This is a genomic window from Rhizobium sp. BK181 (genome assembly GCF_014193305.1).
Taxonomy (GTDB): Bacteria; Pseudomonadota; Alphaproteobacteria; order Rhizobiales; family Rhizobiaceae; genus Rhizobium.
The window spans coordinates 230,457-272,256 of record NZ_JACHZA010000006.1 but is presented as its reverse complement, the minus strand read 5'-3'; the positions used below and the strand labels follow the sequence as shown (position 1 = coordinate 272,256).

39 protein-coding genes and 1 pseudogene (1 of these 40 running past the window's edge) are annotated in these 41,800 nt (G+C 57.6%); 17 read left to right on the top strand and 23 right to left on the bottom strand.

Going from position 1 to position 41,800, the window contains the following annotated elements; translation table 11 throughout:
• Nucleotides 1-390: transposase (locus FHT77_RS17405; protein ID WP_183756189.1), on the top strand; the 390-nt coding region annotated here is incomplete at its 5' end.
• A gap of 97 nt (nucleotides 391-487) precedes the next feature.
• Here the strand turns inward: FHT77_RS17405 and FHT77_RS17400 are convergent.
• From FHT77_RS17400 to FHT77_RS17385, 4 genes are all read right to left on the bottom strand, one after another.
• Nucleotides 488-1,375, bottom strand: a complete 888-nt coding sequence (locus FHT77_RS17400) for a DUF1989 domain-containing protein (protein ID WP_183756188.1) — start codon at nucleotides 1,373-1,375, stop codon at nucleotides 488-490.
• Nucleotides 1,376-1,507: 132 nt separating this feature from the next.
• Nucleotides 1,508-3,220, bottom strand: a complete 1,713-nt coding sequence (locus FHT77_RS17395; RefSeq protein WP_183756187.1) for an acetyl/propionyl/methylcrotonyl-CoA carboxylase subunit alpha — start codon at nucleotides 3,218-3,220, stop codon at nucleotides 1,508-1,510.
• Between the two features lie 3 nt (nucleotides 3,221-3,223).
• A complete protein-coding gene (locus FHT77_RS17390; protein WP_183756186.1) occupies nucleotides 3,224-4,855 on the bottom strand; it encodes an urea amidolyase family protein in 1,632 nt (543 codons plus the stop codon).
• A complete protein-coding gene (locus FHT77_RS17385; protein WP_183756185.1) occupies nucleotides 4,848-5,621 on the bottom strand; it encodes a LamB/YcsF family protein in 774 nt (257 codons plus the stop codon). Before FHT77_RS17385 ends, FHT77_RS17390 begins: the two co-directional genes overlap by 8 nt.
• A gap of 257 nt (nucleotides 5,622-5,878) precedes the next feature.
• Between FHT77_RS17385 and FHT77_RS17380 the strand changes: the two genes are divergently transcribed.
• The 8 genes from FHT77_RS17380 to FHT77_RS17345 all read left to right on the top strand — a co-directional run bounded on the left by FHT77_RS17380 (nucleotide 5,879) and on the right by FHT77_RS17345 (nucleotide 14,914).
• Complete coding sequence (locus FHT77_RS17380) at nucleotides 5,879-6,139, top strand: hypothetical protein (protein WP_183756184.1); 261 nt, start codon at nucleotides 5,879-5,881, stop codon at nucleotides 6,137-6,139.
• Nucleotides 6,140-7,127: 988 nt separating this feature from the next.
• On the top strand, nucleotides 7,128-7,436 hold the full coding sequence (locus tag FHT77_RS17375) for a hypothetical protein (protein WP_183756183.1): 309 nt from the start codon (nucleotides 7,128-7,130) through the stop codon (nucleotides 7,434-7,436).
• A gap of 246 nt (nucleotides 7,437-7,682) precedes the next feature.
• On the top strand, nucleotides 7,683-8,669 hold the full coding sequence (locus FHT77_RS17370) for a BMP family protein (RefSeq protein WP_183756182.1): 987 nt from the start codon (nucleotides 7,683-7,685) through the stop codon (nucleotides 8,667-8,669).
• 13 nt (nucleotides 8,670-8,682) lie between these two features.
• Nucleotides 8,683-10,107 (top strand): amidase, encoded by a 1,425-nt coding sequence (locus FHT77_RS17365; RefSeq protein ID WP_183756181.1) that lies wholly within the window; start codon nucleotides 8,683-8,685, stop codon nucleotides 10,105-10,107.
• Nucleotides 10,104-11,630, top strand: a complete 1,527-nt coding sequence (locus tag FHT77_RS17360) for an ABC transporter ATP-binding protein (protein WP_183756180.1) — start codon at nucleotides 10,104-10,106, stop codon at nucleotides 11,628-11,630. Before FHT77_RS17365 ends, FHT77_RS17360 begins: the two co-directional genes overlap by 4 nt.
• Nucleotides 11,620-12,669 carry an ABC transporter permease gene (locus tag FHT77_RS17355; protein ID WP_183756179.1) on the top strand — a complete coding sequence of 350 codons (1,050 nt, stop codon included), beginning with the start codon at nucleotides 11,620-11,622 and terminating at the stop codon, nucleotides 12,667-12,669. The genes FHT77_RS17360 and FHT77_RS17355 overlap by 11 nt, the downstream gene beginning before the upstream one ends.
• On the top strand, nucleotides 12,666-13,607 hold the full coding sequence (locus FHT77_RS17350; protein ID WP_183756178.1) for an ABC transporter permease: 942 nt from the start codon (nucleotides 12,666-12,668) through the stop codon (nucleotides 13,605-13,607). The genes FHT77_RS17355 and FHT77_RS17350 overlap by 4 nt, the downstream gene beginning before the upstream one ends.
• Before the next feature lie 11 nt (nucleotides 13,608-13,618).
• Nucleotides 13,619-14,914, top strand: coding sequence for an amidohydrolase family protein (locus tag FHT77_RS17345; protein WP_183756177.1), 1,296 nt, complete (start codon nucleotides 13,619-13,621; stop codon nucleotides 14,912-14,914).
• A 487-nt stretch (nucleotides 14,915-15,401) separates the two neighbouring features.
• Here FHT77_RS17345 and FHT77_RS17340 read toward each other — a convergent pair whose 3' ends face one another.
• The 3 genes from FHT77_RS17340 to FHT77_RS17330 all read right to left on the bottom strand — a co-directional run bounded on the left by FHT77_RS17340 (nucleotide 15,402) and on the right by FHT77_RS17330 (nucleotide 16,548).
• Entirely contained in the window at nucleotides 15,402-15,644 is a 243-nt protein-coding gene (locus FHT77_RS17340; protein WP_183756176.1) for a hypothetical protein, read from the bottom strand.
• 251 nt (nucleotides 15,645-15,895) lie between these two features.
• The gene (locus FHT77_RS17335) at nucleotides 15,896-16,357 is read right to left on the bottom strand and encodes a pyridoxamine 5'-phosphate oxidase family protein (RefSeq protein ID WP_183756175.1); all 462 of its coding nucleotides are present in this window, start codon (nucleotides 16,355-16,357) and stop codon (nucleotides 15,896-15,898) included.
• Nucleotides 16,358-16,368: 11 nt separating this feature from the next.
• Entirely contained in the window at nucleotides 16,369-16,548 is a 180-nt protein-coding gene (locus FHT77_RS17330) for a hypothetical protein (protein WP_183756174.1), read from the bottom strand.
• 338 nt (nucleotides 16,549-16,886) lie between these two features.
• On the opposite strand from FHT77_RS17330, the gene FHT77_RS17325 reads away from it, so the two are divergent.
• Nucleotides 16,887-17,405: an Hsp20/alpha crystallin family protein gene (locus FHT77_RS17325; RefSeq protein WP_183756173.1), complete on the top strand. Its 519-nt coding sequence runs from the start codon at nucleotides 16,887-16,889 to the stop codon at nucleotides 17,403-17,405.
• 305 nt (nucleotides 17,406-17,710) lie between these two features.
• Nucleotides 17,711-18,436, top strand: a complete 726-nt coding sequence (locus tag FHT77_RS31370; protein WP_246719895.1) for a DUF5335 family protein — start codon at nucleotides 17,711-17,713, stop codon at nucleotides 18,434-18,436.
• A gap of 759 nt (nucleotides 18,437-19,195) precedes the next feature.
• Here the strand turns inward: FHT77_RS31370 and FHT77_RS17315 are convergent.
• The 3 genes from FHT77_RS17315 to FHT77_RS17305 form a co-directional block, all read right to left on the bottom strand.
• On the bottom strand, nucleotides 19,196-19,579 hold the full coding sequence (locus tag FHT77_RS17315; protein ID WP_183756172.1) for a hypothetical protein: 384 nt from the start codon (nucleotides 19,577-19,579) through the stop codon (nucleotides 19,196-19,198).
• Between the two features lie 39 nt (nucleotides 19,580-19,618).
• Nucleotides 19,619-20,044 carry a universal stress protein gene (locus FHT77_RS17310; protein ID WP_183756171.1) on the bottom strand — a complete coding sequence of 142 codons (426 nt, stop codon included), beginning with the start codon at nucleotides 20,042-20,044 and terminating at the stop codon, nucleotides 19,619-19,621.
• A gap of 542 nt (nucleotides 20,045-20,586) precedes the next feature.
• On the bottom strand, nucleotides 20,587-20,799 hold the full coding sequence (locus FHT77_RS17305) for a hypothetical protein (RefSeq protein WP_183756170.1): 213 nt from the start codon (nucleotides 20,797-20,799) through the stop codon (nucleotides 20,587-20,589).
• Between the two features lie 518 nt (nucleotides 20,800-21,317).
• Here FHT77_RS17305 and FHT77_RS17300 point away from each other — a divergent pair.
• Nucleotides 21,318-21,503, top strand: a complete 186-nt coding sequence (locus tag FHT77_RS17300; RefSeq protein ID WP_183756169.1) for a hypothetical protein — start codon at nucleotides 21,318-21,320, stop codon at nucleotides 21,501-21,503.
• Between the two features lie 296 nt (nucleotides 21,504-21,799).
• On the opposite strand, the gene FHT77_RS17295 is transcribed toward FHT77_RS17300, so the two are convergent.
• The gene (locus FHT77_RS17295; RefSeq protein ID WP_183756168.1) at nucleotides 21,800-22,012 is read right to left on the bottom strand and encodes a hypothetical protein; all 213 of its coding nucleotides are present in this window, start codon (nucleotides 22,010-22,012) and stop codon (nucleotides 21,800-21,802) included.
• Nucleotides 22,013-23,149: 1,137 nt separating this feature from the next.
• Here FHT77_RS17295 and FHT77_RS17290 point away from each other — a divergent pair.
• The 3 genes from FHT77_RS17290 to FHT77_RS17280 all read left to right on the top strand — a co-directional run bounded on the left by FHT77_RS17290 (nucleotide 23,150) and on the right by FHT77_RS17280 (nucleotide 25,444).
• Nucleotides 23,150-23,647, top strand: a complete 498-nt coding sequence (locus tag FHT77_RS17290) for a DUF1269 domain-containing protein (RefSeq protein WP_183756167.1) — start codon at nucleotides 23,150-23,152, stop codon at nucleotides 23,645-23,647.
• Nucleotides 23,648-23,778: 131 nt separating this feature from the next.
• A complete protein-coding gene (locus FHT77_RS17285; protein ID WP_183756166.1) occupies nucleotides 23,779-23,946 on the top strand; it encodes a hypothetical protein in 168 nt (55 codons plus the stop codon).
• A gap of 424 nt (nucleotides 23,947-24,370) precedes the next feature.
• Complete coding sequence (locus FHT77_RS17280; protein ID WP_183756165.1) at nucleotides 24,371-25,444, top strand: helix-turn-helix domain-containing protein; 1,074 nt, start codon at nucleotides 24,371-24,373, stop codon at nucleotides 25,442-25,444.
• An 830-nt stretch (nucleotides 25,445-26,274) separates the two neighbouring features.
• On the opposite strand, the pseudogene FHT77_RS32270 reads toward FHT77_RS17280, so the two are convergent.
• The 5 genes and pseudogenes from FHT77_RS32270 to ligD all read right to left on the bottom strand — a co-directional run.
• Nucleotides 26,275-26,417: pseudogene (locus tag FHT77_RS32270) on the bottom strand (IS630 family transposase); the annotation flags it as partial.
• Between the two features lie 95 nt (nucleotides 26,418-26,512).
• Nucleotides 26,513-26,947 (bottom strand): hypothetical protein, encoded by a 435-nt coding sequence (locus FHT77_RS17275; protein WP_183756164.1) that lies wholly within the window; start codon nucleotides 26,945-26,947, stop codon nucleotides 26,513-26,515.
• 187 nt (nucleotides 26,948-27,134) lie between these two features.
• Nucleotides 27,135-27,404 carry a hypothetical protein gene (locus tag FHT77_RS17270; protein WP_183756163.1) on the bottom strand — a complete coding sequence of 90 codons (270 nt, stop codon included), beginning with the start codon at nucleotides 27,402-27,404 and terminating at the stop codon, nucleotides 27,135-27,137.
• Nucleotides 27,405-27,474: 70 nt separating this feature from the next.
• A complete protein-coding gene (locus FHT77_RS17265) occupies nucleotides 27,475-28,692 on the bottom strand; it encodes an MFS transporter (protein WP_183756162.1) in 1,218 nt (405 codons plus the stop codon).
• A 203-nt stretch (nucleotides 28,693-28,895) separates the two neighbouring features.
• Nucleotides 28,896-31,532, bottom strand: coding sequence for a DNA ligase D (ligD, locus tag FHT77_RS17260; RefSeq protein WP_183756161.1), 2,637 nt, complete (start codon nucleotides 31,530-31,532; stop codon nucleotides 28,896-28,898).
• A gap of 352 nt (nucleotides 31,533-31,884) precedes the next feature.
• Here ligD and FHT77_RS17255 point away from each other — a divergent pair, with 352 nt between their 5' ends.
• Nucleotides 31,885-32,262, top strand: a complete 378-nt coding sequence (locus FHT77_RS17255) for a GFA family protein (RefSeq protein ID WP_183756160.1) — start codon at nucleotides 31,885-31,887, stop codon at nucleotides 32,260-32,262.
• Nucleotides 32,263-32,711: 449 nt separating this feature from the next.
• On the opposite strand, the gene FHT77_RS17250 is transcribed toward FHT77_RS17255, so the two are convergent.
• The 6 genes from FHT77_RS17250 to FHT77_RS17225 all read right to left on the bottom strand — a co-directional run bounded on the left by FHT77_RS17250 (nucleotide 32,712) and on the right by FHT77_RS17225 (nucleotide 40,175).
• Entirely contained in the window at nucleotides 32,712-33,074 is a 363-nt protein-coding gene (locus tag FHT77_RS17250; RefSeq protein WP_183756159.1) for a hypothetical protein, read from the bottom strand.
• Between the two features lie 127 nt (nucleotides 33,075-33,201).
• Nucleotides 33,202-36,468 (bottom strand): DEAD/DEAH box helicase, encoded by a 3,267-nt coding sequence (locus FHT77_RS17245; RefSeq protein ID WP_183756158.1) that lies wholly within the window; start codon nucleotides 36,466-36,468, stop codon nucleotides 33,202-33,204.
• A 174-nt stretch (nucleotides 36,469-36,642) separates the two neighbouring features.
• On the bottom strand, nucleotides 36,643-36,924 hold the full coding sequence (locus FHT77_RS17240) for a hypothetical protein (RefSeq protein ID WP_183756157.1): 282 nt from the start codon (nucleotides 36,922-36,924) through the stop codon (nucleotides 36,643-36,645).
• Between the two features lie 9 nt (nucleotides 36,925-36,933).
• Complete coding sequence (locus FHT77_RS17235; protein WP_183756156.1) at nucleotides 36,934-38,022, bottom strand: DNA topoisomerase IB; 1,089 nt, start codon at nucleotides 38,020-38,022, stop codon at nucleotides 36,934-36,936.
• A gap of 415 nt (nucleotides 38,023-38,437) precedes the next feature.
• Complete coding sequence (locus tag FHT77_RS17230; RefSeq protein ID WP_183756155.1) at nucleotides 38,438-38,785, bottom strand: hypothetical protein; 348 nt, start codon at nucleotides 38,783-38,785, stop codon at nucleotides 38,438-38,440.
• Between the two features lie 1,207 nt (nucleotides 38,786-39,992).
• Nucleotides 39,993-40,175: a hypothetical protein gene (locus FHT77_RS17225; RefSeq protein WP_183756154.1), complete on the bottom strand. Its 183-nt coding sequence runs from the start codon at nucleotides 40,173-40,175 to the stop codon at nucleotides 39,993-39,995.
• Between the two features lie 104 nt (nucleotides 40,176-40,279).
• Between FHT77_RS17225 and FHT77_RS17220 the strand changes: the two genes are divergently transcribed.
• Complete coding sequence (locus tag FHT77_RS17220) at nucleotides 40,280-40,672, top strand: hypothetical protein (protein ID WP_183756153.1); 393 nt, start codon at nucleotides 40,280-40,282, stop codon at nucleotides 40,670-40,672.
• 497 nt (nucleotides 40,673-41,169) lie between these two features.
• Here FHT77_RS17220 and FHT77_RS17215 read toward each other — a convergent pair whose 3' ends face one another.
• Nucleotides 41,170-41,800: the final stretch of a response regulator gene (locus FHT77_RS17215; RefSeq protein ID WP_183756152.1), read on the bottom strand. 1,424 nt of this gene lie beyond the right edge of the window; the window shows 631 of its 2,055 coding nt (coding positions 1,425-2,055); its start codon lies off the right edge, out of view — the gene reads right to left on this strand; it ends in the stop codon at nucleotides 41,170-41,172.

The following is a 41,800-nucleotide window of genomic DNA, read 5'->3' as shown; positions in this document are numbered from 1 at the left end:
ATTGCAGGCTTGCGCTGTTTCGGTCTTACTGCGCCCTGGATTATCGACAGGCCGATGAATCGGGAAATCTTCGACACCTACATAGAGACCCAGCTCGCACCGACACTCCAACCAGGCAATGTCGTCATCCTGGATAATCTTCGCGTTCACAAAAGCGATAAAGCCAAAGCCTGCCTCAAGGAGGTTGGCGCGTGGTTCCTGTTTCTGCCGTCTTATTCGCCAGATTTGAACCCGATCGAAATGGCCTTCGCCAAAATTAAGGCCCATCTCAGAGCCGCCGCCGCTCGCACATTTGACGCACTCTCAAATGCGCTCGGATCAATCTGCAACCTCTTCAATAGCCAAGAATGTCGAAACTATTTTACAGCCGCAGGCTATGGGTTCGATTAAACGTACGGCGCTCTAGCCCCGCGGTTGCGGGGCTCTTCGTTTGTCCGGGCTATGTGGTGACCGGGGCGTTCTGTACCACTTCTTTGAGAAGCAGCGGTCAGGGAAACAGCTCCTTTTTGGGAGCCTGCACGCCGTGCGTGCCATCATATCCATTGACCTGCGATGGCACCCAACCCTGCGGCAGGCTCGACGGTCGATAGACCTCGACTTCGAGGGGATAGCACGCCGCGGCATCCGACGAATGTTCGGACGAGCAATCGCCCCCGGGACATGCTGACATGCAAGCGAGAAGATCGATTTCTGCGAAGAACTCCAGGTAATCGCCCGGGCGCACCGGGCTCGCCTTCATGAAGTACTGCCCCGTATCCCGGGTAAAGCCCGTGCACATGAATACGTTCAGGACGTCGTGGATGTGTGTCGACGCTTCGTCCAGCGGCATTCCGGTTTCCTCTGCAAAGGCCCGTGTGAGGTTCGAATGACAGCAGTGATGATACTGTCCTCCATGGCTCAGGAGGTTATGCGTGTAGGGATCGCAACGTGTTCCTATGACGTCGTGTACTGAGCCTCCAAACGCGTCGAAGCCATACCAGTCAAGCGTATCATGGGTGATCGTCGCGATGGGCCGCAGATAAGGCAGGTTCGAGAATAGCTGGTCGCCAAGCCCGACATGAGTTCCGTTCAAGGCACGGGTTTTGCCCGTATAGAGGCGCTCGCTAATGTTGTTGGCGTTGAACAGATTGAGATCGCCGACCTGCGGACCCTCGCCGCAGAGAATGCGACAAAAGTAGCCTGTCGGCACCGTCCAGCATGCGGCATCTCGCGCTGGAACAGTCACGCGCTTCACAAGCGTGAGGTCCGCGCGCAAGGCGCGGTAGGCCTTAAGATCGGGACGTGGCAGGCTTTGCACCGGATAGCAAATCACAGGAGCGATTGCCCTGCGCGCTGATGCATCTTGCGGGGCTTCAGTGACGGGTGGGGGCTTCATCCCTCGTCCTCTCCATGCTGCATATTGGGACTGCCTATTGAAGGCAGGTCAGTTTGCTCAAAATCTAGCCATGTTCGCAGAACCGATGGAGGTTTCAACAGGTTCTTTTGCCGCAGCGTTGAATTCATAGACTTATTGAATTGTCGCGAGTTCGGCGCCGAGGCCAAGAACGGCATCGATCTTGGCAATGTGACGAATACGGCCGGATCTCGGCGCGGCGATCCGCGTTTCCATTTTCATCGCCTCGACGATTGCAACGATATCGCCTTCAACCACTTCGGCACCATCCTCGACAAGCCATTGACGCAACGTTCCGGGAATGGGAGTTGTAACCGCTCCTTCGCTTGCGCGAGGCGTTTCGCCAGCGGGTTTAATGGCAGCGGCGCCAGAAACCGAGAACAGGCCAGCTGGCAGGGCGAGTTCATGTCGTCTGCCGTCGATCTCGATGAAACTGCGAACGAGACCGCTTTCGACAAGATCGACACGTGGTGCGGGCAGGATCCCTGAAAACTGCGTCTCTATCCATTTTGTGAAGACCCCGAACCTATCCTGGCCGATAAAGTCAGGCTCGTTCACCACGGCGCGGTGGAACGGCAGGACCGAGGCGACGCCGTCGATCCGGAACTCGGCCAATGCCCGGCGTGCACGCTCAAGGGCGTGGGTGCGCGATGATCCCGTGACAATCAGCTTCGCCATCATGGAATCGTAAAGGTCCGGAATGTCAGAGCCCGTTTCGACGCCCGTATCGAGGCGAATGCCTATTCCCGACGGGGCGCGAAAGCGCGTAATCAGCCCCGGCGTCGGAAGAAAGCCTCTTCCAGGGTCCTCGGCATTGATGCGAAATTCGAAGGCGTGTCCGCGCGGTTCCGGGGTTTCCATGACTGATAGCGCCAGGCCGTCGGCGATGCGCAACTGTTCGACCACGATGTCGATGCCCGTGGTTTCCTCGGTGACGGGATGTTCGACCTGAAGGCGGGTGTTGACCTCGAGAAATGAAATGACGCCATCTTGCGACAACAGGAACTCGACAGTCCCGGCCCCGCAGTATCCGACCTCCGCGCAGATCGCTTTCGCCGCCTCATGGATGCGGTTGCGCTGCTCTTCGCTGATGAAGGGCGCTGGCGCCTCCTCGACAAGCTTCTGGTTGCGGCGCTGCAGCGAGCAGTCCCGTGTCCCGAGGACAACCGTGTTGCCATGGCTGTCGGCGATCACCTGCGCCTCGATGTGGCGCGGCTTTTCCAGGAACTGCTCGCCGTAACATTCACCCCGGCCAAACGCTTCAGTTGCCTCGCGCACGGCTGAATTGAAGAGCTCGCCAACCTCCTCCAGCCGTCGGGCGACTTTCATGCCACGACCGCCACCCCCAAACGCTGCCTTGATGGCAAGAGGCAGGCCGACCTCGCGGGCAAAGGCAACCGCGTCTGCCGCTGTAGAAATCGGGCCATTCGATCCCTTGACAAGCGGCGCTCCCACCTTTTCGGCAACGCGACGTGCCTCGACCTTGTCGCCAAGAGCCGCAATGACGTCAGGCGAAGGCCCCACCCATATCAGCCCGGCCTCAATCACGGCACTCGCGAACTCGGATCGCTCGGACAAAAATCCATAGCCCGGATGAACGGCATCGGCGCCTGAGCGTCGCGCAATCTCAAGAATCCGGCCGATATTCAGATAAGTCTCTGAAGGACGGCCCGGTCCGAGGCCATAGGCCTCGTCAGCAAGCTCTGCATGCAATGCGTTTGCATCGGCATCAGAGTAGATGGCAACCGATGAGACGCCGTAGTCGCGCGCGGCGCGGATGATGCGAACGGCGATTTCGCCACGATTGGCGATCAGCAGCTTTTTCATCAGTCAGTCTTCCTGTGTGATAGCAGCGGCCGGGACAAGTGGTTCAGCCTGCCTCTCCTGCGGATCGAAGGCGGCAATCAGATTGAAGCGGATGCGTGCGCCGATCGGGATCTGGCCAGCAAGATCGAGATGGTGGCTGGCGACAACACCGATCACGGGATAACCACCGGTCAGCGGATGGTCGGCCAAAAAAAGAACGGGTTGGCCCTCGGCAGGAACCTGGATTGCGCCATGTGCGGTCCCTTCGGAGGGAAGCTCCCCATGAACACTTCTTTCGATCGGAGCGTTCCCGGACAGGCGCATGCCGATGCGGCTCGATTGTGGTGTGACGTCCCATTCCTGTGTGCGCAGCGTTTCAATACCGGTCTGCGTGAACCAATCGGTTCGCGGCCCGGGAATGACATCAAGTGTTACAATCTCGCCCGCACGAGGCAGCCTACCAGCTTCTTGCGGGCTTTCGTCGACAGCGCAGGCAGGCTTTGAAGCAGGGACCAGCAGACTGCCTGTCTGAATGGTCTCGGGACCAACCTTCGCCAAGGTATCGGTGGCTGCCGAGCCAAGCATCGGCTCGACGAGAAAACCGCCACGTAAGGCAAGATAGCTGCGCATTCCGGCCGACGGGATGCCCAGGGTCACCTCGTCTCCCGCGTCGAGCGCAAAGGCCCGGGCAAAGGGCGCTTTGATCTCGCTACCATTGGGCGTTCGGATCGTCATGGAACAGGGAGCACCGGTCACGGCAACAGTCACCGCCCGGTCCGCCTGAAAGGCAAATCCGCCGAAGGTCACTTCGATGACAGCGCTCTCGCGAGGATTACCCAGAAGCAGATTGGCAGCCTGCATTGCGCCGCGATCGAGCGCGCCGGACTCCGAGACGCCCTGGCTCGAGCGGCCTTTCCGACCGAGATCCTGATAAAGGGCCGGCCGGTCCGACCTGGTCACCAGAAGGCCTTCCGTTACGGGCGCTGAGGCCGGTGTCTTACCCTTGACTGAAGTCACTGGAATGGCCGGGCGCTGCGCCAGATTGCGAAAGCAAACACGATCGCCTGGCGCCAGAAGAGCCGGCCGTTCACGCGCAGTGTCCCACATTTTGAGAGGGGTCGATCCGAGTAACTGCCAGCCGCCGGGACTGTCCGAGGGGTAGATTCCGCCAAACTTTCCGGCCAATGCCACCGACCCGGCAGGGACCTTCACGCGCGGACTCCTTCGTCGTGGAACGTCGAAGCCCTCATCATCGCAGGTCATGTAGGCAAAGCCCGGCGCAAAACCGGTAAAGGCGACCGTATACGTCGCCTCGGTGTGCCGGCGGATAAGTTCTTCCACCGACCAGCCAAGCAGCTTCGCCACCTCCTCGAGGTCAGCACCATCATAAGTTACCGGGATTTCAAACAGATCGCCCTGACGGACACTGCGCTTCGACAGATCCATCCGCGCAATCGAATTCGTCAGTGTTTGACGGTCCGTCAGATAGGGATCGAACTTTATCATCACGGTCCGCGCAGCGGGGATTGCTTCCACCACACCGGGAAGCGGCGTGGCAAGAAGCGCATCGAGAAGCGTCAAGGTCGTTTCGAGATCCTTGAGCTCGACGAGGAAGCCATCACTCCCGGCAGGAAGGAAGCGAAGCAGCTCACACATGTGAGGGGCCGACAAAGGACTTCAGGTCGATACCGCGTTTTTCAAAGGTTTCACGCAACGTACGTGCGATCCCAACTGCCGCCGGCGTGTCGCCGTGAACGCAGATCGATTCTGCCTCAAGCGGAATATCGATACCGTCGATGGTCGTGACCCGCTGCTCATTCACCATCTTGAGCATGCGCTCGGCAATGACTTCCGGATCATGAATAACCGAGCCTGGTAGTCTACGGCTGACGAGACTTCCGTCGGCATTGTATGCCCGGTCGGCAAAAGCTTCGGATACGACCGTCAAACCAGCGTCGCGTGCTTGCTTCACGACAGGGGCACCTGCAAGTGCCAGGAATACCAAGGCGGGATCGATCGCCTTTATGGCCGCAATGACATCCGCTGCCTGTCGCGTATCGTTGGCGATGGTGTTGTAAAGCGCCCCATGTGGCTTGACGTATCGCACCGATGTTCCGGCCGCCCGGGCGAGACCCTGCAATGCACCGATCTGATAGATCGTATCGCCGACGAGCTCATCACTCGACGGATCCATGTTGCGGCGACCAAAGCCAGCGAGATCGCGATAGCCGACATGTGCACCGACCACCACTCCGCGGTGGGCCGCTTCCCGCAAAACGCTCAATATACCGGCGGGATCGCCGGCGTGGAAACCGCAAGCGATGTTGGCGCTTGTGACGATCTGAAGCACGGCGGCATCGTCGCCCATTCTCCACGGTCCGAAACTTTCGCCGAGGTCGCTGTTAAGGTCGATACTTGCCATGTCGCACACCATTGGAGAATGAGGATTCGAGATTATTGGTCTATAACTTCTCAGGGATCAACGTCGACAAATATGATCTGACCTGCGGGCGTGGAGAGCCCGGTTGCAACGGATGTCCCGAGTTCCAAGCTCTCGAAGAGCCAGCCTCATCGAAGCCCGCTTAGCCCGCGACGTCTCGGCGCCGGTTATGTCCTTGAGGAACCGGACCCGCCTGGAGATCAGACAGCGAGGAGGCGTCCGACCCAATAGCCGACCTGGTGCTTGAAATAATCAGCCTGCTCTGTGGTTTCCCGCCAAGCCATACGGCTGTACAGCCCTCGGCACGCGATCTGGTCGACCACAGAGAGGAAAGCTATGAGGCCAACGATGAAAATCAAACCGCGCATGCCCAGACATTAGCAGAGCAGCATTTAGAAACCTCTAACGCATCCCGCAGCACGGCTTTCCCGCTCGCGTTCGCACTCAATGAAGTTGATGATCCAAGTCGAGGCAATTCAACGATCGGCCGAAAGGATTGACTTGAGCAATTGAGTGCTTCCGAAGACCTCGCCGTCAGTCCGGCAAGGTAAGTCTAATCGGTGAGGTTCGGATTCGCGGGGCAGCGGCCAAACCCCACCCTCCCTGGACTATCCGTTCTTCGATGACAGATGAGAGAGTATGTCGTGCTCGAAAAAAGAGAAAATCAGACCAAAGTCGTGCAGGCCCGCGACAGCCGATGTTGGATGTTGATCGCGTCATCCTCATAAGACCTTCATAACGGACGCCTTATACATACCATGGAAATTCCGGTTTCCGATTCTTTTTCCCTTGAAGAGTGGCCCATTCTTCGAGGGCCGTCGTATCGGCGCATGAATGTGAACAAAGATCGGTCTCCGACTCTCGAGGCGACGACCGACATGACGCGCTCCCGTCCACACCTTCGCTACAAGGTCGTATGCGTGGCGGCTGGCGACTTCTGCTCGTTTATCGATGACGCGCATGGCCATCGTAAGCACGCCAGTGATGTCTCAGAGGACCGCGGCGTATCTGGCACGTTTGAGCCGAAGTGCCGTTTGGACCGGTGCAGTCACCACCTCATAGAACCGGAACGCACCGTTAGGCATCCCGCCATCGTCCCAGAGGCGAAGATACCGAGATCCGCCACCTCACCCGGTAAGCAAACCTGACACAGACAGGCCAGCCTCAACCAGACGAGCGTATCCGCTGTGACCAAGGACCGAAAGTGCGACCAAAAGCAGGCAGGCAAGCCCTATAAAGGCAGTAACGCCAATTGCCTTTGACTGTTTGTGTTCCATACCGGTCAATATGGGAATAGCGTCACACAACGCCAGTGCGACGTCTGGACGCGCTTTGCAGCATGCGGGACCATCCGGTTGGCCGACCATCGGGTCCGACGACAAAATGGAAGTCGCCTTGATTTGGATCAACGACATCATCTACGGCGTTCAGATAGCCTCCACAGAACTTGGTCCCAGGGACCGACCTATCGACAAGGAGGCATACAGGATGGATCAATCGGTCACTCGCCAAAGAACATCGTCAATGTCCCCGGTGAAATGTCCACCGATCACCGCCGTTGGCAGAGGTGGTGCCGACATCTTGCTCGAGCGGGCGGACGACGACCACTGGATCGTGACGATGCTTTCTCGTACAGCGCTCGAATGGGCGACAAGTGAACTCTGCTGTCCTCTTCGTGCCTGCTTCGCCGGAAGCATGAAACTGGACATCCTGAGCACCAACCGGCTGTTGAAACAGGCAAACAGTCAGGGATTCAGGACGGAATTTATCGGTCTAGGTGGTAGAGACGTCTTTTGACGCTGCTCGAGGTCGGCGGGCGGCCTTGAAGACGAAACGCGGCGACAAAGCCGATCCCGAAGATCGACGAATTGAGAGGCATCGCGCTCGGTCACCATAAGCAAACCTCATATGGGCATGACGGCTACTTATTTGCGAGGCGGAAGGCAACTGGCTATGCCCATTTTTTAAACCCGGACCTCGCTTGACACTTTTTTAGCCCCTCCATATGGTTTTGAACCAAACGGTAAAAAAAGGGGAACAATCATGACAAAAGACCTTCTCATGTCACGTCGCGCGCTCATGGCCTCAGGCATTGCACTTGGCGTCAGCGGGCTGGCCCCGATCGCGCGCGCTGCTGCCCCATTGAAGGTGGCGGGCATCCATGCCTCGCCCGTCGAGAACGCCTGGAATTCTTGTCTTCACAAGGCCTTGCAGGACGCCGCCAAGGAGGGCGTAATTGAATATGTATTTTCAGAAGGTGTTTCCGGGACCGACTATCCCCGCGCCATGCGCGAATATGCCGAGCAAGGAAACAAGCTGATTATCGGCGAAGCCTATGCCGTCGAAAAGGAAGCGCGCCAGGTGGCGGCCGATTACCCCGACACCGCGTTTGTTCTCGGATCGAGCGGCAAGGAAGAAGGCAGCAATTTCGGCGTCTTCGGCACCTGGAATTACGACGGCGCCTATCTCGCGGGGATGCTGGCAGGCAAGATGACCAAGTCGAACATGGTCGGCTCCGTTGGCGCCATGCCTATTCCCGAGGTCAACATGCTGATCAACGCCTTCGCCGAAGGTGTCAAGTCGGTCAATCCCGACTGCAAGCATCTCGTGGCCTTCATTGGCACGTTCTTCGATCCGCCGAAGGCGCGCGAGGCAGGCCTTGCCCAGATCGATGCTGGTGCCGACATCCTGTTTGGCGAGCGCATCGGAACTGCCGATGCGGCCAAGGAACGCAAGATCAAGGCTGTCGGATCATTGATCGACTATACCCCACGCTATCCCGACACCGTCTTTGCAAATGCCCTGTGGGGTTTCAGGCCCATTCTGAACGCGGCGATTGCCGATGTCGCTGCGGGCAAGCCCGTCGGCCGCAACTACACCGCCTTCGGGCTGATGAAGGAAGGTGGAAGCGACATCGTCTTTGTGAAGGGCGTGGCGCCCGCAGACGCGGAAGCGGCCATGGAAGCCAAGCGCGCCGACATCAAGGCCGGCAAGTTCGAGGTGCCGCAGAACATGGAACAGCCAAAGTAAGTTCGGCCGATTCATGCCCGGCAAACGGCCAGTCGACGCCACCGACGTTTCGGAACTGATCCGTTCCGGCCAACTGACTGCAACGGAGGCGATGCGGCAGTCTCTGGCCGCTGCCACCCGGCTTTCCAGTCTTGGTGCCATTACTCATCTTGATGGCCCAATGGGGATGGCGACCGCCCAGGCAGCCGACGACGAGCGTCGGGCCGCCCCGACGCGTTTCTCGGCGCGTGCGTTTGGTGGTGTGCCGACGCTTGCCAAGGATCTTGGCGGCCCGTTCAAGGGTCTGCCGGTTGCAGCCGGTTCGCGCCTTTTCAAGCGAGATTCCGGCAATGCCGATTCCGAGCTTGCAGCCCGGTTTCGCGCGGCTGGCTTTTGCCTGTTTGGCCTGACCACGAGCCCCGAACTCGGCCTGTCGCTTGCAAGTGAGCCGGCAATTGGGCCGGTCTGTCGTAATCCGCATGACCCATCCCGAACCGCTGGCGGTTCATCGGGTGGTGCGGCCGCAGCTGTCGCCGCCGGCATCGTTTCAATAGCACATGCGACCGACGCTGGCGGCTCCATTCGCGTTCCCGCCGCCTGCTGCGGCCTGGTTGGGCTGAAGCCCAGCCGGGGCGCCATGCCAGCAGGTCCTTCGTTCGGCAATCACCTCGGTGGCATCGCAAGCGAATTCGTCGTGGCACGCTCAGTCCGGGACACGCAGCTCGCTCTGATCTCGTTGAGCGGTAAAGCGCGTGGCCCATTTCCTGATGTGGCCATGGAGGCATCTTCTTCGTCCCGCCTGAAGATCGGCCTCCTGATGGATACCGGTGCGCGGTTTCCAACCGCCGCCGACCGGCTGGATGCAGTCGAGGCGGCGGCGACTGCGCTCGAGACAGACGGCCACGAGATCGTCCGACTTGAGTGGAGCGATTTTGAAACCGCCGCAGGATATAGCGCGCGTGTTTTCGAGGACATTGTCGCCGTCAACCTGTTCAATCTGGCAGAGGACCTTGGGCTCGACCTGGCAATGGCCGAGCGCCTGACACAGGCAGTCGCCGAACAGGGCAGCGCGATGCCTGCCGCCGCCCTTTGGGCATCGCTGAACAGGGCTGTTCTCGTCAGCCATCATATGTGGGGTCTCTTCGACAGGGTTGATTGCGTTCTGTCCCCAATGCTGTCGTCGGCACCCCTTGCCGTCGGCTCGTTCCCATCCGATCATGCCGACACCGAGCTGCATTTCGATCGCATGGCTGCCTTCGCGCCGCTCGCGCCACTCGCCAATGTCTCGGGGGTTCCTGCCTTGACGCTTCCTTTCGGATCAGATGCTGCCGGCTTGCCGCTGCCGATCCAGCTGATGGCACCAATCGGCCGCGATCTGCAGCTCCTGTCGCTCGCCTTGCGACTGGAAGCCGAAGGCCGTTGGCAACATCCCTTCGAAATCGCGGGCGCGCCCGCATGACCACCGTGCTCGATATTTCCCGTGTCTCGAAGCGGTTCGGCGACAACCTTGCCAACGATGATATTTCGCTGTCACTCAAGGAAGGAGAGATTATCGCACTCCTTGGCGAAAACGGTGCCGGCAAGACAACGTTGATGAGCATCCTCTTCGGTCACTATGTGCCTGACTCCGGTCGCATAATGATCCATGGCCGCGAGCTGTCGCCGGGCAGGCCCCGCGAGGCAATCCGGGCTGGCGTTGGCATGGTGCACCAGCATTTCTCGCTCGCGGCAAATCTCACGGTCATCGAGAACATCATGACCGGGACGCAAAAACTCTGGGCGTCGCGCTCGAACACGAACGCCGCGCGCAGGAAGCTCCTTTCGATTTCGGATCGTTTCGGGCTCAAGGTCGACCCTGACGCACGTCTCGGTGATCTGTCGGTCGGGGAGCAACAACGCGTCGAGCTTCTCAAGGCGCTCTTCAACGACGCTCGAATCCTGATCCTCGACGAGCCAACCGCCGTTCTCACCAATATCGAGGCCGAACGGCTGTTCTCGACGTTGAAGGAGATGGCCCGCCAGGGATTGTCGGTGATCTTTATCTCCCACAAGCTGGATGAGGTCATGGCCGCCGCCGACAGGATTGTCGTGCTGCGCGGGGGCAAGATGGTCGCCGAGCGTCTTCAGTCGGAAACCAGCAAGGCCGAACTCGCTGAACTGATGGTCGGTCACCGGGTCAGCCGCCCCGTACGCGAACCGTCGACACCCGGCACCGTTGTCCTGGAAGGCGTTGGGATCACCGCCAGGATTGGCGGGGTCGACAGGCTGAAGAGCATCAACTTCCACCTCAGTGAAGGCGAGGTGCTCGGTATCATCGGCGTTTCCGGAAACGGGCAGGCGCCCTTGGCAGCCTTGTTGTCCGGCATGCTGTCGCGCACGGCGGGTGATCTCGTCCTGTTCGGAAAAAATGTCGGCAATCTCGACGTGGCGGACGTCGTCGCAGCTGACATCGGCCGCATTCCCGAAGACCGAAACAAGGAAGGGGCGATCGGCGAAATGGCAATATGGGAAAACGTCGTGCTCGAGCGTCTTCCCGCCTTCTCCCGGGCCGGAATGGTCGACCGCAAGGCAGGCATGACGTTTGCCCGGGAGATCATTGATGCCTTCGACGTGAGAGGTGGTGCGCCGCGCAGCCGTACCCGCCTCCTGTCCGGTGGGAACATGCAAAAGCTTATCCTCGGCAGGAATCTGCAGCAGCGCCCCCGTATTCTGATCGCCGCGCAGCCGGCACGCGGTCTCGACGAGGGCGCTGTGGCCGCCGTCCACGCCCGGATCCTGGACGCCCGCAGGCAGGGCACGGCGGTTTTGTTGATCTCCGAGGATCTTGATGAAGTGATCGCGCTTGCGGACCGGATCCAGGCGATCGTCGGTGGCAGCCTGTCGCCGCCTGTCGACTCGGGAGACATCGATGCACGCCGGCTTGGCCTGATGATGGCGGGCGACTGGAGTGAGACCCCCACGGAGATCAGACATGCGCCTTGAACGCCGCGAGCATCGGCCGGTCTATCTCCTGGTCGGTTCGCCGATCGCTGCCGTCGTCTCAGCACTTCTGCTTGCCGGCATTCTGATCGCAATCGCCGGCGCGCCAGTCCTGGAGGCCTATCGCCGCATCCTGATTGGCGCCTTCGGCTCACGTCTCTCGGCGACCGAGACCTTGACCCGGGCGACGCCCCTTATCCTGACCGGTCTTGCAGCCGCGACGGCCTTTAGGGCAAGGCTTTGGAATATCGGCGCGGAAGGCCAGTTCTACGTCGGCGCTATCGCAGTCGCCGCCTGCGGCTCCAAACTGCTGGCTGGCCTGCCGGGCCCGATCCTCATTCCATCCTTGCTATTGATCGGTGCTGTCGCGGGCATGGTGCTGATCCTCGTCCCGCTGTGGCTCAGATTGCGCTTCTCTGTTGACGAGGTGGTGACCAGTCTCCTGGTCAACTTCATCGCGCTGCTTTTTGTCTCCATGCTGATCAACGGTGTGCTGAAGGATCCAATGGCCTTTGGGTGGCCACAGTCGCAGTCCGTGGTCGACGATGCCATGCTGCCGAAGCTGGTTGCCCGCTCGCGCCTCCATATCGGCCTCCTGATTGCGATCGTCCTTGCGGTCATCATTCATTTCCTGCAGACGAGGACGGTCTTTGGCATGCAGTCACGCGCTGCTGGCCTCAGTCCGCAGGGCGCGGCGTTTGCCGGCGTGCCTCTGACGCGGACCCTGGTCAAGGTTGCCTGTCTTTCCGGAGGACTTGCGGGACTTGCCGGCGCGATCGAAGTCCTCGGCGTCAAGGGCTATGTCACCACGGATCTGTCCCCTGGCTTCGGCTATTCCGGTATCGTCGTCGCCATGCTCGCCAACCTGAACCCGCTCGGTGTCGTGCTTGCGGCGCTGTTCACGGCAACCATGTTCGTCGGTGCCGACGGCATGAGCCGCAGCCTGGCCATACCGACCTACATCGCTGACGTAACCGTAGCGCTGTCGCTCCTGACGATGCTCGTTGCCCTGTTCTTCACCCAATACAGGATCCGGCGATGAACATTATTGTCGACATCATCTCATCGGCCGGCCTGTGGGCGGCAATCCTTCGCATTGCCACACCCCTGATCTTTGGCACCCTTGGCGCCCTTCTGTCAGAACGCGCCGGCGTTCTCAACCTCGGCATCGAGGGCATCATGACCTTCGGCGCGATGATCGGGTGGCTTGCGGTCTATCACGACGCCGACCTTTGGACCGGTCTCTTTGTGGCCGCACTGGCAGGCATGGTGTTCGGTTTCCTGCACGCCGTGATGACTGTTACGCTCGGCCTGTCCCAGCATGTCTCCGGTCTTGGCGTGACGCTGTTTGCCTCAAGCTTCAGTTACTATATTTTCCGTCTGATCGTACCTGTGGCCGGCACACCGCCAACGATCGTCCCCTTCCAGCCAATCAGCATCCCTGGCCTTTCCACCATGCCATTTGTTGGACCGGCCTTTTTCACGCAAACAGCGCCAACCTATCTCGCCATCCTCACCGCGCTCCTTCTTGCCTACGTCGTCTTTCACACGCCACTTGGTCTTGCGCTTCGCATGACCGGTGAAAACCCGCATGCAGCAGAAGCCCAGGGCGTCGATCCGATCCGGATACGCTATGGTGCGGTGATCGTCGGCAGCGCGTTAATGGGCATGGGCGGCGCGTTCCTGACGCTGTCAGCCTTCAACAGCTTCTTCCCGACCATGGTCCAGGGTCGTGGGTGGATCTGCATTGCGCTTGTCGTCTTCGCATCCTGGAGACCCGGGCGTGCACTTTTTGGAGCGCTTCTCTTCGCCTTCTTTGACGCCTTCCAGCTTCGCCTGCAGACCGTCGTCCAGGGCATTCCCTATCAGATTTTTCTGATGACCCCGTATATCCTGTCGATCCTGGCGCTTGCCGTCATGGCACGCCGTGCGCGCGTTCCTCAGGCCCTGATGCAATCTTATCGCCGTGGCGAACGGTAAAAGGAGACCCAATGTTCGAGCTGATCATCAGAAAAGCGAACCTTCCCGATGGCCGCAACGGGATCGACATTGCGGTGGAGAACGGAAAGATTGCTGCGATCGAGCAGCAGATCGAGGCTTCTGCCGGAACGGAAATCGATGCAACCGGGCGGCTCGTAACACCTCCCTTCGTTGATCCCCATTTCCACATGGATGCCACGCTGTCACTCGGCCTGCCGCGAATGAACATCTCGGGCACGCTTCTCGAAGGCATCTCGCTCTGGGGTGAGCTTCGTCCGTCATTGACACAGGAGGCGCTGGTCGGTCGCGCCCTGCGCTACTGCGACCTTGCCGTAAGCCAAGGCCTTCTTTCCATCAGAAGCCACGTCGATACGTCCGATCCACGTCTCATAACCGCCGAGGCTCTGATCGAGGTTCGAAAACGGGTAAAGCCCTACATCGACTTGCAACTCGTTGCCTTTCCGCAGGATGGCTATTACCGGGCGGAAGGCGGTGTCGACTCGCTGAAGCGTGCCCTCGACATGGGGATCGACATTGTCGGCGGTATTCCGCATTTCGAGCGAACGATGGAAGACGGGCGCGCGTCTGTCGAGGCGCTGTGCAGGATCGCCGCTGATCGCGGACTTCCGGTCGACATGCATTGCGACGAGACGGACGATCCGATGTCGCGTCACATTGAAACGCTGGCGGCCCAGACAGTGCGTTTCGGGCTCCAGGGACGTGTTGCCGGTTCCCACCTCACCTCGATGCATTCGATGGACAACTACTATGTCTCGAAGCTCATCCCGCTGATGGCCGAAGCTGAAATCAATGTCATCCCCAACCCCCTGATCAACATCATGCTACAGGGCAGGCACGATACCTATCCCAAGCGCCGCGGCATGACACGCGTGCGTGAACTGATGGATGCCGGGCTTAACGTCTCCTTCGGGCACGACTGCGTCATGGATCCCTGGTATTCGATGGGCTCAGGCGACATGCTGGAAGTCGGACATATGGCGATCCATGTGGCGCAGATGGCCGGGATCGATGACAAGAGAAAGATCTTCGACGCCCTTACAGTGAACTCTGCAAAGACGATGGGTCTCGAAGGTTATGGGATGATGAAAGGCTGCAACGCGGACTTTGTTGTCCTGCAGGCAGCCGACCCGATTGAGGCATTGCGGCTCAAGCCGACACGGCTTTGCGTCGTCCGCCGGGGCAGGATTATCGCTCAATCAAAGCCACGGATCGCCGAGTTGTCTCTCGATGGCCGGCCCACGACGATCGATAGCGGTCTAGATTACGTGCCAATGACGCCGTCGTGAGGGCCAAAATGCGCTCCTGCCCCGCGCCGCTCAAGACCCGATAAACTGACCATCGTTCAAGGAGGGAAGTCCATGGATATCAGAATGGTCATGTGTGTCTTTGGTGTGGAGCGCTGGAACCAGGACTTCCGCGGGCCATGAAGGAACAGTGACGACGCCTTCGGAGGCACGTTCACTCGTCGCTCCCTCTATTGCGCTAGATGAGCGCTCGAAGTGCGTTCAGGACAACCTCAATGTCAATTGCCTCCTGTATCAGTGCGCCTGGACCGGAGGCAAAAAGCCGACGCCGGCGACTATCATCGCAATGATGGATAGACGATCCCGACCCCAACGCAAAAAGCCCAGAGCCCGGGAACAGGCGGTGGCGGAGCCGGCGACGAGAGCTTCAACCTCACCCGGTCCCTCACGCCGAGGTGCCGCGCAGCGTACAGCCGGCTGCCAGCATGGCGTCGATCGCGCGAGAGGGCGGTGGTTTAACGCATGGAGGCTAGTGGATCGTGATGGCAGTCGAGGACGTGACAAGCGTTGCCGCGAGGCCCGGGTATCGCTCAATCAAAATGGAAGCCAGCTCTTCCTGCGTTCGGTGGCCCTGGTTGAACAGGTCAATCGCTGCACCACAGAGTGTCTCCGAGGCCCGCAGGTCGGGTGCCGCTTGAAAGTGCTTGTACCAAGTCTGAACGGAACGTGAGAGCAATGCCATTTCTGCGTCAAGGATCGGTCTGAAAATCATGCCCGCCTCCCGGTTCTAAGAAACAGGGCGGATAGTAGTGACCTGACATCAAAGGTCAATGCGTATATTAGAAATCAATAAATGATATGATACGGCATCACACATTTGTCGTTTCAAAATGTCGAACTTCTGCAGTCTAGACAAGGAGTTCACGTCAAGCGTCGAAATTTCGCGTGCGACCTAAAACCGCAAGGAGGTGACGTGTTGGATCGGCACGGCGCCATGCCTTCGCGCGGAAATCATTGAAAAAATTATAAGTCGATCTGCGTCGCTGCCCGGCCGGTGACGTCATTCATGTAAATGGCGTAAAAAAGATGCGGGGAAGCATGGGATGGCGGGACGGCATCCGGCTTCAGAGAACCTATCTCCCACCAATCCCTGTGCTTCTGGAGCAGCGACCAGGCGTGCAATCTCTCTTCGTGCCAGGTGTCGTTGTCCGGCAATTCCTGGAATTTGCCGTCGAGGATCACGCTTCTCCAGCTGCCCTTTAATTGCCGTTCCTCGACTTGCAGACAAACTCGCGGGTTTTCGCGCATCCACTCGACCTTGCGCCCCGGCATCGAAAAGCTGTAGGCGACCCTGGCATCGAAAACGAAGTACACTGGCACAATATAAGGCTGTCCCTCGTTGCAACATGCCAGGTGGCCATAGTGCCCGGCATTCAGCATCTCCACACATTCATGATGCGTCATAGTCCTGATTGCCATTGTCATTGTCTCCACCCCTATCTTCCAGGGCGACCCTCGGCGGATCGCTGCAGATGAAACTCCCGTCGGGTAAGATCGCCGCCCGGCCGGTCGAAAAGAACGCTGAAGATCGTTGCAATCATTACCGCGATGACCAGCAGCAAGGCATGTTCGAACACCATCCAGCGGAACCATCTGTAGCAGTGCTCGGTACGCATCCTCTGCTCCTGGGCGGCGACAATTTGATCATTGCGGCGGGTTCGTCAGCACGCGACAGATAAGATCCGACGGATTTGCCTTTGATGCATTGCGCTTGATCAAACATCGGAGACTTGGCTCTCCATGCGAACGCTGAAAAGAGTGGTGAACGCGGCCCGAGATGAGACGACGACGACAGAAAGCTGGATGACGGCATATCGGAATAACCGAAACAACAGTGTCCTAGTTTGATGGGGATCAAAGCAGCGCGCCGGTCGGCGTGCTTTGATAGCATTGCTCAATGTCGAGCAAGACAACGAGATCCAGTCGGGATCTGCTTGACAAACAGGAGATGGCCATGCCCGACACATTCCCCGTGAAGACCGAACAGAAAACCATGACGCCAGCTCAGAGCGGGATCTGGCCACCTTTCGAGTCACTTCGTTCGGAAATCGACCGACTGTTCGAGGATTTCGGACCGTCTTGGCGCGCCGCACGGCGCCCGATGCTCCCCCGCGGCTTCGGGACCCAGAATGGCTTGGTCATGTCGCCAGCTGTCGATGTGGTGGAAAAGAACGATGCATTTGAAATTACCGCAGAGGTTCCGGGGCTCGACGAAAAGAACATCGAAGTGAAGCTCGCGAACGGCATATTGACCATACGGGGCGAGAAGAGCGAAGAGACAGAAGAAAAAGACAAGGCCTATCATGTTTCCGAGCGCCACTATGGCGCCTTTCAGCGCTCGTTTCAGCTTCCCGACTACGTCGATGTCGACGCCGTGAACGCGTCTTTTGCAAAAGGCGTCCTGAAAGTGGTCCTTCCAAAAACGTCCAACGCCAAAAAGAATGATCGGAAGATAGAGATTACAGCGGGATAGACGTCGGGGAACCTGACGGCCTAACCTAGTCTGAAAGACGCGCCGCAGCGTCGAACGACTGCGATCGCGTGGGTCACGTTCAGGACCTTACTCAGCCCCGCCCAGTTCGGGGCTTTTTTCGCGGAACACACGCTCCTCGAACGTGGTCTGTACGGCGGTCGCGATGCCGGAAACCTCCTTCTCTAAAATTGCCGCTCACTTTGATTGAACGCAATGTAGACCGGATCAGGAGCTCTATTCTGACCGTGCGGTTAATGCGCCGGTCGGAGGGCAAAATGGGCGGGATTGGTTGGCGGGATCCGATCATGGTGACACTCGGAACCGTGATATTCGCGAGCCCGTGGGTCTTGCCGTCAAGTTTCGGGGATCCGTTGGCTGGCGATGCAACAGCGTGGGCACTCGTCCTCACGGGCGCAGTGACGACGGGAACGGCAGTCGTCGGCATCGTGCTTCCGGAAAGATGGGAGGCCTTGATCGAATTCGCACTCGGCGGCTGGGTCATAATCTTGCCGTGGGTCATGCTCCCGCTTCACGAGTCGACCGCAGTCACCTGGGCGGCCGTCATCATCGGCAGTATCATCGTCGTCATTTCCGCCGTCCCGGCATTCCTAGAGGCGGAACCCAAGCGGAGGATTGAAATGGTCATGATCAATCATGGATCACGTACGACAGAAGCCCTGCTTTCAGCAGCGGGATGCCTATCAAAGGGAGATGACAGAATGGGTGTTAGGGTGCTTCCGAAGTCAGACTGGTCGGCCTACTTTTCGGAACTTCATAAAGAGGTCGAAGGAAAAGAAATCAAAATTGAAGTAATCGGCGAAACGCTTGGCGATCAGGTGCTTATAAGGTCTTCAACGCTCATCGGAGCAACGTACGAGCCAAAAGAGGATGCTCTCGAAATCTCGGTCAAAGGCATGACCCATGTTGTCGACCGTCCGCAGAAGATCTCCGTACTCGACGAAAATGGAACGGTATGCGCGATCGACGTGATTGATATCGGGGCCAGGCACCAGCTCATGACATTTGCGTAGTCGTGGGCGCGGTTTTTCACATCCTGCCGGGGATGCGTAAAACAGGCGGCCCAATCCGCACGATTGCCAGCGGCTCAATTCTCAAGGGCATCTCGAAGAGCGGGAGATGCGATCCGATAAGATTGACGCGATGCCGCGGAAGCTCTCGGGCTCCATCAAAGATGGGACGTGGCCACCAGGCGTTTTTGGTCCTGTTGCCCGTTCTTCTTTTGCCGTGGGAATTCTGCCGCTCGAGGTTCAGCGCCGGATCGGCAATGGCCAACGCAGGGAACTGGCCTCAATACAATCCTGTACTTCGTACTGGCCTATCTGGCGCTCGCGCCCACCGAAGGCGGGATCAAGCTTGTCCTGAATGTTTATCGTCGCTGGATCGGTGAGGTGGCGATCCGTTGGCTTCGAATGGTGGTCATCGAGCAAGGGAGAACAACCCCGAGGATCCGGCGACCCTGGCCGAAGGCGTCGAAATGTCGATTGTGCTTGCCGAAGCCGAACCGGTCGGTGGATATGTGGGTCCGGCATTTCAGAACCTATCCTGAAGGCAGGCATTCTCCTTGCGGTTGGCGGATCGCGGGCCTCAACAAGGTTCCGATCCCTGGCGCGCTTTTGATTGGTATCGCGATCTGCGGGTCACCCAGGTGAAATACGGATTGATCCCGATGCGAGCGCTCTTGGTCCAAAGCCAACTAAGCGCCGCTCAGGACTAAAGCCGGAGCAGACGCCGACAAAGGGCAACAGGAAAACGAGGACGCTTCACTCAGGCTAGACGATCGTTCGCGCGGCAATATCATCCAGCGTCGCATCAGTCTGATCGCGGATGCTTTGTGCAGCCTGCGACGTCATGGTCGAGGCGATCATGAGAATGTCGCTCGCTTCAGTCGCGAAATCGATTTTTGCTACCCGGACAAAATCGCCGATGACATCAAGGGCATCGTTGTACTCCGCGCTGTCAGCTAGGGCGCCAATCAATTTTGCCTGCTGCTGCGAACGTCGAAAGAAAAAATCGATGGCCGCCATCTGCGCCTGGAAGGTCGCATTCAGCACCTGATACTGAAAATCGACGCCCGCCCCCAGGATTTTCTCTGCGGCGGTAACGCCCGGAAGGTTCGGACGCATGGAGAAGCCAAGATCGTTGTTCGGAGTCATATCTTCTTCCTTCGCTGTTAGGCGTCTATTCAGTCAGCGTTAAACGAGTACGGGGATCTGTGGACGAGAGAGAACCTTGTTCGTAAGACTGCCGAGCAGAAGTCCGGCCACCCCTCCGCGGCCGTGCGATGCGATCAGGTCACATCCGTTGACCAGGGCCGTTTTGACTATGGCTTCATGCACCTGATCGCTTCGCTCCTTGACCGTGTAGCTTGCTATCCCCTGATCCCGTGCCCGCCGTTCGGCCGCGGCCAGGAACGTGACCGCTTGATGATCTGACGATGGTTCATAGTCCTCTCGGTTCGCGGTCAGCTTGTCGGTGTCTAGCGTGAAAATCCGAAAAGGCTCGACCACGTGGACGAAAACGACTGACGCGTTTGCGTCTCTGGCAAAGGACACCGCGCTCTGGTCGGCCTGGTCCGCTAGCTTTGAACCGTCCGTCGGCACAAGAGTTTTTGTAAACATGAGGCACATCCTTCCGCCACCAAAGTAACGACACGGTGGCAACGATCCTTGATCCTCATCAATCTGGTAGAAGCTTGGCGTCGTTTGTCATCCTGGGTGATGCTTTCACGGCCTGCCAACACTCCACGCATGCGAGACGTCACTCCCTTGATCTCAGTCCATGCATGTGTCGCAGAAACGAGGAGTGTATCGACTGGCGTGCTTCCGCGCAAAAGTAGGGCGCAGAATTCCTTGCAGAGAGTTCGGGTCAGGAGAGGCAAAAGATGCTGGTCGAAACCGAAATGACGTCGTGCCGTGAAAGCGTCCTGCACGGGCTTGGAGGCTGCAAAGTCATGCATGCCAATCGGATCATCCGAGCTCTCCAAGCAGGACTAATGTACGATATCGTACCCACTTAGCCCGGGCCTTTACGAAGTCCTTAAAACGCAGTCAAGTCAGGTGATCACTGGTATCTCGGTGGCGACCAGGCTGACTCGGAATATGGGCAGATTCACATGAACAGTGTCCAACACGGGTGGTTGCTTCTTCAAGTGAAGTGTCCCTCACTTCGATCGGTGCCCAAGGCGCGCAGCGACATCCGCGAACTCTGCGAGGACTACAGCCTCCTCATCCGCCACATTGACCTTCTTCGTCGTAACAATACTCATGTTTCGCTGATAGCCGAGTATGAAGAGCTTGCTCGCTTCGTTGAGGACGATGTCGCCAAGCATCTCGGAATAGCCGACAAATGCGCGCCAAACAGTACCTGGCCGCAATTTCTCGTTCTTTCCCGAGTATCGGCCGCGGCTATGTGGGTGCGCAAGCTCCGATTTGCTTCGAAGGAACCCGCGACCTCCAACAAGATCCAAAAGGAGCGACGCAGGATTGACCGCTGACCTGGTTCCCAAGCCTTTCGGACAGCGGATGCGTGTGGTGGCGGTCGGCTCGGAGCAAGCCGCGCGCCAGGCGATTGTGTGGCTGCACTGAAATAGCAAACGCAGCGGGGAGCCCGTGTTGGCTCAACCCGCCGCGCGCACCACCGTCGCTGGAAGAGGGCAGCGCCGGGTGATACCGATGTTTGGTGAGTTGCCGGCCCAAACTCGCGCGGACTAGCGCAGACCTAGACGTGGTGATGCTGGCGGGCGATTTCCAGAGGCGCATCGAACCAACGTGGGCGGACAAGCACATAGCCGAAGGCAAAGTTTACGGTCGCCGACTAGAATTTTGGGTCGAATGATTTATTTGATTGCCAGCTAATATTCGCTTCAGTAGCGTCTTCGTCGGGAGGACCACCATGCAACACATTGATTCGACTGCTGCTGAGCCGATCGCAGCAATGAAAGTTTGGAGCGTCGCTGAGTTTTGCTTACTCCATCGCCTGGACGACAAGGAAGAAGCGAAGCTCCTTGCCCTGTTTGGCCAGTTCGCCTCTACCAGCGAACTCGTCCACAATGTGACGCGCCGCATGCGGTCAAGATAGGAATACGGCCCTGGCCTCTGGCAGTCAGTGGCTACTCAACATCAAGCTCGGAAACGACGAGTCGAACGCCGACATTATTGGGCCTCTGCGGTAGAGTGGCAGGACAGATGTGTCTTCGGTGCTCGCTTTCTTCGCCATTCGTCGCTGAAAGATCCGATGTGCAAGCGACCGCCGATGCCCGGCAGCAACCGACGGCGTTTGGTCAGCGAACGGTCGAAGTCTTTGGCTCAGGGAGGAGCGATTCGGTCAGTCGACCGAGCATCGCGCAAGCCTCCGCGTGCCGTTCAGGTTCCCGTCTACTCACCAGCCGAGAACCGCTGCCGATAAAGCGTGACGATGCGATCATAGTGGTCCTTCCCGGAGGGACCCAGGGTCAATCTGTCGGGACCGACCCATTGCATCATCGACATTTCGACGAGCAAGGCCGCAGATGATCGGTCGAAGGCCATCACCGCCCCCTCGCGTCGGGCCTCTAGGAGGAACCACAGGGCATTCGGCGGTAGATCCATTCCGGTGGGGCAATCCTATGCGGGCATCCAAACTCCGGAAGTTCGCTACTGGAGACAGGAACAAAGCTGTCACTGAATTGTTCGGAATTTTTCTAATTAAAGTCGGGATGAGTGCCGTGGCCACACTGACAAAGCCTGATAGGCTTGAGCTTTTTCCTTCAACGGATGCGGGTCTTTTTCACATCGTGGATGCGGGGCGCTTTGTTGGATCAATTGCTCGGGACGACCGCAATCGGACTTCCGGAAGGCCTTGGGCCTGGCGTCTTGTCGCATCCGATGGTACGACCCTCAATCTGACTGGCAGGTGCGTCGACCTCGATACTGCGCTCGCAGATGCAGAGCATGCCTACGTCACTCACCTCATCCAAATGACGAAGCACAAGAAAATTCAGAAGGTCGTCGACTCACGCTGATCGGTGCGCAGCCCTCCCCTGCCGACGTGCCGGCTTCGGCCGTCGATGTCAGGCTGTTGTTCATCGTGCTGCAGCATGGTCGCTCAATGCGGAGGGCAATCGGCGACCATGCCGTTTTCCTCATCTGTCGACAAAATTTGTTGAAACGACTCTTCTCTCCGTCCGCCGTCTCATCCTGATCGAGGAAAGCAAGCTTGCGTCGGTCGAATATCTCAGAGAAATCGCGCCATGAAATCTCCTCGGGACTTTCCTCGGGATCGCCGGTCCCGAGCAAACCTCCGTCTCTTCCTCCGTTGACGCGTGACGGTCGTCCGCTCCGTGTTTGCACCCAGTTGCGGATTTCATCGTGATTGGTGGTGGTCGTCGTTCACTCATTGGTAGGCTCGTGGCGGCTCCCTGGTTGAAACGTCGACCGAAAACCCGATCGAACATCAGCGCCCGCCGCGGAATAGCGTTTCGGCGGGCAGAGTTCCCGAACAGCACCGGCGAACCAGACGGAAGAACACCGCACGCACGAGAGCCGCCTTAAAATCCGGACTGTAAGCAGGATTATGGGATTCTATGCCGATCACATCGTTTCTTGAACCGCTCTATAGTTCCGACCACGGCGTCGGGTTGTGCTGAACCTCGTCCGACAAAGCGCTTAAGGAAGCGCCGTCGGTTAAGCTACGGCGCCAGCCAATCTCGATCTTCGTTTGGTACACCACTCTGGAGGAGCGCAGAGATGTCAACTTTGATTGCGATTGTTTATCCGACCGAAGCCAAGGCAGAGGAAGTTCGTCAGCGCTTGTTAGAAATGCAGAAGGAGTATCTCATCAAGATGGGAGACGCCGTCATCGCGACCAAGACCGACGGCGGCAAGGTCAAGCTGAGCCAGCTGGTCAATACCACGGCTGCGGGCGCCGCATCTGGTAGCTTCTGGGGCCTTCTGATCGGTGTGCTCTTCCTCAATCCACTCCTTGGAGTAGCGGTCGGTGCAGCATCCGGTGCTATTGGCGGGGCGTTGACAGATGTCGGAATCAATGACGATTTCATGAAACAGCTTTCCGCTAACCTTGACCCGGGCAACGCGGCGTTGTTCGTCCTCATCCAGGAGATGACGGAAGACAAGGTCCTAAAGCAGATATCGGCCTTCGGGGGTGTCGTTTTGAAGACCTCGCTTGATGAAACCAAGGAACATGTCTTGCGGGAGGCATTGCAGGGGGCGGCTACAGCCAGCTAGAGCCCGTCATGTTTTGACGGAGGCGTAGCCGGCGTTGAGAAGTAGTTGGCGCATTCTTCTGGCTTGTGGTGTCGGCAAGCAGCCCCAGATGTCGCCAAGTTTCCTCAATGTTTCGCACTTGGGCGCATCCAGTGCTTGATCTTGGCACACTCTCGTTGATGAAGACGAAGCCGCTTCGGATCGAAGCGCTCTGCCAGGCCTCCCAACGGGCTCTGCGCCGGGCAAATGTCGGCGCGGTCCTGCTCACTGGCGAATGGCGTTTTTTGATGGACGCCGCAGCCCGTGCGAAGGCAGCCTAGCCGTGATGCGAACTCGCCGGGACAGCACAACTGCAAAACTTGATCTGCGATGACCGACGGCGCGAGGAGTTGTGCCGCGCTCATGCATGGCGCCGCGATCAGCGGCAACAAGTCCGGCGCGGAAGGTAGGAAATGGGCCCAACTACCCTGCAGCGGCGAGAGTTGCCGATGTTGCATCTGACGGTTGAGAATCCCGGTCGGAAAGGCTAGATTGCTGGAGGGAGAACTCATTACCTTTCGGCTTGCGGTCTTTTAGACCGAGCATGCGGATCCTACGACCGCGTGACGTCTTTTATGCCCAGCAGATTACAAACCATTCGATTGCATCATTCCGACGTTACCCCGCCCATTCCATGGGCTAAGGAGGAAAGTACGAATGAAGTGCACTTTCCCGGAGCGCGACAGGCCTCGCGAGAACGTTCTGATGCTTGATCGCGAAGCGGAGAACGGAATATTGGTGGGCGGCCCAAGATCGTCCTTACCTTCCTATCATTTATCCACCGCCGGCCTTTGCCGGGGCGAGCAGTTTGATCTATGGCATGACAATTTCGCACCAATGCTGGATCTCGCTGATATCACTCCGGGAACGTCAACCTTCACCGGCCGGCAAAAGCTATGGGACCTCGGCAGCCTGGTGCTTGCCGAAATCAACACGGATAGCCACGCGTTCTCCAGCCTTCCGGGCCGTGTTCGACGTGATCCCGTCGATCACTGGACAATGACCGTCCTGTTGAAAGGGAAAATTCGCACTAAAACGAAGAGATACGCGTTCGGCGGCGGGCTCGGTGAGGTTCAGATCCATTCTCTCGGCCGCTCTTTTGAGGGCATGGTCGCCGAAGAGAGCAAAATGCTGATGCTCTTTGTGCCCAGGGACCTTTCTGTTGAGACTGCGGCGACGCTTAGTTCGGCGGAGTTTTCGACTCTCGCCACAGGAATGGGACGCCTGTTTTCGGATTATCTGGTGGATGTCGCTCGCCGCCTGCCCATGCTGGCGCAAGCCGATCTTCCAAGCCTCACTGCTGCTACCCGAGCCATGATTCTTGCTTGCGTTTCGCCATCCACTGGTCATGTGGAGGCGGCTGAGGGCCCCATTGCGAACTTGCTCCTCGAACGAGCCCGCCGATTGATTAACAACCAGCTGCTCGACCCGAGACTCGGCAGCGAGATGGTGCGCAAGGAACTTGGCGTTTCGCGAACGCGCCTCTACAACCTGTTCGAGCCGTTTGGCGGCGTCATGCACTACATCCAGCATCGTCGACTGCTCAGCGCTTACGCAGCATTGACAGATCCAAGCGATCGGCGTCTCATTTTTCAGATTGGCGAAGAGCGCGGATTCGGCGACGGCGCCGAGTTCGGCCGGGCGTTCAAGCGGACCTTCGGCTGCAGTCCGAGCGAGGTGAGGAATCGAGATGGCGGTGGCATTCGCGTGCGCTCCGACCTCGCGGACTGCCCCTCCGTGGAACGGTTAGGGGTTCTCCTGCGACGCTTACAGGGTTAGCCCGCGCGTCTTCTTATCACGCAGTCATCGAGCCTGCGCGATGTCGATGGTAATGGTAGCACACTGCGATAGGCCCTTGCCGGGACCAGCACGGTGCTGTTCTCAGCTCGGCTTCAATTTGCTTGCCTTTGGCCGCAAGTCGCACTTGTTCTTTTACCACTTGCACGGCGAGCCTCCCACCATTTTCTAGCGCACCATCCAGGAAGGATTTCGTCCCAGCGGAATGATCGAACAATGTAAGACAACGCTTACAGAATATCTGCAACGCAGAACGCATTTCGTCTTCAAGCTCTTCGCAAGGTCGCTCATACTCCACAAGCAAAGACTGATCTTCGCTTCCGGCTCGAAGCCTGTCGCGGAGCCTGACAGCGTCGCCATAGTTTTCTATGGCCTCATTCCACACGTGCGCGGGTGCGGAAATCGCTTCCGTCTATAAGGCTTTGGCACGCTCACTTTTATCCATGAGACGTCGACAAACATCATCCGACAAACCGGTGCCAGGCTGCTGTTCCTACCGGCCTATTCGCCTGACGTGTCTCGCAACGACCAACCGGAGCGTTTTGTCAGCCTTGTTTCAATCCAAGTCTGGAATAACTCGACATTCATTGGTGCGTTAAATGCGACAAGCTTTAGAGCCAGCGAATCGCCTAAAAAAATAGTCGAGCATTGGGAACCTGCCATGCCCCCGGGAGTTGGGCCCGGAAAATGCGAGCCTCACTGATCGGCGCGTGTTTTCACCCAGTGTCCAAACTCAGCCTCAGCCCCGCCTATGCGGGGCCTTTTTTTGGTCCTCACACCGTTACGGCAGTCACGTGCCTTTCGGATCCTGGAAGTTTTTCGGCCTTTTGGCTCTTGTGGAAACGGACATTGTCGGCAATGACGATGTCGCCCTTGGGTAGAGTTGGGACGAGTTGCTAACGATCCATGGCGCGACCATGGAATGCGATCTGAGGCCAGCGATAAACGTCTGCGTCATGGCTGGCTTGCGCCTTTCGATCCATGGACTTCTCGCCCGAGCGATTTCCGGACGAAGCTGCTCGCTTCCCATGAGATGCATTGCAGTCATGCTCACGTCCGGCCGGGCTGCCTCCAGAGGCGTTCACGAAGCTCCTCAAAGAGTTCCCTGATGTCATCCAGCGCGCGTTCATATCGGGATCTTTGGGGCACTACCCTGGCGCCACCAATTGCGAACGAAAGCGCGGCTGTTACGACAGCGACAGCGACGAGACTTGACACCGGGTAGAGCTTTACGGTTGCTTCCGTCTGTCTGGCAGCCTGGCGTGCGCTTCCCTTGGCCGCCTGCAAGGCCTCAGTTACCTGCTCGCGAAGACCTTCCAACTGCTTGCGCAAGGCGCCGAGCTCTTCCTCGGCATCGAAGTCTGAACCGGGCGGAATTCCGACCGATGCCGTGTTGGTATCGATGATACCGGTTGGCACGGGTTCACCAATCTTGGCGCTTTCTTGCCCGAGCGGCGAAGTCTCAGTTCGTTTGCGAGGTGGCATCTGCTTCTCCGTTATGAACGTCATCACAAACAACTGGAGCAGTTCTGGATTGAAACAAGCCACGACGGAAGCGTTCAGCCAAATCTGCAGGTGCAACCGCCCTCACTCTCGACGGATCACCAATCGAAGCCGCGAGGCCGGTTTCACTTGACATTGACATCCCGGCGTCGATTTGCATTAGTTATGTCTAAATTGCGTGACTTGGCTTAAACGAGCCTCGCGGAGACCATGGCGAGGCCCCGAGCATCGAGGGAATCATGGGCATATTTGACAATGTCATTTCCAGCTTGTCCGAGCTGGAGGCAAGCATTGCTGCAATCAATGCGAAGCCGCTTGAAGCAAGATCAGAACCAATATCGCGCACATCTGCAAAATCCCCTGCGCTGACGAAATCCAAGAGCGTCATACGCCATCGAGCAAAGAAGACGAAACCCGGGTCCAAAATTTTTCGTACCAACTAAATTTCATCACCCTGCGACCACGGGCTCGAATGCCGCCGCCCAGATGGGCATGGTTCCCATCATGTCCTATGGTCTGCTATTAGGCAGCTCGTGGCGCTGTTTTTGGTCGCTAGTCAGCAACATTGTCATCCCGGCGGCGACAGCAGCGATGAGTGCTACCGCGAGATATATTCCTTCAAAACTTTGGGTAGAAGTCTTTATTAGGCCGCCGAAGATGTTGCCCGAGGCGCCGCCGAGTCCCTGAAGCACGGTACATATACCCATGACTGTTACGGCGATACGTGGTCCGGCGCGATGCGAGACATACGCGGGGAGGAGACCGTAGATCGGATAAAAACCGAGCGAAAAAGACACGACAGAAATGACGGAGAGCTCCAACGGTGCTTGGATATGCATCAAAAGGCCGGCCAAAACAAAGCACAGATAACACACAAGCATCGCCAGTCGCGATCCAAATCGCGACGCTATACTGCCCAAGACAAACCCGGCCGCTATGCCAACGGTACCGATCGTCGCCCAGAGCAATGAGACAGTACCAACCGTATAACCTCGTTCCTCGCGCAGAAGCGGCGACAGATAGGTGAGATATGGGAACGGCATGACGCCGTTAATAAATCCCAGGACAAAGACGAGGAAAACCCACGGCACCATCGCACGCAGACTTGGCCGCCTCTCCGCGAAGCCATCGACTTGCGGGCCTTGAGCGAGACTTGAAAGCCCCGCTCGCTTGAATAGGATAGATGTGGTGATGGTCAACAAAACGGAAATCGCTCCGGTTATGTACCAGACAATTTGCCAACGGTCACTGCCGGCGAAGGCCGCCACCAGGGCGCTGTTTCCGAGTACCCCATAGGACGGTGCACTGGAAATCAGGCTCATGGCCAAGCCACGGCGCCTGATGCTCACGACCCGGGAGGCGAGATCGATCATTGGCACGAAAGTTGACGCTCCAGTCGAGCCGGCAATCATCAACAGACCTGCGAGGACATAAACATTCTCCGCAAGCGGGACAGTCGACAGTGACAACCCACAAAGGCCGACGGATCCCACCACCGTTCGGGCGGCACCGATACGATGAACGAGCCAGGTGCTGATCAATGCTGAGGCGACTGACGCAAGTTGGATAAGTCCGGTAACCGTGCCGACAAATGCGTAGTCGAATGCAAGGCTTCTGCGCATGTCGGGGATTATCTGCGGAAACAGGCTCAATCCGAAGCCATAACACGTGCCAACGCAAGCGATCATAACAGCGACCAGAAGCCCTTGGAGGTGATCGCTTGTCATGACAGGACCTCCGTCCGAAGCCAAAGCTCATACTATCTACGAAGACTGTTGATAGTCCAGAGAACGGGGACTGGTCGTCGCGGCAGAGACAATAGCCAAACGCAGGCGGCTACCACCACTCCGGCCCATCGTCCATCGGTTCGTTGCTCTGAGGCAGGAGCACCCGCTAAGCTCGTTATCGGCCAGCCGGAAAGCCTGCGTTGCTAAGATGGTCGCCTATTTTGTCGGTCCAGCCTTTTTATGGCAGCTTCAAGTGGCCGTTGGCTGTCGCAATAATCCTTCCACGCGGAGCTTTTTCTGATGAGGGCGGGCACCGTTCGCACCGTGAACCGCGTAGGATCCAAATCGGCCTTCACCTGTGCCCAGGTCAAAGGCATTGATACGGTTGCGCCGGGACGGGCACGCGGTGACAATGGCCCCACAGCCGTTGCCATACGATCATTGCGAAGATAGTCGAGAAAAATACGTCCATTCCTCAAGCTTTTCGTCATTTTGGTCAGGTAGAGATCAGGATTGTCCCGCGCCATTTGATAACAGACGTCATGCGCGAAGGTTTTGGCCTCGGTCCATGAAAGCGGCTTGCGTTTATTGACTGCAAGCGGCGTCACCACATGCAGGCCTTTTCCGCCAGTGGTTTTGCAGAAGCTGATAAGCCCGAGTTCATCAAGGCGATCGCGCATCTCCCGGGCAGCGTCAACGACGGCCGGAAACGGCAGGTCCGGGCCGGGATCCAGATCAAATACGAGACGTCCTGGGACCTCCGGTTGGTAAGGTTCGCAATTCCATGGGTGCAGTTCGACACCGCCAATCTGCGCGATCGCCGCAAGCCCCTCAATTCGGTCGACCTGGAGGTAAGGCTTCTTGTCGCCAAATACTTTCACGAGCTCAAGCAGGTTCGATGTTCCCGGCATTGCGTGACGTTGAAAAAACTGCTCTCCGGCAATGCCATCCGGTGTGCGAATGATCGAACATGGACGACCCTTTATGTGATCGATCAGCCAACCACCGACGGATTCATGATATCGCGCCAAGTCTTCCTTCGTAACCGGCCGGCCATCCCCGCCATCGGGCCACAACGGCTTATCTGGATGAGAAATAAGAACACCCATGACTTCGGCTTTCGCGCCCCTTCGACCGGCGGTCCGCTGTTTCTTTCCTACCTGTGGATCAGGTGTTTCCGTCTGTTCAGGCGAGGCTGCCCTCTCCGCTTTGACCTCGTTCGCCGGTTTGTCTTCCCGCAGCCCTTTGAAGGAGGCTTGGCGAACAAGGCCGTCGGATGTCCAGCTAGCGAATTCGATCTCGGCCACAAGGTCCGGCTTTAGCCAGACGACACCAGTTTCCTTTTTGGGCGCTCCAATCCCCGTAAACGGTGATTTAGAGGTCGTATCGACCTCCCTCAACCTTGGCATAAGTACATCGACAGTCTTTGCCCCGTAGCCCGTGCCAACCCTTCCAACGTAAACAAAATGCTCGCCACGGTAGACACCGACCAGCAAGGATCGAAACCTGCCGCCGGTCGTGGCGTAACCCCCGATCACGACCTCATGTCCGGCTCGACATTTGGACTTCGCCCAAGCGTCGCTTCGACCAGACTGATAGGGCGCATCGGCCTTTTTTGAAACGATTCCTTCGAGGGACAATTTGCAGGCGGAACGAAGCACGGCGTCGCCGCCCGTTTCGAAATGCTCGACGAAACGGAGTCGGGGCTCATTTCCAATTACGCTCAGCAAAGTGCGCAGACGGTCCTTGCGTCCGACCAATGGCATCGAGCGCAGATCTTCCTCCCCATCAAACAGCAGGTCAAAAGCAAAGTAGACCAGATTGCCAGTATTTCCCTCTGACAAGGCAGCCTGGAGTGCGGCAAAGTCCGGAGCGCCGTTTTCGTCAAGCGCACAGATTTCGCCGTCGATGATGCAATCAGGAAGTCCAGACGCCGCCGAGGCAATCTCGGAATATCTGGCCGTCCAGTCGAGACCCTTTCGCGTCTTGAGCATGACAGTTCCCGCGGCCACTCGCATCTGAATCCGATAGCCATCGAACTTGATCTCATGGAGCCAATTCTTGCCTGCCGGTGGCCTTGCTAATGTTTTACAGAGCTGAGGCGCTACGAAGTCAGGCAGGTCAGCCGGCGCCTTTTCCGCGGCGCCGATTTTCTTTCGGCGTTCATCCGCGGCAAGCCCATTCTTGCTGTCCCAGACCGCGTCGGATTTCAGGTCGGCATTCGCCATCATGAACGGTTTTGGCTTGCGGCCCTTTCCATCCGCAATCTGATCCATCGTCCGACCGGACGCAATGGACGTCACATTCTGCTCAAGAATGGCATCCCCATTCTCCTCGACCGAATAGTCGTCGTGATGTTTGATCAGGAGCCAGTTTGTCCGCTTCCCGCCGTCGCGGTCACCGCGCATTCGCACCAGAACAAAGCTGCCGTGAAGACGCCTTCCGTGGAGTGTGAACTTGAAATCGCCTTTCTTCAGAGCGTCCTGAGGGGAACCCTTTCCCTCCGGTTCCCAGAATCCACGGTCCCATAGCATCACCGTGCCTCCGCCATATTGGCCCTTTGGGATCGTCCCTTCAAAATCGCCGTAGTCGAGGGGATGGTCTTCGACTTCGACCGCCAGACGCTTGTCATGCGGATCCAGAGACGGACCCTTCGTGACTGCCCACGATTTGAAGACTCCATCAAGCTCCAGTCGGAGATCATAGTGAAGGCGGGTTGCGTCGTGTTTCTGGATTACAAAACGGAGACGATTGGATGCCTTCACGGGAACTCTGCCGCTCGGCTCCTCGGTTTGGTGAAAATCCCGCTTGGCACGATAGGTTGAAAGAGTATCGCTCATTATGACCTCCCTTCTTTCGTCGACATTCGTTGCTCACCCCACAAAGCTGCCGGTCCCAGGGCCGATCGGGCAAAATCACCTGCACCCAACAGGTACGAACGCTTACTTGAGGTGAAATGGTTGAGAGAAATTGCCACCCAGTCATTCGCCACGAACGGTCTCCTGATCATCATGTCAGTGAGAGAAACGCTGGCCGCGGCAAGGAGTTTCGTGGTGCCGGGGAGCGCCCAACACCTCACCTGGCCAGGCAGGAACTGTGAGGATCCTCAAAGGTTGTATGAGAGCTGGCTCCCGGCGAAAGAAATTCCATCCTGGATCTGCAAGCCGGCGAGGATGAAGCAGGAGGACAAGAATGACACGGATCACAGGATCATGTCGATGCGGACGCGTAACTTATAGCCTCGAAGGGGAAGCCACTCGCATAGGAATTTGTCACTGTACGGACTGTCGGCAGGAAAGCGGTTCGGCTTTCACATTCTTTGGTGTCTGGCCCGCTTCTTCCTTTTCAACGTCTGGGCAAACGGAGGTTCACGAGGGCCGGAGATTCTGCCCGACGTGTGGAAGTAGGATGTTCTCATACAATGATAATGAAGCAGAGGTAAAACTTGGAACGCTACGAGACGCCCCCACGGCTTTGGCGCCGACATACGAGCTGTGGGTCAAAAGGCGAGAGCATTGGCTTTCGCCGATCAATGACGCCGTTCAGTACACCGAAGACAAGATCGCCTGATTGAAAGGATCAGCCGTGCCCCCACGTTCAACGGACGATGTGCTACGCAGCTTCCGCTGCCAATAGAGTTTGCGCCCGGCACGGGCGTGAATCCTGTCGCGAAGGAGGGCCCTTGAACCTGCTGCAACCTCTGGCCGACGCGTCTTCAACTACGATGAGGATCGCAGGGAAGGCGTCATTTGGAAATGGGTGCCAGCAATCTGAACCACTGCCACCAGTCTTGCTCTGCTCTTAGCGGCGAGCGAGATGCAAATTTTGCAAGAAAGCGCCCCCGGCGTGTGGGAGGTCCGAGCCGGAGGCGCTTTACGACGGGGATTGGAACCACCACGATGAGAGACGTGGCTGCCGTGTTTCACCAGCATCAACCCTTTAGCGTTCGTTCCTGCCCTTTGCCTGTTCCGGGCGTAAGGTAACGGACTTTCCTTGCTGATCTTATGTGATCGCAGGGATCAACGAACCTTTTCCGTTCCACTGGGCGAATTGATCATCGTCTTTCCTCCACCGCTTCCACTTGCAGTCGGATCGCGATCGGTGGCTTGTGGTGGCCTTGAACCTCCACCGGCGGGATTGTCGTCAAACGTGCCTTTTCCAGATGGCTGCGCGTTGATCGGGTCGATCGCTGTTGATACGGTCGGCTTATGATCGACGTCAAGACTTTCCCCCCACCATTCGACCGCTCCCCAGGCAACGAACGCGAGGAGCAGACCTGACACCAGAACGATGAGGACCGGTTTACCGAAGTTCCCCTGTCTCGCCTCCGTGGCGGTTTCGGTTACCGTCTTCTGATCGCTTCCGGCGCTATCGGTTCTCATCGAAAACTCCATGAATAATTGACGAACGGGTAACCTTCGAAGAAACCAGATGTTCCCTCGACCGCACTGTGGGCCAAGGCCGAAGAAATCTTGGAAAGGCTGCGTTCTCACCCGCTCCGACAAGACTTTACCGCCCGCCAACGTCCAGCAGCTGCTCCAAAAGGGCCAGCCGTTCTTCACCAGAGTTTGTTCGCTCCTCAAAGATCAGCCTCCCTTCACGTAAGGAACTGGGGCGAATTCGATCAAAATGCTTCTTGATGTGCCGGGTGTCCTTGTTGTTGAAGGTCAACGCGATCCCTTTGGGACCTCCTTCGACGCTTCTGATGCCAAGCAGCTGCGCAGCTACTCTAACGCTCGTCAGGCGCAGCAAAAGCGCCAGATCGACCGGGAGGTCGCCAAACCGGTCGTCAAACTCTTCCGCGAGCGCCTCTACCTGATCCAGTGAGTCCGCTCGCAACAATCTTGAATACAGTCCGAGTCTGACGCCGGCGTCGCTGACATAGTCACCAGGAATTGCCCCTGATATGCCGAGGTTAACGTCGGTTTTAGACTGGCCGCTTTCTTTTCTTCCGGAGATCGCGCGCTCCAACAGGTCCTGATAAAGAGCGGTACCGATAACCTTTAGATGCCCTGACTGCTTGTCACCTTCGATCTCGCCACCGCCCCTGAGCTCCAGGTCGTCCAAACTGATCGACAGGCCGTCGCCAAGGCGATCATTGTCCAGGATGGTCGACAGCCGCGATCGGGTGGCATCTGCGAGGTTCCTGTCGGGCGGCAGGATCAGGTAGCATATGCCCTGAACCTTGGACCTTCCAACGCGGCCACGTAGTTGATGAAGTTGCGCAAGCCCGAAGCGGTCGGCACGCCAAATGAACATCGTGTTGGCGCGCGGCACATCAAGCCCGCTTTCAACGATATTGGTTGCGAGCAAGACGTCGCCATGTCCATCTGCAAAATCGACCATGATTTCATCCATCTCGACCGCCCGCATTTTCCCGTGCGCTACGCGGATCGTGAGTTCTGGTACGACATTGGCAAGCATAGCACGCAGTTCTTCGATATCTTCGATCCGCGGCGTAACAATGAAGCTCTGGCCGCCTCTGCGATATTCGCGAAGGAGCGCCACGCGGAGAGAAGCCTTGTCGAAGTCCGTCACCACCGTCCGCGCCGGTCTTCGCTCCGCCGGCGGGGCGGTCAGCAGGCTGGTGTCCTGAATTCCAATCAATGCGGTCTGCAGGGTTCGCGGTATTGGCGTAGCCGACATCATTATCGTATGGATGGCAGGCGCCAGCTCCTGCAGGGCTTGTTTATCCCGAACACCGAAACGATGTTCTTCGTCAATAATCAGCAACCACAAACGGGGCAGTGAAATGTCTTTGGCGAGTATCGCTTGTGTAGCAACGACGACACTGATGTCGCCGTTTTTCAAACCCGCCTTAACGCGCTTCGCCTCTTTCGGGGAGACGACCCGTGACAACATCGCCACTTCTATTCCCATGCCGGCAAATCGTCTGCTGAACGTCACGAAATGTTGCCTTGTCAGGACAGTGGTTGGCGATACAACGACGACTTGTCCCCCTGCAAGTGCGACAGCGGCGGCCGCTCGAAGCGCCACCTCAGTCTTTCCGAAACCCACATCACCGCAGACGAGCCTGTTCATCACCACGCCGGATGCAAGATCAGTCATGACGGCTTGGATAGCCGCAGCCTGATCCGGTGTTTCTCCATAGGGAAAACGGGAAGCGAATCTTGCGTATCGGGCCCGAGGCGGCTTCACCGCCTGCGCCGGAGACGCTTGGCGGTTTTCGGCAGTTTTTTTCAAATGACGAACCGCTGCGCGGATGTCTTTATCTACCAATGCCCGTTTCTTCTTCCAACCATCGGTATGCAACCGGTCGAGAGGAACAGCAGTGGCGTTGGAGCCATATCGCCAGATCTTACCGAAGTCGTCCATCGGCACAAGGATCGATGCTTCGCCATAATAGACGAGACGTGCCGCATCGCGAGTTTCGCCCTCAACTTCAACTGTTTCCAATCCGGACAGTCTGCCTATGCCGTAATCCTCATGAACGACCAAATCGCCGAGCTCGAGGTCTGGTTCGGTATTTATCCCGACCTGTGAGTACTGCGTTGGTATCGCCCGCCCCACAATGTCTGCCGTTCCAAGCATGGCGAGTCTTTGGTGGTGGTCAATAAAGCCATGATGCAGACGACGGGAAAGCCTCAGCAGACTTCCCGGCGGCGCGGTTTGATGGTCCAGCCATGTTCCAATCGGTTGAATGCTGAAGCCTGTCTGTTGCACCAATCGTTGGGTAGCGCGCTCGATATCGACCGACTCTCCTGCCAAGACGACGGTCCATCCTGAACGAATATGATCTTCGACGAAAGTCCGCAGTGCTTTGCCCGGACTGACAAATTCGCTGAATTGCGGAACTTCTTGAGCCGCGGTCGTGTCGATCTCAAAAGAAGGCAACTTGTTGATGAAAAACGTCCATTGGGCTTCATCGATATAGAGCGAGTGCTCGAAAGCTCGTCCGCCGAAAGCCACATGGGCGTGACGAGCATCATCAATCAATTCGAGATAGAACGGCAGTCGACGAAAGGTTTGGTCAGGCACCGCTATCTTGACGTTTTCCAGAATGTCGAATGCGCTCGGGAGTTCGCCATATTGTCGAAAAAGCCGATTGTACAGTGCGTCCGCCGTGTTGGCCGGGTCGTCCTTTTCTTCGTCGCGGCCAATTACCGCCTCCGACGCAGGTCCGAAAACCATCTCCTCCAGGGCCTTTGTCGTCCTTTGGCTGGTTGGATCGTAAAACCAAAGTTCCGAGATCAAAGTGTTGCGCAAGGTGACACGCACTGGGTAACGGCCGCCGGCTGGAAAGATGTCGATCAGACCGTCGCGAAATGCGAATTCTCCGGGCTCGTCGACATTTCCGTCCTCATAATATCCGGTCCGCTTCGCGAAGACCAGAAACGTGGTTATGTCGAAGCTCTCGCCGATCGCCAGGCGATACCAAGTGTCTCGGATGACCCCTAGTGGTGGTACCTTCTGCACCATTGCTTCGAGGGAGGTTACAAGAAGCTTGGGTCCTGTTGGGCTTTCGAGCCAGACCCTGAGAGCGTCCATGCGCCGGCCCATGCTGTGTCTTGAGGGTGGAGCGCGATCGTAGGGCAGGCAGTCCCAAGCAGGAAGCATAACGACCGGAGCGATCGGGTTCATCTCCATAACAGCGCTCGCGATCTGGGTCGCCGCCAACTCGCTTGAAGCAACATAGACCAGATTATGCGTGCTTTCCTGCAGCTCTCTCAAAAGGCTTGCTGCCACGAAAGCTGGAGGTGGCAAGCTATCGGAAGCGGGGCCGTTGGCAATGTCAGTCGCGGCGTTGGCTTCCATCAATTATATATTTCCAATCAGATAGCAGCGTGTGTGATTTTGAGACGGGCGCTTTTCACCAGGAAATTCGCTCTCCATCCAACGAGCTGAAATCCGCTCGCGACAGTGCACGTTAACCCGCTGGCCGCTTTTGACGTCGACAGGGGTGAAGTTTGAAGGTACCAGGAAAATCAATCATGTCAGCTTTCCGACAAGCTCAGCATAATCAGAAAACGTGAAATTCCTGCCCCGCTGCGCGGCTTCGTTGGCGAGGACGAGAACGCGGATCGGAAACAAGGTTGCCGCGCGATTCGAATTCGAGAGTTCGTGATCATCATCTTCGGCCACGGCCCTTTCAGCGCGGCCGAGTGCCGCTGCGATGTCCTGGTGGGTAAATGCGCCCTTCGCTACAAGAGCGTTGGAAAGCGCTGCGACTGCCATGATCAGTCCCTCGAGCTGTAGATTGGCGGTGTTCACAGTTGGCTCCTATGGGTTGGTAGAATTTGGCGTGGCAACTCTCTTCTGCAACCAACGAAAGACTCTGATCTCTTCAACATCCATCCATTCCAAGAGCCGCTCGCTTCTTGTCTTCAATTGTAAAACATCCCGCAGTTTTCCTTCGCGAAAGTCGTCGAAAACCGCGGGATGAATATAGGAAGATCGGCAGACAGAGCGGGTGTTAACAAGCTTTGCCGCGACCTGGTCAATTGCTTCGTTCAATTGTGTGGCGATCCCCCTTTTGGAGGCGGCGGCTTCAACTGGCGCAAGTGCAGCGACAGCCATGCAAGTCCCGCCCCAGGTTCGAAACTGTCTTGAGCTGAAATCCTCTCCCGTGACGTCGCGGATGTAGCCATTCACGTCGTGGGAAGAGATCGGACGACAGCCTCCCTCATCGCAAACATATTGAAATAGATGTTGACCGGGCAACTCCTGGAGCTTTCTTACAACATTTGCGATGCGACGATCACGATGGGAAAGATTCCACTCTTTGCCCGACTTGCCTTTGAACTTGAACTTGACATTCCCTCCATCAACTTTCACGTGGCGGTTTCGGAGCGTGGTCAGCCCGTATGAACGGTTCTCCTCGGCATAGGCGACGTTACCGATACGGATATAGAGATTGTCCAGCATCCAAACGACTGTTGCGAGCGCTTTGTCCATGGTGAGCCCTCGGGATCTCAGATCGAGATCCACTCTCTCGCGAAGGTCCGGTAGCCGTGCAGCGAAATCAACGAGACGTTCAAACTTCGCCCGTCCCCGCTCCATGTGCCATTCCGCGTGATAGCGGTACTGCCTCCGCCCACGTGCATCGGTTCCGACCGCTTGGAGGTGGGACAGCGGGTTCGTGGAGATAACGACGTCGGTATAGGCGGGTGGGATGGCCAAGGCATTCAGACGTGTGATTTCGGCTGGATCAGTGACACGTCGACCGTCCGGCATATAATACAGAAAGCCTTTTTTGCCCGGCCGTCGCGTGAAGCCGCTTTCGAGAGAAGACAGATAAACGAGGCCGGATGCCAGCTTTGCGCCCGCAGCGGCAGTCCTTACGGCATCTTTGGAAAGCATCTGGTTCATGACATCCGTAACTCCGGTCCCGGCCTTCCGGTTCCGGCTGCTAGTGAAGCCAAGAACGTCGGGCTGGTTTGGCCACGCCAGGCATCACGCGATAGTATCTGCTGCGGGCGTCATCGGCGCGCGATGTTTTGAGCTCTTCCTCAAGAGCCTGACGACGGGGCTTCGTGCACGGCCGCGCCGTAACCGAGGACCCTGTGGTCCTCTTTCGGCTTCCGGGTTATAGAATAGCAATGGCGCCGATAAGCTCGGCGAGAGCCATCTTCGCTCAGGACCTCCGCGCGGAGCTTGCTTCCGAGCTCCGGGTTTAATGTCGTCTCGCAGGGCGATTGATGGTCGTCACGGCATCTTGTCATCGCGGTTCCAAGCAGCTTGGTCGATCGAGAACCTTCAGCATTGCGTCTGGTCGATGTACATATCAGGGCGGCCCGAGGAGCCAGCTACCGATCGCAAGTCCAACGGCAACAAGGACAAGGCCGGCGACAATGATGCCTAACGGCACGACGCGGCCCGTCTGCGATATTGTCCGTGCGGATCCTGGCTCACGCATGGCGACGTCGTAGTTCTGCTGGATGTCCGGCTTCAATCCTGCTCGATCTTCAATGGCCATACCTGCCTGCTCCGGCGATATTGGCACTCCGCCGGCCTCTGCATCGGTTTCCATCGGTGCCGCAGCGGGATCAAAGCCTGATCGGCGATCGCCGCTCTGCCCGGATTGAATCTGTCCGCGCACCTGAGCACCGGTTCTTTCTTCTTGTTTTGTCATTGCTATTCTCCCACTTCAGTTTTGGGCTGCCGGATTTTAACTCAGGCCGACGACGACGAGCGATCCCACCGTGATCACCACGCCGATCATTAGTGTTGCAACTACGTAGATCATCAGCGGTCGATGTGAGGATCCCGGGTCCATTGTTGATTTCCTCTCTAAGTTGCCTGGCGTGCGAAGGCGACGACTGGGCCGGCGATGCGGTAAGCTGCTGCGTTGTCGATCTTTCGCCCACTCAAACCGTGCCAGAAGATCGAAGTTCCACCGAATCCTCGTTCGAGCGTTTTGCAGCTGGGCGGAACATCTTGGAGCGAGCGCAGGTCCAATTGGAGCAAATCATGAAAAACTCCCCATCGCACTCTTCTGGCTTGCCTGATTGCCCTCCCCGCTTTCACTTCGGGCGACGTCGACGGACAGCACGCCTCTGACTTCGCTGGGAAGGCGGCTATGTCAACATGTTCGAGATCGAGACAGCGAAAATCGATATTGCCCAAGGAAGGGCCGGAAGATGCCAGGTAGTTCGCGCAGGACATGCTCAAAGACCGTGGAAAGCAGCTGAGCGATGCAGCGAAAAAGGACGGTACCGACCGAGCTTGACAGTCAGCACCACAAAATTCTCGTAGCGCTGGAGAACAGTGACGCAGCGAACCTTGATCAGACTATCTGTCGACGAAATTACCCACCCACCACATCAGCGATGGCGAGAGGTTTCCGAAAACCTCTAACCCGATGCTCTGCGGCGACTGCCAACAGCCCGCGGCGTTCGGTAACCGCCGAATCTCAGGTTGTCGGACGCACGAATGAGTACAATGTTAGGCGAGCACGCGACCGTTTTGTCGAGGATCCCAAAGGTTCTGTTCTGCAGGATTGCGAAGCCGCGATTGCCGGAGCAAAGGCTGTCGCCCGCGAAGAGACGGAAAGGACACGCCCGCAGCCCATGGGGCGATGCGCGCCCTTGTCCGATTGGGTGGCTCTAACTCTCCTGCTTCTTCGCCAACAGCCGCGCTTTCCTCAAACGCTCGGTCTTTGCTTCGCGCTTCCGTCGCTCCTCATCTGCGACCTGCCTTGCGAAGCGGGAGGTTTCCTCAAATGCCTCCAAGCGCTGCTGCTTGCTACTTCTTGAAGGTTTGCGGGTGTCGCCTTCATACATTCGATCGTCCCGTTTATAGCTATACTCGACTGCCGGCTCTTATGGACGGCGATGGTTTCACTGCTTCTTCACCTTATCGCCACGGTCGCCTTGGCCTGGTTTGGCTGCATGTTGCGCTTTATGTCGGCGATCCGCCGACAGTGATTTGCTGACGTCAGTCGACTCCTTGAATCGGCCGCCTTCGTCGCGACGCACGTATCTTTTGTCTGAGGCGGTATCGACGAGTTCTCTTCTGGACATGAAACATCTCCTTTGTTTCCCCAGGGAAAACGCTTCGGCAAGGAAGAGTGTTCAGTACGCTAGCGTACCTGTCGTACGAACCAGAGAAGTAGCCGAGCGTGCGAATGATCGATGGTTCGAGCGTCAGGACACACAACCCAGACATGATCGGGTGCCGAACCAGCCTGTTTGGCATTGATGGCTACCTCATTCCGATGTCGCTCGATACCTGCCTCGGCCGACGTGCGAAGGCTGTTCGGGAACCTTCGTTCTCGCTGCTTGTTGAGACGCGGTTTAAGATATTAGACAGGAGATCGAGCGTGATCAAACCTGACACGGAGCGGAAAAATGAGCCATTCATTGCTCCATCTGCAGACAGCCCGAAGGAAAACCAGAGAAAGCGACGAGCAGCCAGCGGTTTGGTTGGAATCATCATTGTCGCAGTAGCGACCTTTTTCCTGCTTTACATCTGGATTGTAATTTATGGCCTCTCGGCAAGCTGGCTTAACTCCGGATGATTTGGTCGACTGCCCCTACCGAGTCAAATGTGCGTCACATCAATGTTCCCCGAGCGGGTGCGGCTGGGGCAATACGGCAGCTTCTCCTCGGCGACGCAATTCAGTCCTCGCGCTGAACCGAATGTCTGGATCTCGGTCCTGGCCGATGAGCCGCGAGGGCACAAATGCCACCGGTGGGTTTGAGTAGGCCAGATGCGACGCCTTCCAAAACGGCGCTGATGGCACATTGGCATCGATGAGGTGATGGACGGCCTGTCGGCCGAAATCCCTGGCCAGGATTGACCAAGAGCGCACCACGCGACCTTGACACGTGCTACAGGGCGTCTGCTTGAAGTTCGACGTCTTGCTACCCACCTCACAAACATCGAAGCGGCCAGTTCCGGCCGTCCCAAGATCGATGACCCGTACACGAGGGCTTGTGATTTCAGTCATCGATGACATGGCGACAACTCAAGATGTCCCTTAGAAGCGGCCCCTCCGCAGGGTTTGCCTCGCCATCAGTGACTCAACGCTTTGGCTATTTCCAACGCCAGTTGATCCTGGGAATATGGTTTGCTCAGCCTGTGAGCGTCAACGTGCATCCCATTTGGCAAATCCGCATAACCAGTCGCGAGCAGGACGGGAAGATCGGGACGAATTTCACGAGCCGCCTTGGCCAGATCGGCCCCATTCATTCCAGGCATGGAGAAATCCGTGATCATCAAATCGAAATCCTGACCATTTTGAAGGACCTGAATTGCCTCTGCGCCGGAGTGAACTTCAACGACTTCGTGGCCGAGATCGGTCACCATGTCCGCAGAGCTCATCGCGATCAGAATATCATCATCGACCAGCAGGATGCGCTTCGGGCCACTATCAGTCGGAGGCTCGATCTGTAGTTGCAACGGTTTTAGCAGTTGTTCTTCCCTGGCCTGTGCGACGGGCATCCATAATTCCGCCGTCGTTCCGGCGCCCGGCGAACTTTTCAGCCGAAAATGACCATTGAGTTGTAAAGCCAGCCCGTGGATCATCGAGAGACCGAGGCCCGTTCCCTTGCCGAGCTCCTTGGTCGAAAAGAACGGTTCGATGGCTTTGCTGAGCGTGTCCGGATCCATGCCGTAACCCGTATCGGTCACCGACAGGACCACG

Coding starts and splice junctions, on each gene's coding strand:
- FHT77_RS17250 (WP_183756159.1), bottom strand. CDS start 33,074: ATGAGAACCGATAGCGCCGGAAGCGATCAGAAGACGGTAACCGAAACC.
- FHT77_RS17355 (WP_183756179.1), top strand. CDS start 11,620: ATGCGCCTTGAACGCCGCGAGCATCGGCCGGTCTATCTCCTGGTCGGT.
- FHT77_RS17365 (WP_183756181.1), top strand. CDS start 8,683: ATGCCCGGCAAACGGCCAGTCGACGCCACCGACGTTTCGGAACTGATC.
- FHT77_RS17375 (WP_183756183.1), top strand. CDS start 7,128: ATGGATCAATCGGTCACTCGCCAAAGAACATCGTCAATGTCCCCGGTG.
- FHT77_RS17370 (WP_183756182.1), top strand. CDS start 7,683: ATGACAAAAGACCTTCTCATGTCACGTCGCGCGCTCATGGCCTCAGGC.
- FHT77_RS17360 (WP_183756180.1), top strand. CDS start 10,104: ATGACCACCGTGCTCGATATTTCCCGTGTCTCGAAGCGGTTCGGCGAC.
- FHT77_RS17325 (WP_183756173.1), top strand. CDS start 16,887: ATGCCCGACACATTCCCCGTGAAGACCGAACAGAAAACCATGACGCCA.
- FHT77_RS17395 (WP_183756187.1), bottom strand. CDS start 3,220: ATGAAAAAGCTGCTGATCGCCAATCGTGGCGAAATCGCCGTTCGCATC.
- FHT77_RS17315 (WP_183756172.1), bottom strand. CDS start 19,579: ATGACTCCGAACAACGATCTTGGCTTCTCCATGCGTCCGAACCTTCCG.
- FHT77_RS17280 (WP_183756165.1), top strand. CDS start 24,371: ATGCTTGATCGCGAAGCGGAGAACGGAATATTGGTGGGCGGCCCAAGA.
- FHT77_RS17300 (WP_183756169.1), top strand. CDS start 21,318: ATGCAACACATTGATTCGACTGCTGCTGAGCCGATCGCAGCAATGAAA.
- FHT77_RS17230 (WP_183756155.1), bottom strand. CDS start 38,785: ATGACAAAACAAGAAGAAAGAACCGGTGCTCAGGTGCGCGGACAGATT.
- FHT77_RS17385 (WP_183756185.1), bottom strand. CDS start 5,621: ATGGCAAGTATCGACCTTAACAGCGACCTCGGCGAAAGTTTCGGACCG.
- FHT77_RS17335 (WP_183756175.1), bottom strand. CDS start 16,357: ATGACAATGGCAATCAGGACTATGACGCATCATGAATGTGTGGAGATG.
- FHT77_RS17255 (WP_183756160.1), top strand. CDS start 31,885: ATGACACGGATCACAGGATCATGTCGATGCGGACGCGTAACTTATAGC.
- FHT77_RS17390 (WP_183756186.1), bottom strand. CDS start 4,855: ATGTGTGAGCTGCTTCGCTTCCTTCCTGCCGGGAGTGATGGCTTCCTC.
- FHT77_RS17330 (WP_183756174.1), bottom strand. CDS start 16,548: ATGCGTACCGAGCACTGCTACAGATGGTTCCGCTGGATGGTGTTCGAA.
- FHT77_RS31370 (WP_246719895.1), top strand. CDS start 17,711: ATGGTGACACTCGGAACCGTGATATTCGCGAGCCCGTGGGTCTTGCCG.
- FHT77_RS17225 (WP_183756154.1), bottom strand. CDS start 40,175: ATGTCCAGAAGAGAACTCGTCGATACCGCCTCAGACAAAAGATACGTG.
- FHT77_RS17220 (WP_183756153.1), top strand. CDS start 40,280: ATGATCGATGGTTCGAGCGTCAGGACACACAACCCAGACATGATCGGG.
- FHT77_RS17290 (WP_183756167.1), top strand. CDS start 23,150: ATGTCAACTTTGATTGCGATTGTTTATCCGACCGAAGCCAAGGCAGAG.
- FHT77_RS17345 (WP_183756177.1), top strand. CDS start 13,619: ATGTTCGAGCTGATCATCAGAAAAGCGAACCTTCCCGATGGCCGCAAC.
- FHT77_RS17350 (WP_183756178.1), top strand. CDS start 12,666: ATGAACATTATTGTCGACATCATCTCATCGGCCGGCCTGTGGGCGGCA.
- FHT77_RS17235 (WP_183756156.1), bottom strand. CDS start 38,022: ATGAACCAGATGCTTTCCAAAGATGCCGTAAGGACTGCCGCTGCGGGC.
- FHT77_RS17265 (WP_183756162.1), bottom strand. CDS start 28,692: ATGACAAGCGATCACCTCCAAGGGCTTCTGGTCGCTGTTATGATCGCT.
- ligD (WP_183756161.1), bottom strand. CDS start 31,532: ATGAGCGATACTCTTTCAACCTATCGTGCCAAGCGGGATTTTCACCAA.
- FHT77_RS17275 (WP_183756164.1), bottom strand. CDS start 26,947: ATGCCACCTCGCAAACGAACTGAGACTTCGCCGCTCGGGCAAGAAAGC.
- FHT77_RS17400 (WP_183756188.1), bottom strand. CDS start 1,375: ATGAAGCCCCCACCCGTCACTGAAGCCCCGCAAGATGCATCAGCGCGC.
- FHT77_RS17245 (WP_183756158.1), bottom strand. CDS start 36,468: ATGGAAGCCAACGCCGCGACTGACATTGCCAACGGCCCCGCTTCCGAT.
- FHT77_RS17340 (WP_183756176.1), bottom strand. CDS start 15,644: ATGATTTTCAGACCGATCCTTGACGCAGAAATGGCATTGCTCTCACGT.
- FHT77_RS17310 (WP_183756171.1), bottom strand. CDS start 20,044: ATGTTTACAAAAACTCTTGTGCCGACGGACGGTTCAAAGCTAGCGGAC.
- FHT77_RS17295 (WP_183756168.1), bottom strand. CDS start 22,012: ATGGATCTACCGCCGAATGCCCTGTGGTTCCTCCTAGAGGCCCGACGC.